Annotated in this window: 45 protein-coding genes and 1 pseudogene; 23 read left to right on the top strand and 23 right to left on the bottom strand. The window is 45.1% G+C overall.

Going from position 1 to position 57,671, the window contains the following annotated elements; translation table 11 throughout:
- Window positions 1-227: 227 nt before the first annotated feature.
- From KI743_RS01160 to KI743_RS01125, 8 genes and pseudogenes are all read right to left on the bottom strand, one after another.
- The gene (locus KI743_RS01160) at window positions 228-524 is read right to left on the bottom strand and encodes an antibiotic biosynthesis monooxygenase (RefSeq protein WP_285464349.1); all 297 of its coding nucleotides are present in this window, start codon (window positions 522-524) and stop codon (window positions 228-230) included.
- 15 nt (window positions 525-539) lie between these two features.
- Entirely contained in the window at window positions 540-911 is a 372-nt protein-coding gene (locus KI743_RS01155) for a DUF4440 domain-containing protein (protein WP_285464347.1), read from the bottom strand.
- A 675-nt stretch (window positions 912-1,586) separates the two neighbouring features.
- Window positions 1,587-1,966 (bottom strand): annotated as a pseudogene (locus KI743_RS01150) (nuclear transport factor 2 family protein).
- 146 nt (window positions 1,967-2,112) lie between these two features.
- Complete coding sequence (locus KI743_RS01145) at window positions 2,113-3,612, bottom strand: reverse transcriptase domain-containing protein (protein WP_285464346.1); 1,500 nt, start codon at window positions 3,610-3,612, stop codon at window positions 2,113-2,115.
- 363 nt (window positions 3,613-3,975) lie between these two features.
- Window positions 3,976-4,668, bottom strand: a complete 693-nt coding sequence (locus tag KI743_RS01140) for a hypothetical protein (RefSeq protein ID WP_285464344.1) — start codon at window positions 4,666-4,668, stop codon at window positions 3,976-3,978.
- Between the two features lie 321 nt (window positions 4,669-4,989).
- Window positions 4,990-5,586 (bottom strand): hypothetical protein, encoded by a 597-nt coding sequence (locus KI743_RS01135; RefSeq protein ID WP_285464342.1) that lies wholly within the window; start codon window positions 5,584-5,586, stop codon window positions 4,990-4,992.
- Between the two features lie 218 nt (window positions 5,587-5,804).
- On the bottom strand, window positions 5,805-6,764 hold the full coding sequence (rarD, locus tag KI743_RS01130; RefSeq protein ID WP_285464340.1) for an EamA family transporter RarD: 960 nt from the start codon (window positions 6,762-6,764) through the stop codon (window positions 5,805-5,807).
- A 349-nt stretch (window positions 6,765-7,113) separates the two neighbouring features.
- The gene (locus tag KI743_RS01125; RefSeq protein WP_373417774.1) at window positions 7,114-9,678 is read right to left on the bottom strand and encodes a molybdopterin oxidoreductase family protein; all 2,565 of its coding nucleotides are present in this window, start codon (window positions 9,676-9,678) and stop codon (window positions 7,114-7,116) included.
- Between the two features lie 529 nt (window positions 9,679-10,207).
- On the opposite strand from KI743_RS01125, the gene nirB reads away from it, so the two are divergent.
- From nirB to KI743_RS01105, 4 genes are all read left to right on the top strand, one after another.
- Window positions 10,208-12,790, top strand: a complete 2,583-nt coding sequence (nirB, locus tag KI743_RS01120) for a nitrite reductase large subunit NirB (protein WP_285464336.1) — start codon at window positions 10,208-10,210, stop codon at window positions 12,788-12,790.
- Window positions 12,791-12,914: 124 nt separating this feature from the next.
- On the top strand, window positions 12,915-13,259 hold the full coding sequence (gene nirD, locus KI743_RS01115; protein WP_032552319.1) for a nitrite reductase small subunit NirD: 345 nt from the start codon (window positions 12,915-12,917) through the stop codon (window positions 13,257-13,259).
- A gap of 141 nt (window positions 13,260-13,400) precedes the next feature.
- The gene (locus KI743_RS01110; RefSeq protein ID WP_152470408.1) at window positions 13,401-14,870 is read left to right on the top strand and encodes a NarK family nitrate/nitrite MFS transporter; all 1,470 of its coding nucleotides are present in this window, start codon (window positions 13,401-13,403) and stop codon (window positions 14,868-14,870) included.
- Between the two features lie 138 nt (window positions 14,871-15,008).
- Window positions 15,009-16,814, top strand: a complete 1,806-nt coding sequence (locus KI743_RS01105) for a bifunctional protein-serine/threonine kinase/phosphatase (protein WP_285464333.1) — start codon at window positions 15,009-15,011, stop codon at window positions 16,812-16,814.
- A 73-nt stretch (window positions 16,815-16,887) separates the two neighbouring features.
- Here KI743_RS01105 and cra read toward each other — a convergent pair whose 3' ends face one another.
- The gene (gene cra / locus KI743_RS01100; protein WP_285464330.1) at window positions 16,888-17,892 is read right to left on the bottom strand and encodes a catabolite repressor/activator; all 1,005 of its coding nucleotides are present in this window, start codon (window positions 17,890-17,892) and stop codon (window positions 16,888-16,890) included.
- A gap of 386 nt (window positions 17,893-18,278) precedes the next feature.
- Between cra and fruB the strand changes: the two genes are divergently transcribed.
- The 3 genes from fruB to fruA are packed head-to-tail and all read left to right on the top strand — an operon-like array spanning window position 18,279 to window position 22,153.
- Window positions 18,279-19,412 carry a fused PTS fructose transporter subunit IIA/HPr protein gene (gene fruB, locus KI743_RS01095; protein ID WP_285464328.1) on the top strand — a complete coding sequence of 378 codons (1,134 nt, stop codon included), beginning with the start codon at window positions 18,279-18,281 and terminating at the stop codon, window positions 19,410-19,412.
- 9 nt (window positions 19,413-19,421) lie between these two features.
- Window positions 19,422-20,402, top strand: coding sequence for a 1-phosphofructokinase (gene pfkB / locus KI743_RS01090; RefSeq protein ID WP_150868781.1), 981 nt, complete (start codon window positions 19,422-19,424; stop codon window positions 20,400-20,402).
- Between the two features lie 14 nt (window positions 20,403-20,416).
- A complete protein-coding gene (fruA, locus tag KI743_RS01085) occupies window positions 20,417-22,153 on the top strand; it encodes a PTS fructose transporter subunit IIBC (RefSeq protein ID WP_285464326.1) in 1,737 nt (578 codons plus the stop codon).
- Between the two features lie 98 nt (window positions 22,154-22,251).
- On the opposite strand, the gene KI743_RS01080 is transcribed toward fruA, so the two are convergent.
- From KI743_RS01080 to KI743_RS01065, 4 genes are all read right to left on the bottom strand, one after another.
- Entirely contained in the window at window positions 22,252-23,202 is a 951-nt protein-coding gene (locus KI743_RS01080) for a helix-turn-helix transcriptional regulator (RefSeq protein ID WP_285464324.1), read from the bottom strand.
- Window positions 23,203-23,309: 107 nt separating this feature from the next.
- The gene (locus KI743_RS01075) at window positions 23,310-26,429 is read right to left on the bottom strand and encodes an efflux RND transporter permease subunit (RefSeq protein ID WP_285464321.1); all 3,120 of its coding nucleotides are present in this window, start codon (window positions 26,427-26,429) and stop codon (window positions 23,310-23,312) included.
- Window positions 26,426-27,616, bottom strand: a complete 1,191-nt coding sequence (locus KI743_RS01070) for an efflux RND transporter periplasmic adaptor subunit (RefSeq protein WP_285464319.1) — start codon at window positions 27,614-27,616, stop codon at window positions 26,426-26,428. Before KI743_RS01070 ends, KI743_RS01075 begins: the two co-directional genes overlap by 4 nt.
- Window positions 27,606-28,493: an ABC transporter six-transmembrane domain-containing protein gene (locus KI743_RS01065; protein WP_285464317.1), complete on the bottom strand. Its 888-nt coding sequence runs from the start codon at window positions 28,491-28,493 to the stop codon at window positions 27,606-27,608. Before KI743_RS01065 ends, KI743_RS01070 begins: the two co-directional genes overlap by 11 nt.
- Before the next feature lie 221 nt (window positions 28,494-28,714).
- Between KI743_RS01065 and KI743_RS01060 the strand changes: the two genes are divergently transcribed.
- From KI743_RS01060 to KI743_RS01040, 5 genes are all read left to right on the top strand, one after another.
- On the top strand, window positions 28,715-29,308 hold the full coding sequence (locus KI743_RS01060; RefSeq protein WP_285464316.1) for a hypothetical protein: 594 nt from the start codon (window positions 28,715-28,717) through the stop codon (window positions 29,306-29,308).
- Window positions 29,309-29,328: 20 nt separating this feature from the next.
- Window positions 29,329-30,249 (top strand): sterol desaturase family protein, encoded by a 921-nt coding sequence (locus tag KI743_RS01055; RefSeq protein WP_285464315.1) that lies wholly within the window; start codon window positions 29,329-29,331, stop codon window positions 30,247-30,249.
- Window positions 30,224-30,898 (top strand): response regulator transcription factor, encoded by a 675-nt coding sequence (locus tag KI743_RS01050; RefSeq protein ID WP_285464314.1) that lies wholly within the window; start codon window positions 30,224-30,226, stop codon window positions 30,896-30,898. The genes KI743_RS01055 and KI743_RS01050 overlap by 26 nt, the downstream gene beginning before the upstream one ends.
- The gene (locus KI743_RS01045) at window positions 30,895-32,190 is read left to right on the top strand and encodes a HAMP domain-containing sensor histidine kinase (RefSeq protein ID WP_285464312.1); all 1,296 of its coding nucleotides are present in this window, start codon (window positions 30,895-30,897) and stop codon (window positions 32,188-32,190) included. The genes KI743_RS01050 and KI743_RS01045 overlap by 4 nt, the downstream gene beginning before the upstream one ends.
- A gap of 91 nt (window positions 32,191-32,281) precedes the next feature.
- Complete coding sequence (locus tag KI743_RS01040) at window positions 32,282-32,434, top strand: hypothetical protein (RefSeq protein WP_167332352.1); 153 nt, start codon at window positions 32,282-32,284, stop codon at window positions 32,432-32,434.
- 135 nt (window positions 32,435-32,569) lie between these two features.
- Here KI743_RS01040 and KI743_RS01035 read toward each other — a convergent pair whose 3' ends face one another.
- Together KI743_RS01035 and yghU are read right to left on the bottom strand one after the other, a co-directional pair.
- Window positions 32,570-32,893, bottom strand: coding sequence for a DOPA 4,5-dioxygenase family protein (locus tag KI743_RS01035; protein WP_150868771.1), 324 nt, complete (start codon window positions 32,891-32,893; stop codon window positions 32,570-32,572).
- 151 nt (window positions 32,894-33,044) lie between these two features.
- A complete protein-coding gene (gene yghU, locus KI743_RS01030) occupies window positions 33,045-33,905 on the bottom strand; it encodes a glutathione-dependent disulfide-bond oxidoreductase (RefSeq protein ID WP_285464308.1) in 861 nt (286 codons plus the stop codon).
- A gap of 311 nt (window positions 33,906-34,216) precedes the next feature.
- Here yghU and KI743_RS01025 point away from each other — a divergent pair, with 311 nt between their 5' ends.
- Window positions 34,217-34,561, top strand: a complete 345-nt coding sequence (locus KI743_RS01025) for a YajD family HNH nuclease (RefSeq protein ID WP_032552302.1) — start codon at window positions 34,217-34,219, stop codon at window positions 34,559-34,561.
- A 125-nt stretch (window positions 34,562-34,686) separates the two neighbouring features.
- Here the strand turns inward: KI743_RS01025 and KI743_RS01020 are convergent, their stop codons facing one another.
- On the bottom strand, window positions 34,687-35,064 hold the full coding sequence (locus KI743_RS01020; RefSeq protein ID WP_285464306.1) for an NADH:ubiquinone oxidoreductase: 378 nt from the start codon (window positions 35,062-35,064) through the stop codon (window positions 34,687-34,689).
- A gap of 593 nt (window positions 35,065-35,657) precedes the next feature.
- On the opposite strand from KI743_RS01020, the gene KI743_RS01015 reads away from it, so the two are divergent.
- The 3 genes from KI743_RS01015 to KI743_RS01005 all read left to right on the top strand — a co-directional run bounded on the left by KI743_RS01015 (window position 35,658) and on the right by KI743_RS01005 (window position 41,133).
- Window positions 35,658-36,893 carry an OFA family MFS transporter gene (locus KI743_RS01015; protein WP_032552300.1) on the top strand — a complete coding sequence of 412 codons (1,236 nt, stop codon included), beginning with the start codon at window positions 35,658-35,660 and terminating at the stop codon, window positions 36,891-36,893.
- Between the two features lie 129 nt (window positions 36,894-37,022).
- The gene (locus tag KI743_RS01010) at window positions 37,023-38,663 is read left to right on the top strand and encodes a VRR-NUC domain-containing protein (protein ID WP_285464304.1); all 1,641 of its coding nucleotides are present in this window, start codon (window positions 37,023-37,025) and stop codon (window positions 38,661-38,663) included.
- A 115-nt stretch (window positions 38,664-38,778) separates the two neighbouring features.
- Window positions 38,779-41,133 (top strand): fatty acid cis/trans isomerase, encoded by a 2,355-nt coding sequence (locus KI743_RS01005; RefSeq protein ID WP_285464302.1) that lies wholly within the window; start codon window positions 38,779-38,781, stop codon window positions 41,131-41,133.
- A gap of 115 nt (window positions 41,134-41,248) precedes the next feature.
- On the opposite strand, the gene torS is transcribed toward KI743_RS01005, so the two are convergent.
- Complete coding sequence (gene torS / locus KI743_RS01000) at window positions 41,249-44,212, bottom strand: TMAO reductase system sensor histidine kinase/response regulator TorS (RefSeq protein WP_285464300.1); 2,964 nt, start codon at window positions 44,210-44,212, stop codon at window positions 41,249-41,251.
- 92 nt (window positions 44,213-44,304) lie between these two features.
- On the opposite strand from torS, the gene torT reads away from it, so the two are divergent.
- Together torT and KI743_RS00990 are read left to right on the top strand one after the other, a co-directional pair.
- Window positions 44,305-45,354: a TMAO reductase system periplasmic protein TorT gene (gene torT / locus KI743_RS00995; RefSeq protein ID WP_285464297.1), complete on the top strand. Its 1,050-nt coding sequence runs from the start codon at window positions 44,305-44,307 to the stop codon at window positions 45,352-45,354.
- 65 nt (window positions 45,355-45,419) lie between these two features.
- The gene (locus KI743_RS00990) at window positions 45,420-45,875 is read left to right on the top strand and encodes a methylglyoxal synthase (RefSeq protein WP_032552293.1); all 456 of its coding nucleotides are present in this window, start codon (window positions 45,420-45,422) and stop codon (window positions 45,873-45,875) included.
- Window positions 45,876-45,985: 110 nt separating this feature from the next.
- On the opposite strand, the gene KI743_RS00985 is transcribed toward KI743_RS00990, so the two are convergent.
- The gene (locus tag KI743_RS00985) at window positions 45,986-46,336 is read right to left on the bottom strand and encodes a VOC family protein (RefSeq protein ID WP_032552292.1); all 351 of its coding nucleotides are present in this window, start codon (window positions 46,334-46,336) and stop codon (window positions 45,986-45,988) included.
- Window positions 46,337-46,374: 38 nt separating this feature from the next.
- The gene (gene helD / locus KI743_RS00980; RefSeq protein WP_285464294.1) at window positions 46,375-48,450 is read right to left on the bottom strand and encodes a DNA helicase IV; all 2,076 of its coding nucleotides are present in this window, start codon (window positions 48,448-48,450) and stop codon (window positions 46,375-46,377) included.
- 176 nt (window positions 48,451-48,626) lie between these two features.
- Here helD and yccS point away from each other — a divergent pair, with 176 nt between their 5' ends.
- The 5 genes from yccS to KI743_RS00955 all read left to right on the top strand — a co-directional run bounded on the left by yccS (window position 48,627) and on the right by KI743_RS00955 (window position 54,352).
- Window positions 48,627-50,789 carry a YccS family putative transporter gene (gene yccS / locus KI743_RS00975; protein WP_032552289.1) on the top strand — a complete coding sequence of 721 codons (2,163 nt, stop codon included), beginning with the start codon at window positions 48,627-48,629 and terminating at the stop codon, window positions 50,787-50,789.
- Between the two features lie 376 nt (window positions 50,790-51,165).
- Entirely contained in the window at window positions 51,166-51,339 is a 174-nt protein-coding gene (locus tag KI743_RS00970; RefSeq protein WP_172974294.1) for a hypothetical protein, read from the top strand.
- Window positions 51,340-51,648: 309 nt separating this feature from the next.
- Window positions 51,649-51,969 (top strand): hypothetical protein, encoded by a 321-nt coding sequence (locus tag KI743_RS00965; protein ID WP_150868759.1) that lies wholly within the window; start codon window positions 51,649-51,651, stop codon window positions 51,967-51,969.
- Between the two features lie 166 nt (window positions 51,970-52,135).
- On the top strand, window positions 52,136-53,395 hold the full coding sequence (locus KI743_RS00960) for a hydroxymethylglutaryl-CoA reductase (RefSeq protein WP_285464289.1): 1,260 nt from the start codon (window positions 52,136-52,138) through the stop codon (window positions 53,393-53,395).
- 33 nt (window positions 53,396-53,428) lie between these two features.
- Window positions 53,429-54,352 carry a LysR family transcriptional regulator gene (locus tag KI743_RS00955; protein WP_285464287.1) on the top strand — a complete coding sequence of 308 codons (924 nt, stop codon included), beginning with the start codon at window positions 53,429-53,431 and terminating at the stop codon, window positions 54,350-54,352.
- Between the two features lie 198 nt (window positions 54,353-54,550).
- Here KI743_RS00955 and KI743_RS00950 read toward each other — a convergent pair whose 3' ends face one another.
- The 4 genes from KI743_RS00950 to KI743_RS00935 all read right to left on the bottom strand — a co-directional run.
- The gene (locus KI743_RS00950; protein ID WP_285464285.1) at window positions 54,551-54,817 is read right to left on the bottom strand and encodes a barstar family protein; all 267 of its coding nucleotides are present in this window, start codon (window positions 54,815-54,817) and stop codon (window positions 54,551-54,553) included.
- A gap of 128 nt (window positions 54,818-54,945) precedes the next feature.
- The gene (locus KI743_RS00945; RefSeq protein ID WP_285464283.1) at window positions 54,946-55,749 is read right to left on the bottom strand and encodes a hypothetical protein; all 804 of its coding nucleotides are present in this window, start codon (window positions 55,747-55,749) and stop codon (window positions 54,946-54,948) included.
- 93 nt (window positions 55,750-55,842) lie between these two features.
- Complete coding sequence (locus KI743_RS00940; protein WP_285464281.1) at window positions 55,843-56,364, bottom strand: hypothetical protein; 522 nt, start codon at window positions 56,362-56,364, stop codon at window positions 55,843-55,845.
- A 155-nt stretch (window positions 56,365-56,519) separates the two neighbouring features.
- The coding region (locus KI743_RS00935; RefSeq protein WP_285464279.1) for a hypothetical protein at window positions 56,520-57,671 on the bottom strand (1,152 nt) is incomplete at its 5' end.

The raw sequence follows: 57,671 nt of genomic DNA, 5'->3' as shown, positions 1-57,671 counted from the left end.
ATGCAGCAAGTGGAACACAAAACATCAAGGTATCGTTCATTATCAATTAAGGATCACACTTATAACAATCACTAACGATACAAATACCAGTTCGTCGGCAACACAACACCGTGTTAAATAGCGTGTACTACCAAACAGTTTACATAGAGCATTACCCTTTAAGCACTAAAACCCAACTTTAAATACAAAGCGTTGTGATTCAACCTTAATGAGGTAGCTAAAGCGTTCTATTTGGTTCTATCTTCAATTTCATCGAACGCTTCAACGGAAACACGCTCGGCTATTTCACGTATCTTCAGCATTTTTTCTGGGTTTCGGTTTCCCCAAAACAGCGCCCAATCTTCACGGCTTCTCCACTTTGCGATGGTTAATACCTTTTCTGGCGTGTCCGACGATTGAAGCATAAAGCTACCGAGTGCGCCTTCTACCGATTCGTGAATAGATTCCGTCGCAGAGCGCCACACACTTTGAAACTCTTCCATTTTATCAAGTGGGACTCGCCACTCGTAGATTACTCTAAACATAAACGCTCCTTGTTGTTACTGAAGTTCAAATGCTTCACATGGAGTACCTTGATGATATTTCATCTGCCAACATTGGCCGGTAAAAGTCCAAATCGATGAACGCTTTGTATACGCGCTAATGGCTCCGGTTTTCGATACCCATGCTGATTTATAAAGAAGTAGCTGAACAAATGGCTCCAAAGCAATACACTCAAACTCTTGAGAATGTATATGCCCGTCGGCCGGTTCCTCACTTTGAAGCATTTCTATAATGGCAGCATAATCAAAGCTACGCCCAGAACGGCCCACTTCTTTAAAGCTCGAATGAAGTAACCTTTGCACTTCATTTAGGTTCTGCCTAATTTCATACTGATGCAGGGCGATTTCCTGTTCAATTAGAACTTCCATTTTTTCTCCTTTTAATCGAACTATTCGCATACTAACCGTTCGCTTCTAAAATCTTCTTCAGTGTGTGCGAAGAAGCCTAAGAGACAGGTTTTTACTTGATAAAACACCAATCAAAGCGACCAACAAAGTCGACAAATTACCCGTGTAAGAACGAATAGAATAACTAGGACATAGAAAAGATTGTTTCAATACAGTATCAATAGTTTGGTGACCATAGCTTTCGTATAGACATGGTAACTGCCCAAGCAACATGGCTATGCTGCAAGAGACTACAGTGGCTATTGATGAAAGGTAAATTAAAGGGACTTCTCGTTTCAACCTAACTTTGGATTAGAGCCCATAGACGCTAGCAACCAACAGCAGAACCATAAGGCACAAGTAGGCGGTATAAAAAGGAGATTTGAACGCTGTTAGTCCGACAAAGTCACTGTCGTCTAATGCGTTTGTTGCCGCCCTTACATAAAAAATGGGAAACGACAGTAAACCCATCACCACTGGAATTATCGTCTCGTATTTTAATCTCATTAAATGTGTCCTTTATGCTTAGAAACTAGATAGATTGAGCCTTCCGAGGCTCAGGCTCACTTATAGCTAATGGATTAAATGTACCGTGAACAAAAACAATCAGTGGCACCGCCGCTAAATGAATCATTCACAAGTTGCTAGGCGTATATCTTATTCAGAGACGATTTTTACCCACTTGGCTCGCCACTCCTGCGCTTCCATAGGATCAGGCCAAAACTCTTTTTGCTTCACGATTAAACCATTTTCAACGATATGAAAGGTAATGGCACGGGCTTTTGAACACTATCAGTTATTGAAACATCCGTTACAACTGTTGTTCCATCACAGACCAGCGAATGAATTTCAAACTCCCAAACACCATTTGCTAGATAGTAGGAATTAATTGCTGTGAAGTTTTCTCGGCCAACTGTAAGTTCCCCTGATTGCGGCCAAAAAACCTCAAAATCAGGACTCAGCCATTCGCTCGCTTTGGCAAAATCATTAGTTTTCATCGCATCCCAAAAAGCTAGGACGACTTCTTTTGAATTCATTGTTTCCTCCATGTGTTGCCCTATTGGTGGGGCGAATAACGCGATAATTAAGTACCTGCAAACCACCTCAAACACTAAAAACCGGCGCATGGTGAAAATGCCAAGCGTTGCGAATCACTATTAAACAGATTGCTAGCTAGCGTGTATCAGTAATCGTAACTCAGAGAGTCTGGGTTCATGACTTTCTCAATACCAGATTCCAACAAGCCTTTTTTCAGTGCTTTATGCACTAATAAAAAGCTCGGAATTTCTAGTAAATACTTACCGTTAACCTTAGTTTTGGCACACTCTTCCAATAACTGTTCTCGCGATTGGTTAAATGGAAAACTGTGAGAACGATTGTAATTCCAGTTACTACGTAATAGTTTCTCTCGATGTTGAACCGCACGATGAATAACAGATAATAACCACCCATCTAACTCGGTTAATTGTTCAGTATCATTTACAAGCGGATAGAAACTCATTACGCCTTTAAAATAAATTCGTTTTGTACGACCTGATAGATAGTCCTTAACTTGCTTTTTACTCAATCCACCGTACATGTAACGACGAATTTGCATCATTGCACTAAGGAAGTTTTTATCTTTGTCGTTTGCTGGAATCTCTTGACCTGCTAAAGATGACTGCTTCAATGGCTGAATCAAATTTCTATATAGAATATAAGAAATTTGCTTTTTAATTTTAAGGACTGACTTATCTTTGATAGAAACATTATCAACTGATAGGGTGTACCCTAAAAAATCCAAACTACTTTTAGCTGATATCTCTGAGGGAAAATCCTCTTTGGTCAACAATGATATACCCTCCGATTTTGCAGCATTTATTTTTACTCCTGCATCATTCGAAAATTGATTTATCAAGCCAAACGCATTACATATTTTCGAGTAGTCGGGTGTCCACACAATCGTGTCATCGGCATATCGAGAAAACTTAACTCCCTCTCTTTCTAGATCAGAGTCAAAATTCCAACATGTCAAATTGGCTAAAAATAAGCTAATAGACGTACCTTGAGGTATACCTACGATTCTATCTTTCAGGAAAACCTTGATTACAAATCTTTCTTCTGTACTAATGAAAAAACCATTTTGGTCAAACTGTTTAGTTAAATAGTCGTGCGAGATAGAACCAAAATAGTCAGAAAAGTCAAATTCAGCTAAAAAAGTACGCTCATTTCTCCGTAGGTCAACGGAGATGTCTTGAATCGCAAAATGAACATTTCGGTCATTTCTGTAAGCATAAGAAAACGAGCTAAATCTGTGTTTATTCTTTGCTAACAGTCGATTAAAAAACAACTTCGATACTGCTGCATCAGGAATCTGGAAAATAGACACCTTTCGTTCCCCACCATCAGCTTTAGGAACGATTTTTATATGAGGAGTATTGGGGGTGTATGTTCTATCTTCGATTTTTCTCGCAATGGATCTTGCGATACTTTTATGCTTCTTTAATACATAGAAGGGATTAAATTTTTTATCGATAGACCAGTAATCTGGTTGATGAACAATCTTAGTGGGCGCTGAATCACCGAGTCTTTTTTTGTTTCTCTCATGCTCCAAGTGCAAACGGTTGTGGTATTCATGATATCTCTTGATTAGCTTTTTCGCTTCATCTTTAATCACACTTGCTAATTGTTTTTCTAAACTCATATATTCCTCATACAAAAAAGCCCGAGCGTTAGCTCGAGCTTTTCCACGGTATAAACCCAAGTAAAAGTAAGTTACCACTTGGTTGATGAAAATTTGACGTCTCACCCCCGTCAGTGTGAATTTCACAGCTGAAGATCAACCATTGCTGATTGATAGAAGGCAATACCGTTGTTTCCATGGGAAACTTATTGCGTAATATACACTAAACTTTATCTAAATCAATAGTTAATGTGTGGAAAGACAGTTAACGCAATGTTGAGTAGTACGCAACGCTACCACGAAACCTAACTATACGACCGTAAACACAAAACCCAATAATGGAATGAAAATGCCATGCATCGGGAATCTATCTTAAACGCTTTGTCATACTATTTGTTTATTTGCCTTATGAGATATAGACTGAATCTGATTGCTAGGTATTACCAATATTTGATAATCCAGCAGTTCTTCTTCAGAGCTGGGCGATGTTTTACAGCCTCGCTTACTTTTTTTAAAAACTTTATTTTCACTCAAACTTGCAATCAAATACAGCTCTGATTCCACCCTATCTGAAGGTGGAGAAAATATAACCTCATAAACGACTTCAGAGTTTAAACATGGTTCAACCAAGTCTTGCTCCAAGATCTTCAAATGAATGAAACCGACTATAAATGGAGCACCAAGCAAATACATACTTAGGATCCACCAGAATCCATACTTTCCTGTTTTCCACTTTATTTTCAGATAATTATTGAGACCATAAAAGAGAAAGAACACAATAACCGCAATTGAAACTGGTGCGAATGAAACACTAAAAAACCCAAAGAACAAATCGGAAAATGATATATAGTCAAATAACTCAATACCTTCCAATTCAAACCTGAACCAAAGCAAGACCAACCCACAATAAGATATAAATAAACTGACTAAACTTGCTATCGTAGCCGGGCTACCAGCGATGTAACTGCCTATTAACCCTGCTAGTTTTCTTTGCTCTAATATAGCCTGTGATTCACTAGTATTTTTTATACATACACTATGATTTAAGCCATCAACTGAAACTTCAAATCTTTCCAAAACCCTCCCCTCTTAAAATAATATAACAGCTCTATTAGACAAAATGATTCTGTCTAGCAACCTTTACCGTTCAGGCTAAGCCTAACTAACCTTTTAATAACAGCACCTTACCTACTTCACGTTGTTACTAATGTGACGAAAAGCAGAAAAATCCAACATGGTTTCGTCAAGACACAGAAACGTACTCAATACATGGTTACTCATCATCTTCTTGGTTGATTTCTTCACCGCAGCCTAGGCATTTTGGCTCTAGGTCTGGCGGTAGCATGATGATTAAGCCGCAGTATGGGCATAGATCGCCTTGGTTATACATGGTCACTCCTAAGCGGCGCTGAATTCGCCAGTGTATAAGATAAGGCCGGTTTTCTTGCCTTTAAGAAGAATGGTCACACCCTGCGCGTTTGAGCCTGTGATCTGCCAGCCGAGCTTTTCTGCCTTGGCTAAGGTTGCTAGGGCTTTGGGTTTGTCTGATAGGCTTTCCATGATTGCGGTGACGTCTGTCTCTTCGCCAATCATGTCGATAAGTACGGGGGTGTCGTAGTCTACTTCAGCTAAGGTTTTGCCCTGCTCGTTCACCGTTAGTGACACAATGCGAAACACTGCTTTATCGTTGTAATCAACAATATGAGATTTGCCTGCATCATCGACGTAACCGTCAATCGCCACAATATAGCCCGGCTTGCCTTGAGTGATGGCTTTAACGTGTTTAGCGCGCTCTACGCCACCCGCTCGTGTTCTTCCATCATCGTCTGTCTCCATACCAACGTTGGCAATGTCGAACTTGTCGCCGACTTTGGTGCGATTCCATGCACGTAGGTAAATCCCTTTGGCGTTCTCACTTCCCCACGACCAAACGGTGTTGTGAAGCGGAGCCTCCAGTTTTTGTTCAAAGAACTTAGAAATCGCCAATTTAGACATCAACTTACCTCGATCTAACTTAAAACCAACTCGTGACATGCACGACGAACATAAGGCATTAACCGAACCTTACAGAACATCATACCAATACGAGATAGAGTATGTGATACTTGATGTTTATTCAATAGGTAATTCATACTTAAAAATAAAAAACGCCGACAGGATCGTCGACGTTTATGTGTAGAAGGGTGACAGCTTCGTTGTTAAGAGCTAGCTGGTTAAGAACGCTCTTTTTTGGCGAGTCTGCTGGCTTTCATTCGTTTGTAGCCATCCATCACTAGGGCGATTAAGGCGAACGAAATTAACAGGTAGGTTGGTACTTCGTGTAGCGCAATGTTGTCGCCAATGAGTAGCCCGACAATAAAAATGAAGGTTGGCTCTACGTAACCCATTAAACCAAACAGAGATACTGGTAGTTTTGAGTAGGCGAATAGGTAGAGCAACATTGGCGTCACCGATACTACCGCTAGGCCAAGGTAATACAGGTATGACGTGGCTGGCAGGTTCATAAAATGATCGGCTGGGTATAGATAGAACACCCCAAAGATAGCTAAAGGAAGCATCATAATGTGGTCGACGGCCAAGCCAATATCGGTCGGCATTGGATTGGTTTTACGAAACATAAAGTAGACCGGATAGCCGAGCGCTACGACCAATACCACCCAAGACAGGCCCGATGCCAGCACATAAGTATATATAGTCCCTGCCAAAGCGAAATAACACGCCACTTTTTGTAGCTTCGTGAGACTGTCTTTGTAATAGAAGCAACCAATCAGCACCATCACAATCGGCATGGTGAAGTATCCAAGTGCGAGGTTGAGGGTTTCTCCATTGGCTGGAGCCCAAACGAATATCCAGTACTGCGGCGCGACAAGAACAGCTGAAGTTATGTATTTTGGCCACTTACGCCACTGCTTCAATGCATCCCACAACAGCGGCAGTCGCTTGGTGAAGAACAGCAAGATGAAGAACAGCATCGTACTCCAAATAATACGTTGCGTAGCCAACCAGTGACTCTCGCCACCAGAAATGAAACTTGGCCCCATATCCGGTTGGATTTGTACATAGGCAGGAATGCAAGCAAACAGCATTGAACAAAGTATCGAAGCTGCTACCCCTTTTGATTGATCAGACATCAAGTGGGTGTATTTATGGAATAAAGCCTTTAACTGACTCATGAACTCTACCTATCGTAACTGCGCTTACAAGCAGCAAGACAACAACAAAAAAAGCGCTGTCATGGTTCAACAGCGCTTCTCAGTATCCAATCAATATCAGTTTAGGATAAGTCTGATTCTTTAATTGGTTCAGCGCATTGAATATCACCGCTCATTAAAGAATGCAATCATTAGGTATCTAACTGCCCAAGATTTAACAAAGGTTGTTCACAAGATCACTACAAATAGAAGATTCCTCTACTTTTCAACTCATTAGTAAGTTAATAATCAAAATTTTCCGGTGTAAAAACTCACTAATCATTAATTTATCAGGCCAATATTACGTGCTAGAGATCATTCATCGCATCGACTATTTGGCTAACGTACTTAAAAACTCGGCTTCAAATTCTTCATCAGCTTCACGAGTTAAGCATGCCACCAGCCAATCAATGCTGTCATGGTCGAGCTTGCTATTGACCACAAAAGCCTGCTTCACGCCGAATTGATCCAACTTGGCAGAGCCATAATTCTTAAATGATTTATTGCCGTGGTAGTGAAGCGACTTAATCGCATCGGCGTCAGGTTCTGGCAGTGCATCAAGGGTATTTGCCAACTGAATCACCAGCTCCATTGGGTTCTTAGATGAAGATATGCGATATAAAAAGCCGCCCTCCACTCTTTGTCTTACCCAGTAATCAAATCCGCTGCAATCCATTACTTTGTCGCTGACCAAGGCAGCTTCACTGCGATAGCCACACGGTTCTACCATGACTGGCGTATGTTTGAATTCCGGCTGGCCAGATGCGGCATCAGTGTGAGGCAGAATCAGATCGCACGGCTTGCTGTCTTTGGCGGTTGGGGCGTTCCAGTGAATAGGCATGAATACTTGTTCGCGGCGCATCTCTTTGGTGACAACCAAACGCGCTTGGCACTCCCCTTGTGCGCTACGTACTTTCACCACTGGGTTGACGGTCGCGTGGTTGAAAGCATCTAAGCCAAATTCATCAAGGTTCAATTCAGCAACCGTGTCTGGGTGCATGGCAACAAACGGTTCGGGTGTATGTTCGCCCAAGCCTGCTGCTAAGCCAGTGCGGCTCATGGTGTGCCATTGGTCGCGGATACGGCCAGTGTTCATGATGAGTGGGAACTCGACACTGGTATCGGCAATCGGCTTGTCATGCTCCACCGCGATGAACTGCGCTTTGCCAGATTCTGTGAAGAACTCGCCGTCGGTGAACATGCGCTGCTCGATGATCTGTGGTTGGTGCTCAAGTACTGGCCATTGCTGCGGGGTGAGTTCCCCATAGCCCTTCTCATCGAGTTTGGTTAATCCAATCAAACATAAATCACGCGCTTTGCCTGTTTCATTACCGAGTGCAGTCATCTCGCAATACTCTTTGAAGATTTCACCTTCATGACGGTAATCAAACTGGTCTTGGAATCCCATCTTTTGCGCCACTTCTTTTAGTATCCACCAATCTGGCTTGGCTTCACCTGGGCTTGGCAATATTCGGCGCTGGCGGGAGATTCTGCGTTCAGAGTTGGTTACGGTACCGGACTTTTCGCTCCAACCTTGGGCAGGCAACACCACATCAGCTAAGCGTGTGGTTTCCGTATCGGCAATGCAGTCCGACACCACCACAAATGGGCACTTCTCTAATGCGGTTTTGATTTTCTCACTATCAGGCAGGCTCACAACTGGGTTAGTCGCCATAATCCACACCGCTTTGATCTTGCCATCGTTCATGGCATCAAATAGGTCAATGGCTTTTAACCCTGCGTGGGTAGCTAAACGGTCGGTCTGCCAAAACTCGCTCACGGTTTGGTGTGATTGCGGATCACCAAATTCAAAATGCGCCGCTAAAGTATTGGCTAAGCCACCTACTTCACGGCCCCCCATGGCATTCGGTTGGCCTGTAACCGAAAATGGCCCCATACCTACCTTACCGATTTTTCCTGTCGCCAAATGGCAGTTGAGAATGGCGTTGACCTTGTCGCACCCTTGTGTAGATTGGTTTACGCCTTGAGAGTAAATAGTGAGCACCTTGTCGTTAGATGCAAACAGAGAGTAGAACTGCTTAAGCTGCGCTTCGGTTAACCCTGTCAGTTCAGAAACGCTCTTATCACCCCAGCCATTTTCGGTATAGCGATATCGTGTTGCTGCTCGAATCGCTTCGGTAAAGCCTTGGGTGTGCTTATCAATGTAGTCTTGGTCGAGGTTATCGTGATCATCGAGATAAGCCAATAAACCATTAAACAGAGCGACGTCAGAGCCCGATTCTAACGCCAAGTGGATGTCGGCAATTTCGCAGGTGTCGGTATAGCGCGGGTCAATCACGATCACTTTCATTGCTGGGTTAGCTTGCTTAGCCGCACGCAGGCGTTGAAACAGAACAGGGTGACACCAAGCGAGGTTTGAACCTGTGATCACCACCACTTCCGCTTGTTCAAGATCTTCATAACAGACTGGAACGGTATCGCTGCCGAATGCACGTTTATGCCCTACCACACTCGAAGCCATACAAAGACGTGAATTACTGTCGATGTTGGCGCTACCAATAAAGCCTTTCATCAGTTTGTTGGCAACATAATAATCTTCAGTCAGAAGTTGGCCTGATACATAAAGGGCGACCGAGTCTGGGCCATGCTCTTCTATGGCTTGTTTGAACTTGTCTGCCACCAGCTGCGACGCTTCGCCCCAAGGTAAGAGTTGCTGTCCGCTTGCGACTCTTTTCATCGGTTGAGTTAAGCGGCCTATCGGCGTGACGGTATCGCCCAGTGCTGCGCCTTTAGTACATAGCTTGCCATAGTTCGATGGGTGCTCTTTGTCGCCACGCACTTCCAATTTACCTGAAGCAGTTGGCCTTACTTCAATGCCACAACCTACGCCACAGTAAGCACACGTTGATTTGATCCAATCCTTGTTTGAACTCATCACTCTTCCCTCGTGCAATGTTCTTTTTTATCTCTTCCACCGGAGTAATCAGAAAGCCACTTTCAGCTCTCTTTCAGTAGTGAAAATTTCTCTTTTTTAATAAAGCAATTTGCGCACCACTATTTAACCCAACGCGAGACAATAAAAAAATCATTTAATTACAGTTAGTTAAAATCAATGCAATTACAAAGCTTGAGGTTAATTAAATCCAAGCGAAGAAATATTGAGATATTTGCACCATGTTGATCAATTTTGCACCACAAAGGCTCATTTTCATAAATCTCTTACTTTTTAAATCTACCACTTTAGGGGTAATTGAGTCGTTTGTTATTTATCCAAGTCATTGAATAAATTCATTAATATTATTTTTTACGATCCCCTTTTTTATCTGGCACCCTACTTGCTGCCCTAAATACCAACAACCCAAAATTCACAGTTTTTAAGTTCATTGGAAGAACAGCAAATTACCCACCATTGAGAGTGGACTGTTTTTAGAAACGCTAGGAAGCCAGCAAAAAAGGAATTTACTATGAGCAAACAGAAAATTGTCGTCGTTGGTAATGGCATGGTTGGCCACAAATTTATCGACAACATCATTCAAGCTGACTCAGAACAATATGAAGTCATCACCTTTAGTGAGGAATCGCGTCTTGCCTACGACCGTGTTCAGCTGACTGCTTACTTCAACGGCAAGTCAGCAGACGACTTAGCCCTCACCAGCGAAGCCTACTATCAAGAGAATGGCGTTAAGTACTTGGTGAATGCCAAGGTGACTGAGCTTGATACCGAAAACAAAACGGTAATAACCGACAGTGGACATCGTGAAAGCTACGACAAACTGATTCTTGCTACTGGCTCATTCCCATTCGTTCCACCAATCCCAGGTAACGACCAAGAACACTGTCACGTCTATCGTACTATTGAAGACTTAGATGCGATTGAACTGTCGAGTAAGCAGAGTAAATCGGGCGTGGTAATAGGCGGTGGCCTGCTCGGTTTAGAAGCAGCGAACGCGGTTAAAAACCTTGGCTTAGAAACGCATGTGGTCGAGTTCGCGCCTCGCTTAATGGCGGTTCAACTGGATGAAGGCGGCGGCGCACTATTACGCCGTAAGATTGAAGACCTAGGCGTACAGGTTCACACTGAGAAAGCGACCTCTGAGATTGTGGCTGGTGAAACCGCTCGCTACCGTATGAACTTTGCCGACGGTACTCACCTTGAAACCGACATGATCGTGTTCTCTGCCGGTATTCGCCCTCAAGACGCATTGGCTCGTAGTTCTGATATCGCGATTGGCGAGCGTGGCGGTATCGTGATTGATGATTACTGCCAAACCAACATCGATGATGTCTACGCGATTGGTGAATGTGCCCTTTGGGATAACAAGATCTTCGGCTTAGTGGCTCCGGGCTACTCTATGGCGAAGGTTGCGGCTAGCCACATCCTTTCTGATGGTGAAGATGAAAGCAGCTTCACCGGTGCAGACATGAGCACCAAACTTAAACTGCTGGGAGTAGACGTAGCCAGTATCGGTGAAGTACACGGCCAAACAGAAGGTGCGCAGTCATACACTTATAACGATGAAATCGAACAGGTTTACAAACGCCTGATCATCTCTGCCGATGGAAAGAAGATCGTCGGTGCGGTGTTAGTGGGTGACGCGGAAGCTTACGGTTCACTGCTGCAAATCAAGCAAAACGATATGCCACTGCCTGAAAACCCATCGGTTCTGATTCTACCAAACCTTGCAGATGACTCTGGCAGCGCTATGGGTGTTGAAGCCCTTCCAGACAGCGCAGTTATATGTTCATGTTTCGATGTCACCAAAGGCGATATCAAAGAAGCGGTTTCTGCTGGTTGTACGACGATGGCAGCACTGAAAGAGTCGACCAATGCATCGACGGGCTGTGGAGGTTGTTCTGCCCTGGCCAAACAGGTATTAGACAGCGAACTCAGCAACCTAGGTGTTGAGGTTTCTAACGATATCTGTGAGCATTTTGCCTACTCTCGCCAAGAGCTGACCGACATTATCCGCGTCAACAAGATCAAGACCTTCGATGAACTGCTGGAATCTCACGGCCAAGGCTTAGGTTGTACCGTGTGTAAGCCTGCGATTGGCTCAATTCTCGCCTCTTACTGGAACGACTACATCCTTGAAGATGAACACATCGAGCTGCAAGACACCAACGACATCTACCTTGGCAACATGCAAAAAGATGGCACCTACTCTGTAGTTCCACGAATTGCTGGCGGCGAAATCACCCCAGACAGACTGATTGTGCTCGGTGAAGTGGCAAAAGAGTACAACCTCTACACCAAAATCACTGGCGGCCAACGTGTCGACCTATTTGGTGCACAACTTAATGAACTACCTGCTATTTGGAAAAGGCTGATTGATGCAGGCTTTGAAACTGGCCATGCCTACGGAAAATCAGTTCGTACAGTGAAGTCTTGTGTCGGCAGCACTTGGTGTCGCTACGGCGTTAACGACAGTGTCGGCCTCGCAATCAAACTAGAGAACCGCTACAAGGGCCTACGCTCGCCTCATAAGATCAAATTCGCCGTATCTGGCTGTACTCGTGAGTGTGCCGAAGCACAATCAAAAGACATTGGCGTTATCGCTACCGACAAAGGCTGGAACCTATACGTGTGTGGTAACGGCGGTATGCGTCCACGTCACGCCGACCTATTTGCAACCGACCTCGACGAGAAAACGCTGATTCAATACATCGACCGCGTACTGATGTTCTACACCCGTACTGCCGACCGCCTACAACGTACCTCTGTGTGGATGGAGAACCTAGAAGGCGGCTTGGACTACCTCAAAGAAGTAGTGATTGAGGACAAACTCAATGTCGCGGCTGAACTTGAAGCGGACATCGCGCTCAACATCGAGAAATACCAATGTGAGTGGAAGACCACCATCGAGAACCCAGTGAAGATGAAACGCTTCCAACACTACATCAACAGTGACGAGATGGATAAGAGCCTGTCGTTCATTACCGAACGCGAACAGCGCTTCCCGAAACCAAGCATCAACACTGACCACGATGCCGAGCGCACTCAAGCATTGAATAGCTCTGAACAGATTGAAATTACGGAAGTCTCGTAGCCAGTTTGGTCGTTAGCAGGCCCTTCACTACGCAATACTCTGCTAGCGACCTTCTTTCTTTACGACCTTCTTTTTACGAAATTGAACAAAATCTAAGACTCAACAAATTGACAAGGAGACTGTCATGGAAAACTGGACCACTGTTTGCTCCCAAGAGGATCTAACGCCCAACGCGGGTGTGTGTGCCAAAGTGGCTGATCATCAAGTCGCGATCTTTTACTGCAAGCGCAGTGACAAGATTTATGGCCTTTCAAATTTCGACCCAATTGGTAAAGCCAATGTCATGTCACGTGGTATTATTGGCTCGTTAAGTGGAGAGCCGTACGTCGCTTCTCCCCTTTACAAGCAGCATTACCATCTAGAGACAGGAGCTTGCTTGGAAGAGCCTGAACACGCTCTGACTCGCTTTGAAGTGCGCAGACAAGGTAACGATATTCAAGTACTGGCACCCGAAGCGTTAGCAAGCTAATCACGGATTAGGTCGTATTTCAGAATCACCCAATACTCATGCCTTAGCCGCCTATAATTAAGAATTTAGGCTCGCTACGGAGTTGGCATGTGAACGGCTAGAAGAACTCTAGACACTTTCCATATTTAAAGGATTTAATACATGGATAACTCAAAATTTTCGCTGCTCTCATTTACAGGTAAGATGAAAATCTTACACCTTAGCTGGATTGCCTTTTTCATCACCTTTGTAGTCTGGTTCAACTTTGCGCCACTACTGCAAATGGTAAAAACCTCTTTAGGCTTAACTACTGAAGAGATCAAAACTCTCTTAATCTTAAACGTGGCATTAACCATCCCTGCGCGTGTCGCCATCGGTATGCTGACCGACCGCTATGGCCCAAGACTGGTCTACTCTGCCCTACTCGCAATCTGTTCGATTCCGTGTTTCATGTTCGCGCTCGCTGATTCGTTCATGCAAGCAGCTATCGCACGTTTCTTACTGGGCTTCATCGGTGCAGGTTTCGTAGTAGGTATTCGCTTGGTGTCTGAGTGGTTCCCACATAACGAACTAGGTACAGCAGAAGGTATCTACGGCGGTTGGGGTAACTTTGGTTCAGCAGCTGCGGCATTCACACTTCCTACATTAGCACTAGTATTCGGCGGCGAAGATGGCTGGCGTTATGCCGTTGGTGTGACAGGTGCAATGAGCCTTCTGTTCTCAGTTATTTTCTACAAAAACGTATCGGATACACCAAAAGGTTCTACTTACTTCAAACCTGCGCAAATTACAGCAATGGAAGTAACGTCAAAGGGTGACTTTTTCTTTCTACTCATCATGAAGATCCCTATGTACGCGGCTCTTGCGCTACTGGCTTGGAAACTCTCTCCATCAGGTATCGGCATGCTGTCAGACTCAGCAGTATATGGTGTGTATGCGGTACTGGCTGCGCTGTATGTGTATGAAGTATCTCAAGTTTGGAAAGTGAATAAGAACGTCTTCAAGGAAGAAGTACCAGAGATTCACCAGTACAAATTTAAGCAAGTTGCGGTACTTAACGTACTTTACTTCGCGACATTTGGTTCAGAGTTGGCTGTTGTTTCTATGCTGCCACTGTTCTTCTCTGAAACCTTTGAGCTAACGCCAGTACTTGCAGGTATGGTGGCGTCGGCCTACGCCTTTATGAACCTCATGTCTCGCCCAGGTGGTGGTTGGATTTCAGATAAATTCGGCCGTAAACCGACTCTGCTTATCCTAACTGCAGGTCTAGCTGTGGGTTACTTCGCAATGGGTCAAGTCGACAGCACATGGCCAGTATGGCTAGCGGTTGTTGCAGCAATGGCGTGTTCTTTCTTCGTACAAGCCGGTGAAGGTGCAGTATTTGCAACAGTACCTCTGATTAAGCGTCGTATGACGGGACAAATCGCGGGTATGACAGGTGCTTACGGTAACGTGGGTGCAGTAGTTTACCTAACAGTACTTTCATTTGTGAGCTACCAAACGTTCTTCCTTGTGATTGCAGCAACGGCGGTACTTGGCTTCCTGACTCTGATGTTTATGGAAGAGCCAAATGGTCAAATTGCTGAAGTAAATGACGATGGTAGTGTGACGCTGATTAACGTATCGAGCTAACCACTCATTGAATGATATCGGGAGAAGTAACCGGGAATGCGACACTCGGTTACTTCGTTCAAAAGCTCTTGTTTCTGACCGGAGCTTTTGTTCTTTCCCTTCCTTTTCAAACAATGAGCAGATAGGAGCAAGGACGTTATGACTCTCTCATTTAGCCAAAGCCAAACAGCAGCGCCAGATGCGGGACAAGGCATTCACCCGCAGGCAAGCAATCAACTCAAGCTCAACTATGGTGGTTACTCACATCAAGGAGTAAGAAACGAAAATCAGGATGCGATTATCGTTAAGCACCCTAAAACCCGTGCCGAACAAGAGTTCAAAGGCAGCGTAGCATGTATTGCCGATGGTGTGAGTTGCAGTGAACAGGGGCAAAAAGCCAGTCACACCAGCGTGATGCAGTTCATTACTGACTACTACGCAACGCCGGAAAGCTGGAGCATTCAACGCTCGGCCCAGAAGGTGCTGACGTCGCTGAACTCTTGGCTGTTCAACGCCTCGTTCTCTGAACTGGATGACGATAAGCAGCTCGCCCACAACACCATGGTCTCGACCTTCAGCGCGGTGATCATCAAATCTAATACTGCTCATATCTTCCATGTTGGCGATAGTCGTATCTACTTACTGCGTGATGGCAAAATTCAGCAACTAACCCGCGATCATACTCGTAAAAACTTGGTGAATACCCACTACCTCACGCGCGCTCTTGGTATGGATAGCCAACTGAACGTTGATTACCAAGCCCTGCCTATCAAGGCAAAGGACCGTTTCATTCTGACAAGCGATGGCGTGCATGAGTTTATTGGCGAAGAGGATCTGATCGAAGGAACCAACAACCAGAATGATTTTGAACTTGCAACTCAGGCGATCTGTAACAAAGCCTTGGCAATGCACAGCAAGGATAACGTCAGCTGCTTGATGATTGAGGTAACACAACTGCCTAAGCCATCATTGATTGAGTTTCATGAAAAGCTCGCGACACGCGTCATTCCTCCGGTATTAAAACTTGGGCAGATGATCGACCAGTTTCAGGTGTTGGAAGTGCTCTACTCTGGCACCCGCAGCCACGTATATCGTGTGATGCAAACCCAGACCCAAACCGAGTTCGTGATTAAAGTACCTTCAATGCAATATCACGACGATCCAGCGCAGCTCAAAGCGTTTTACAACGAGCAATGGGCAGGCATGCTGCTTAACAACAAACGCATTATGAAGGTCTATCCGACTGACGAACGTTCGCAGTTTCTTTATCAAGTGTGTGAGATGGTTGAGGGCGTAACCTTAAGGCAGTGGATGTACGACAACCCCAAACCAAGCCTACCAGAAGTGCGTACTATTCTGGAAAAGATCATTCAGGGCATTCGCGTACTTCAACGTGCTGACATGGTTCATCGCGATCTGAAGCCTGAAAACATCATGCTACTGCCGAACGGCGATATTAAGCTCATCGACCTTGGCGCCGTATTGATTCGCGGCATCGAAGAGGGCTTACCCGTTGAAGAAGATGCGGTTCCCCTTGGCGCCGTCAACTACATCGCTCCGGAAACCATTAAGCAGAATATTGCGACCACGCGCTCTGATCTGTTTTCTGTAGCGGTAATTGGTTATGAAATGCTGACGGGACAACTGCCTTACCCTGAAATGACACCACGATCTTTGGCTCAATCTCGTCATCATCAATGGCACTATCAGCCTATTGCGCGCCTGCGTTCAGATTTACCCGCTTGGTTTGACTTGGTGCTGCAAAAAGCTTGTGCTGAGCAGCCAACAGAGCGGTACTCAGTGCTCGGTGACTTTATCTCTGATCTCTATACCCCGAACTCGAAGCTGGTGAAGCGTAAAACTAGACAACCCTTGTTGAACCGCAATCCAATCCAGTTTTGGAAGGTACTGACCCTGTTATTAGGGATTGTTGCACTGGTCGAATTCGGTTTGTTGATCCAATAAAAAAGCCTCAGCACTTTAATGGCACTGAGGCTTTGATAAGAAATTAGAGCTTACGCTAACTGCATTGACTAGGCTAGCTACGCTTTACAAGGCTTCGCGGCACCAGCTCAATACCTGACTGGTAACGTTTTGCTGAAGCGTTCAATGCCAAGGCGAATGCGCTGTCTGCAATAACCTCAAACTGTTGCGGCAGTGAATGTACTTTAAATGGTAGGAAATCCAACAAACGGTTGTCACCAAAAGTCGCTAGCTTAACTTGATTAACCAACTCAGGCTTTTCAACCATCACATCCAGTACCCCTTCTAACAAGGTGTAGGACATAGTCACGATCGCATCAGGTACCGTGCCTTTCGCAATCCACTCTTCAAAGATTTCTCGCCCCGATTCTCGATCAAAGTGCTCACCATAACCGACGACCGTGGGTTTATTCTCTTGCAGCTCGTTTTGCTGGGTATGCGCTTTATTGGCCGCTTCAAACCCCAACTGACGCTCACGCGAGATGTTTAGGTCAGGCAAGGCGCCAATCAAGCCAATGCTTTGAATATTGTCATCAAGAATAGAGTGCGTCAGTTCAAACGCCGCTTCGAAATCTTCACTGATCACACAGGCAAAGTGCTCATCGTCTAACGGACGGTCAATGGCGATAACTGGCGTTCCTGACTTTTGAAGTTGCAGATAGAACTCGTTAGCGTCCGGCATCGAGCTTGCGACAAGCAAAGCATCAATACGGCGACTCACAAGGGCTTCTGCTACTTTTCGCTCGGTTTCAGCATCATCGTCCGAACAGCCAATTAAGATCTGATAACCCACTTTGCGAGAGTTTTGTTCAATCAACTTAGCTAAACGTGCATAACTGCTGTTCTCTAGGTCTGGAATAATCAAACCAAACGAACGGCTGTTACCTGCCCTCAATGACGACGCTGCATGGTCTGGACGGTAGTTGTGCTCGTTCACCACAGCCATCACCTTCTGCTGTGTTTTCTCGCTGATGCGGTACTTCTGAGCTTTACCATTAATCACATAGCTTGCGGTGGTTTTGGATACACCCGCCAGTTTCGCTATTTCATCAAGTGTCATATCAAGGGCCTGTATTTTGTGCGTAGGATCATATAACCAAAGTTCGGATCCTCAGAATAGTTGAATTATATGCTGAATCGATTCAGTATGAAAGCTGAAAGGATTCAGCAAAATCCGAAAAGTGACTCCAATCATCTTTTTTTAGCGACTTTGAGATTGATGACTATCTTTTAAGACTATCTTTAAAAGGAAACGAGGCACGGTAAGCAGCAATATCAGTTTTATCAAGAGAACTGGGCTTTGCTGAATTTTTTTACTCTTTTTGCTGAACCGATTCAGCTTAACGTTCAGCAAGGTGTTCAGCACTCAATAATCAGAACCTGAATCGGGATAACAGCAACAATGAAGCGACACGCTCAAACAAAGCAATAAGCTAAAGAGGCAACATGCTTAAATTAACTAAATCTGACATTTCGCTTGGTCAATCTGCGCAAGATAAGTTCCAAGCTATTCGTAACATCGCTGGCAAACTGACTGAGAAAGGTCTGGTTGATGAAGGTTACGTAGAAGGAATGCTGAACCGTGAAAATCAAAACTCAACTTTCCTTGGTAACGGTATCGCTATCCCTCATGGCACAACAGACACTCGTGGTTTAGTAAAAGAGACTGGCGTTGCAGTACACCACTTCCCTGAAGGCATCGACTGGGCAGACGGTAACCGTGTTTACGTAGCAATCGGTATTGCAGCAAAATCAGACGAACACTTAGGCATTCTAAAGCAGCTAACCAAAGTTCTTTCTGCTGACGGCGTTGAGCAAAAGCTGCAACAAGCGAAAACAGAAGACGAAATCATCGCCCTACTTCACGGTGAAGTTCAGCTTGAAGCTGACCTAGACGCTTCTCTGGTTCAACTTAAATTCCCAGCAAGCGACATGGTACAAATGTCTGCCGTTGCAGGTGGTTTACTGAAAAACACTGGTTGTGCTGATAATGCATTCGTTGCTGATCTAGTGACTAAAACACCAACTCACTTGGGCCAAGGTTTGTGGCTTATCGGTAGCGACAAAGGCGTGACTCGCACTGCTGTGTCATTTGTTTCAACAGCTAATGATTGTGAGTTTGAAGGCACTCAAGTGAAAGCGCTTGTCGCATTCGCAGCATGTAACAGCGCACACCAAAACATCCTAGCAAACCTAAGCCAACTGGTTTTTGAAGGTAAGCAAAACGCTCTGATCGATTCAGACATCGAAGGTGTGATTGCTCAACTCAAAGGCGAAGCACCAAGCACGTCTGCTGAAGGTTCAGACAACCAAGCGGTATTTAAGATCAAAAACGCACACGGCTTACACGCTCGCCCTGGCGCGATGCTGGTTGCAGAAGCGAAGAAATTCGATGCAGCAATTCGCGTATCCAACCTAGACGGCGACGGCAAAGAAGTGAACGCGAAAAGCCTAATGAAAGTTATCGCGCTTGGCGTGAAACATGGCCACCAGCTTCAGTTCACGGCTGAAGGTGACGATGCAGCACAAGCTATTGAATCAATTGGTAAAGCTATCGCGTCTGGCCTTGGTGAAGGTTAAGGATTGGCAATGACTGAATTAAAGCAAATCAAAGCCGTTACGGTAACGCTGAACCCAGCATTAGACCTAACAGGTAGCGTTGATACGCTAAACGTAGGTTCAGTGAGCTTGGTAAATCAAGGTTCGCTACACGCTGCGGGCAAAGGTGTAAACGTAGCAAAAGTGCTGTCTGAGCTGGGTGCAAAAGTAACCGTTACGGGTTTCTTGGGTCGCAACAATGAAGAGGCATTTTGCCAACTGTTTGCAGAAATGGGTGCAACCGACCGCTTCATTCGTGTCGACGGCGCAACGCGCATCAACGTGAAGCTAGTGGAAACCTCCGGCCAAGTTAGTGACATTAACTTCCCGGGTGTACCAGTTGATCAAGATGCGATCAGCGCATTTGAAAAAACACTGCTAGAGCTTGCAGAAGACCACGAGTACTTCGTGATTGCAGGTAGCTTACCTCAAGGCGTATCTCCAGAGCTTTGTGCTTCTTGGGTACAACGCCTACGCGACCTAGGTAAAAAGGTATTGTTCGACAGCAGCCGCGATGCACTAAAAGCAGGTATCAATGCTCAGCCTTGGCTTATCAAGCCAAATGATGAAGAGCTATCTCAACTGTTCAACGCAGAACTTACAACGCCTAAACAGTGCCAACAAGCAGGCCAAGCGCTGAGCGAAAAAGGCATTGAGAACATTGTTGTTTCTCTAGGAGCAGATGGCGTGATGTGGCTAAACAATGGTGAGTGGATTCACTCACAGCCACCACGTATGCAAGTCGTGAGCACAGTTGGCGCAGGCGACACCTTAGTTGCTGGCCTATGTTGGGGTCACATGCAACAGATGCCTAAACCAGAATTAATCAAATTTGCCACCGCCCTTTCGGCACTTGCTGTGTCTCAAGTCGGCGTGGGTTTAACTAGCCAAAAAGAGCTGGACTCAGTACTACAAAATATCCAATTACAGGCGCTTACCACTCCAACTGACCAGTTTGAGTCAAGCAAATAGGACAAAGGTTTACTATGAATATTACCATTATCACCGCATGCCCAAGTGGCGTTGCAAACAGCATCATCGCAGCAGGGCTGCTTGAGAAAGCCGCAAAAGAGCTAGGTTGGAGTGCCAATATTGAGTGCCAGTCAAGCGTTCTTCCAAGTGAAGCCGTTTCTGAAGAAGCGATTGCAAGCAGCGACGCTGTCGTTATTGCCGCAAACACAGACGTAGACACACAGCGCTTTGTTGGCAAAAAGGTTTACCAAGCGCCAATCTCTGAATGTACTGCAGACGCAAAAGCATTTCTTAAAAGCGCAGTAGCCAACGCAGTTGTGTTGGACGCTTCACAAGTAACGACCGCTGCAACTGAAGTAGCAGCAAGCGGCGCTAAGAAGATTGTTGCGATTACAGCTTGTCCAACAGGTGTTGCGCATACTTTCATGGCTGCTGAAGCGCTAGAGAACGAGGGCCAACGTCTTGGTCACCAAATCAAGGTTGAAACTCGTGGCTCTGTAGGTGCGAAGAATCAACTAACCGATCAAGAGATTGCAGAGGCGGATCTTGTCATCATCGCAGCGGACATCGACGTACCACTCGACCGTTTTGATGGTAAGCCACTGTACAAAACCACAACGGGTCCTGCGCTTAAAAAGACAACTCAAGAGTTTGAAAAAGCGTTCGCTGAAGCAAAACCTTACCAACACACAGCATCTTCTTCACAAGCAGCACCTGCTGACGAGAAGAAAGGCGTGTACAAACACCTAATGACAGGTGTATCTCACATGCTGCCTGTTGTTGTAGCGGGTGGTTTGATCATCGCACTCTCTTTCGTATTCGGTATCGAAGCGTTTAAAGAAGAAGGTACGCTAGCAGCAGCACTGATGACTATTGGTGGTGGTTCAGCATTCGCACTGATGATTCCGGTTCTTGCTGGCTTCATCGCGTTCTCAATTGCTGACCGTCCGGGTCTGGCTCCGGGTCTAATCGGCGGTATGCTTGCTAGCTCAACAGGCGCAGGTTTCCTGGGTGGTATCGCGGCAGGTTTCATTGCAGGTTACTCAGCGAAATTCATTGCTGACAAGGTTCAACTTCCACAATCTATGGAAGCACTGAAACCAATTCTTATCATTCCATTTATCGCGAGCTTGTTCACTGGCCTTGTGATGGTGTACATCGTAGGTGGCCCTGTTTCTGGCGTAATGAGCGCGATGACAGACTTCCTAAACAACATGGGTACGTCTAACGCGATTCTTCTGGGTGTGATTCTAGGCGCAATGATGTGTTTCGACCTTGGTGGTCCAGTAAACAAAGCAGCTTACACATTCGGTGTTGGTCTACTGGCTTCTCAAACTTACGCACCAATGGCAGCTATCATGGCAGCAGGTATGGTTCCAGCTCTAGGTATGGGCCTTGCGACTTTCCTAGTGAAAGACAAGTTTGAAGCAGGCGAGCGTGAAGCAGGTAAAGCGTCATTCGTTCTTGGTCTATGTTTCATCTCTGAAGGTGCGATTCCATTCGCAGCGAAAGACCCAATGCGTGTTATCCCAGCATGTATGGCAGGTGGTGCTCTGACTGGTGCGCTATCAATGCTGTTCGGTGCACAACTGATGGCTCCACACGGTGGTCTATTCGTACTACTGATTCCAGGTGCTATCTCTCCTGTTCTTATGTACCTAGTGGCGATTGCAGCAGGTACAGCGGTAACAGGTTTTGGTTACGCAGCGCTTAAAAAGATGAGCGATTCAAAGGTAACTGCAGAAGCTTAACCCCCCTATTCTGCTTACCTCTGATAAAGCTGTTGTTCTCCGACAAAACAGTCTTTTGATAAAGCAAAAGCTCCTCACATGAGGAGCTTTTTTTGGTTCTAGTTTGGCTCTATCTCTTGAGCATCTGGGATGACTGGCAGCTGAAACGAAAAGGTAACGCCTTCGACATCTGTTTCATCAATTTGGCGAATCATCTCAACTAAGTGTCCTTGCGTATTGAGAGCTAATTTTTGTTTTTCGGCACTGCGAAACAGTGATTCCAACGCTGCACTGTATGCCACATCCGATATCAGATAGACCTCACTACATAAGTAATAACCCTCTGCAATGATCACATCATGCTGACTAGGGTCCGCTTGCCAGTTGCCGATACAGAGATCAATCTCATCCCATGTTTTTCGCATCTGCTTTAGAGGTGTGGTGCTCATTAACTTAGTCGATTTTCTACCATATAACTCAAATACCGTTTCCCAATCAGGGTCATCTAGCTTTAAGTTCTTCATACTTCGTTGTGGATACCAGATCAATTCGGTTGGGATCGATTGAGCAAGCTGGCTCTCTATGGATTCATCTCCACTTGGATGCGCTAGCCGCTTGAGAAAGTCCGCAGTTTCTCTTGGCGTCAATTCGTAGCCCATTTTTCGCACCTGCTTTGCGGTAACACCCAACTCTCTCTTTAACGCCTTACCCAAGGCTTGAGACGATGAGAACCCACAATATTGGGCAATCTCCATTGCTGTCCACGGCTCATCATTCAATAACAAGCTCACCGCTACTTGCAGCCGGATTCGGCTGAGGTATTGCCCCGGTGTTTCATGGAACAGTTCAGCAAACTGGCGATGGAAGTGGTATGGCGAGATCGCAGAGGCGGTTGCGATCTCTTCCCACGTTCGGCGCTCTGCCCACTCTTCATGCATCATAGCCAGAGCCTGAGTGAAACGCTTCTTCTGATGTTCAGGAAGAGATTTCAGCAACGCCACCTCCGGCACCAATTGAAATGCCGGCTTAGGTTCTGATTTGGCTTGGGTTTTCTCTTCCTTGTTACTCATACTCTTTCCAATTTGGGGTAAACGATGTCCGAGTTCTAACGTCATATCCGTCACTAAGTGCTCTCCAAAATCTATCCATTAACCAGATCCGTTGCATAAACCACAGCCTATGCATTAACTAAAGGCTCTGCGTTATCTAAAGAGAGCGACGTTTGCTCGATTTTCGGTGCTTTGCAACAGAATAAGCCGAGCAGCACTGGAATCAAAATTAAGGTTACTGCCGTTGCAAACAATTCACCAAACACAAGTGACACAGCGGCCGGTTTTAAATACTGCGCCTGCTCTGCGGTTTCACTTAGCAGCGGTAACAAACCACACACCGTGGTAATAGTGGTTAGGAAAATAGCTCTTAAACGGCTGGTTCCTGCAATCATCAAGGCTTGCTGAAGTGGCACACCACTTCGATATTCGGAGTTAAAACGGGTGATTAGCACCAATGAGTCATTGATAACAATACCTGTCATCGCCATCATACCGAACATCGAGAGCAAGCTGATTGGCAAACCCATAATGTAGTGGCCGAAGATCGCACCAGCAAACCCAAACGGAATTACCGCCATAATGATAAAGGGTTGCCAGTAAGATTTAAGCGGTACTGCCAACAAAATATAAATCAGTAACAAGGTCAGAATCATTGCGGTTTTGAAGCCAGATGATACCTCGCCAATCTCTTCAAACTCGCCACCTGCCTTTATCGTCACCTCTGGGTACTGAGATTCCAACGCAACAATAGTTTCATCTAGCTGCTTCAACGTCTGCTCAGGCGACTGAATATCTCGGTTCTGCTTCCAGTATAGGTTAAGCACTTGTTCGCGATTACGACGATAAACAACCTCTGGTTCCTGCTCATACTGTAGGGTCGCCACATCACCCAGCAGTACCGAGCCTCCATCAGGTAAGCGAATCAAGGCTTGCTCAAGCTGAGACAAAGTCTGACGCTGCTCTCGAGCATATTGCAGTAGAACTTTAGTTTCCTGCCCTTTTTCCAGCAAGCGGTGTACTTCGCGTTCACCGTAAGCTTGCCCCACCAGCTTAGCGAGCTTCTCCTGAGTCAGGCCTAGCTGCTCACCAAATTGGTTTACTACAATTCGAACCTGAGGCGATCCAGCTTGCCCATCATCATACACATCTGAAACACCATTTAAGTTCACCAGCGTTTGTGCAAGCTGGTTGCTCACCAACTTAGCCAGTGCTCTATCATCAGCGGACACCGTAATGAAAGTTCCACCAGCAGGCTCTTCGGCTGCGCTAAATTGGGTTGAGTAAGCGCCTTCAATCACACCTGTAGTTTCTCGCCAACGGTTGATCAGCAAATTGCTCGGTAAAACAGTCAGTGATTCGGTGGTAAGCTCCGCCGTTACCTCAACCTCACCATACCCGTCCGACCATGCCAGCAAGTTAACAACAGGTGACTCACTCAATGGGTAGTCTTCGAGTAGGCTTTTCTCTACCTTTTCCATCGCAGACTCAACTTGAGACAAAGCCTGTTGTTGCAGTGGAATTGGCGCACCATCTTCCAGTTCGATTTTGGCGGTGATGTAGCGCCCTGGAATTTCCGGAAACAGTGAGCTGCGTATCGCGCCATTCGACCACATGCCGTAAGCCAAGGTGATCATCGCGACGAAACCCATTAGTGAAGCCAGTTTATAGTTCAATGCATGCTCTAGAACTGGCTTGTACACTTTGAGATTGAACGTCTGCAAACCACTCTGCGCCATACCCTGAATTCGACTTATCCAGTTCTCTTTCGGCTTGGCCGAGATATGTGCCAGATGCGATGGCAATATGAATTTACTCTCTACCAATGAGAAAAGCAGAGCAAAGATCACCACCGCAGAGAAACCCGCCAACACTTTGGCTAGTTCATTATTAATCCAAAGCATCGGTGAGAACGCTGCTATGGTCGTCAGCACACCAAAGACTGTTGCAATCGAAACAGAATGTACGCCTTGCCAAGCGGCGAGCTTAAGATCGATAGGTTTCCCCGCTGGTGTTGACGCGCGTTTTTCATGTATTGCTTCCCCCACAACCACGGCATCATCCACTAATATCCCGAGCACTAAGATAAAACCAAACAAGGTAATGTCATTGACGCTGTAGTTAGCAAGTTGCATCGCGACCAAAGTGCCGGCCAATGCAACTGGAATCCCGACTGCAACCCAGAATGCGAGCTTAAGCTCCAAAAATAAGCCAAGCAGGACGATAACAATCAGCAAGCCTTGCCAAGCATTATCACCTAAACGAAACAGCTGATCTTCAATGTATGGTGCCATGTCCGCCATAGTGTCTAGCGTAATGTCCGACGGTAACACTGCTCGCTGCTCATCGAGTACCGATCGTACGGCTTCGCTCACCTTTAATAGGTTGTCGCTTTGACTGGTGCTGATCAGCAAGGCAATCGCGTTGGAACCGTTGTTACGCACGATCGATCCGCTCTGCTCATAGCCTCGGCTAAGCGTTGCAATATCGCCCAATCGCACCTTGCCGTTTGCATTGGCGATTACAACCAAATCATTAAGCTTCTGTAAGTCATCGGCGTAGCCGTCACCACGAATGATCACACGTCCTTTACTGCTCAACAGCTCACCGGTGCGGGACTCAAATGAGCGCTGCTCAATCATCCCGGCGAGATCTTCTAGGGTAATCCCTAAGTTCTCTAGCTCTAGCGGCTCAGGCTCAATAATTAATTGAGGACTACGAGATCCCCAGTTCGATACTTTTGAGATCTGTGGATGCTTTTTTAATGCCTGCTCGACTTGCCTAGCAATAGGCTGAAGTTCAGCGTCCGACCTTGGTCCAGACACAATCACAAACGCTGCTAAGTTGGTAAATTCATTGCGCACGACTTGCGGTTTTTCAGCCTGAACTGGAAAACCGTTGATGGCATTCACTTGGTTACGCACATCATCCAACAACTTATCAAGATCGGTGGAACTGGTCTTACGCACCACCACTTGAGACTCACCAGCGCTAGATTGACTGGTGATCTGCTTAATACCCGCAATCCCACTTATCGACTCTTCAATTCGCTGCGTAACACTCTCATCAATCTGCTTCGCGGTACCGCCGGGATACGCGACGTTGATGACCACAGAAGAAGGGGCGACCTGCGGAAAAGACTCTACTCTTAAGTGCCCAAATGAGAGCACTCCGCTCACCACAATCGCCATCATGAGTAAGTTGGCGGCGACAGGGTTATGAATAAACCACTTGGTTAACCAACTCATGGGGTTACCTCCACTTGTTGAGGTGCTTTAGAAGCAATAGCCGTGTTGCTTTCAAAGCTCTCTACCGCACGAATCGGCGCAACTTGCTTACCTGCTAACATTGAAGACAGCGGATACTTAACCACAGAACGAGTTTTGTTTTGGTGTTGAGCAAACTTCACGTGCACTCGATCTTGAGTCTCTTCTACCAAGGTCACGCGCTCTTTTTGTAGTTGGTCGTGACTATCTAGCGTCCAGACATAACCATCGCGCGTTAAACTGCTCATAGGAAGCGAGCTCACATCGCTCTGCTCACCAAGATTCACTTTCACCTCAACCTGTTGATTAGGGAACAAACGTGGTACCTGATACGGATTTTGAACCGAAAGCACCACTTGTCTTTGGCGAGTAACGTTATCCACGTTTGGAGACACGTAACGCACTTCTGCAGGCCATTTCTGCCCAGAGCGACCAACCACAGTAATCTCTGGTTGAGAAGCTTCTTGCCCAGTAATCACCGCTTGCTGCACTCTTGCCCAATGCAATTCCGACACAGGAAGAGCAACATCAATCGAATCACTCGCTGCTAAGTCAAAGGTAGCTTGGCCCGCTTCTATCCATTCACCAGGGCTCACATGACGGCTCATAATCACTGCATCAAAGGGAGCCACAATGGTCGACTCTTCCAATAGTTTTGTTGCGCTTTGGTAAGCCTGTTTTGCTTGTGTTAACTCTGCTTTGGCGGCCGCAACCTGTGGCTCTTTGCGCGCAAACGCTGAGCTTTTACTAGGGTTTAGCATTTTGAGTGCCACAGTTTGTTCATGCTCTATCTGCTTAAGATTCAGCTCAGCTTGTTTGACCTGACTCAGTGTCATCGCCACATTGGAACGCAACGCACTATTATCTAATTTGGCTAGCACATCGCCCTTTTTCACTAAAGTACCGGGTTCCATTTCCAAATTAACCCAAGCTAATTGAGCACTGCTTGACGCTTTTAACTGTATTGGCCAGCGCGATTGAGTCACAGCCAACAAGGTCAGAGACGCCTCGTAGGATTTCGGTTCAACTTCAATAATGGATACAGGCGCAAGAACAACCTCTTTGGACTCTGGGAGCACCGGAGCGGGTTCTAACTCGTCCACGAGAATTAAAGCCGCGAGTATCGCCACGCAGCCGAGGACAATGGAAAGCGGCTTTTTAAACTTCATAAGGCTTCTCCTTGATAACCTGTCGATTGTTTTTTTGATTTAGACGTTGGCTTATTTCGCCAAGTCGAGAGAGGGTTTGCAGGGTAATTGGCAACAGCACAGCAGTCTCAACGAACTCCAATGAATAGGTCACGATAGAGAACACCTGCCCCGCCGTTGGTGAATCCATGTAGCTCACCAGCCATAGATTTCCGAGCACTGCTGAAAACAGCAACGCAAAAATCAATCCGTAGACGATGGCTTCGGTATCAGAAAGCTTTACTTCACAGCGCTTTAAACGTTCGAAGTGACGTCTGATCGCTGAAAGCTTCGCAGCGCCAAGCAGCGAGACTTGTTGCTCGATTTGATCGTTAAACTCACCGTTTAAACGAGTGAAAGTGCGATGGAACAGGCCGTAGATAATGAGCATGCCGACACCCGCCCCCAGCATAGAAAGCGCCAGTGTTTGATCGAACGTCGCCAAAATCACCACAGTCGCAATCAACTGCACCACGGCAGTCATCAATGACGGTAAATCTTCTTCTAGAAAGTCCACCAGCTCACGAGACATGGTTAAGCGCGCATCTTTAGCCGACAGCTCTAACCCACGCAGATTGCGCTCAACTAAATTAGCGAGTTTTACTCGAATCGCTCCATAAACACGGGTGTCGTAGAAGCGTCGAACCACACTGACGATCACTAACGCGAAAAGACATAAAGCCAACATCAAAAGCGGTTGAAGATCTTGTTCAAGCACACCGTCGATAGCGAAACCAATAAACAGTGGCAATAAGATCAGCATGACGTTTTCGACAAGTACCATCAACCAAGTCAGCAGAACCTTCCACAAATTCAATTGGATAATGGTGATTAAGGATATGGGTTGTTTGAGACTCATTATTGACCCCACGAATAATTATGGCGCCAGTATTACCAATTCGACGTTGAAAAAAGTGTCCCAGATTGCTGTATTGACGTTTTTCTCCTTGGTTACCTTTTGATTACCTCCCCTTGGTTATCTTCTGTTTCAACACAGGAACGCACCCAAATTTGCACTGGTGCTTAACCAATTCCCATGGCCAATTTACCCATGGTTTACCATCTACAGGGAGAGAAATTATGAAATTGCTCGCTTCGTTACTCACTACAACCGCTATCACGGCTTCGATTTGGGGAGCCTTGCAAGTGCAACCTGCAATCGCAAAGATTGGACCATTAGCCTCGAAAACAGATACATCTTCAGATGAAGCTTCCTTAGCCAGAGATTCCTCCTCAGATGCAGGACTCGATATGACCCAACCGGGTACCGTGATTGGTGTTACCCAAGCCGTCACATTGCAGTCCGTCCCGCAAGTTTGGGCGAGCTTTTATGAGCAAATAGAATCTGGGAAGAACAAGAGTCTGAGTTCAGAGAATGTGGTTAGCGACGAAGTGATCGTTCTCTACCAAGAGATAGCACGTGATTTCAGTGAAGCAAAAGTTACGGTTGGTTTCCGACAAAAGGCAAGTTCAGATGTTAAACCCAGCGCTCGCTTCTCAAGCCTTAATAAAGCGGTCACGTTGCTCAACAAAGGAAAACATGACGATACAGAGCTAACCAGCGCTTGGGAGATGATCGATTATCGACGTGACGTAGAGGCTGTACTCGAACGCCACTACCTTAATCAGCATGGATTGCCCGATTCCAGCGAACTTTATGTCTACTATAAATAGAACCGATAAGGATAATCGTCATGGAATTTCTGTCTCAGGTCTTCAGTGAAGGCCAAATCATATTCAGCGAAACATGGGTGGACGACAATTTCGTCCTCGTTGCTTTAGCTCTGTTTATCATTGAACTCGTCCGCTACGCATTCAAGAAGAAGTTATCTTGGAACATGTTAGGAGATAGCCTGACCAACTTTGTTACGCTGTTTTTCCTGTTGGTGACCGTGTTTTTTGTTGGTCTCGCATATGTCGGTGCGTTTGTCTTCGCGTACGAGAACTTTAGCCTGACTCAACTGCCAATCACTGGATGGACAATTATCGGCTGTCTCATATTGGCAGACCTCGCTTACTACTGGGAGCACCGCTTCCTTCACAGCAATGGGTTTGCATGGGGTACACACTCTGTTCACCACAGTTCGCCGTATTTCAACATTTCCGTTGCGTACCGATTCGGGCCGTTAGATTGGTTTTTCCCATTCTTCTTCCACCTGCCGTTGATCCTTCTTGGGTTCAATCCGTTCGTGGTATTGATGTGTGAGACTTTTGTTCAGCTGTATCAAACGCTGCTACATACTGAAACGGTGAAGAAATTTCCGCGCCCTATCGAAGCAGTGTTCAATACACCATCACATCATAGGGTTCACCATGCGACCAATAAGCAGTATCTCGACAAGAACTACGCAGGCATTTTGATCATTTGGGATCGCATGTTTGGTACCTTCGCCAGAGAAGAAGAGACCGTGCGATATGGTGTATTCCCTAGAATCAACTCTGTGAATCCACTTAAAGTATACTTCCACGGATATGCTAAGCTCTTGAGCCAACTATGGAATGCACCCAACTGGCCGTATCGCATGCAACTCTTAGTTCAACCACCAATATGGGCTTGGAGAAGGGAAAGAGAATCAAAAAAGGAGACCCATGAGCATTCACGCACTTTTGATTGAAGATGATAGTGATCTCGCTGAAGCCATCGCCGACTATATGGAACTCGATGGCTTCGAGTTTGATTTTGCTTATAACGGTGCGGCGGGGTTAAACCTCGCCCTTGATGGCAATTACGATTTGATTCTGACCGACATTAACATGCCGAAAATGGATGGGCTTGATGTATGCCAATCGCTACGAGCCCAAGGCATTACAACTCCAATCCTCATGCTTACAGCGCGTGATACGCTCGAAGACAAAATCGCAGGGTTTGATGTGGGGTCAGATGACTATCTCGTCAAACCTTTTGCGATGGAAGAGCTTAAAGTACGTTTGATGGCGCTCATACGTCGTGCGCAGGGCGGAGTTTCTACCCTTTCTGCTAACGGCATTTCCGTTGACCTCAATACACACCAAGCAACTCGCGACGGCAAACCATTAAAGCTCTCTCCTGTCTGCTGGCGCATGTTGGTGACACTGGTTAGAACTAGCCCCAACGTGGTTACGCGAGCGAAGTTAGAGGAAGCATGGGAAGACGAGTTTCCAACATCTGATAGCTTTAAAGCTCAACTGTTCAAGCTGAGAAAAGTGGTCGATGCACCATTTGATTCCAAACTTATCCATACCGTTCACGGCGTTGGTGTGGCATTGCGAAAGGAAGAGTCATGAAGCGAGTCAGCATCAGAAGAGATATCTACCTCTATCTATTTGGATTATTGTTGCTACTCACTGGGGCTTACGCGCTGATGGTCTCGCAAAGCTACCATATTGGCATCAATGAGAGTGCTAAATACGGTTTCCTCTATGAACTGAAAGCAGCTGAGCAACACTACCTGACGACAGGAGAAGCACCTCGCAGTGACAACCCTACCTTTCAGGTGTTCTTAGAGCCTTCACAAATCCCACTTAAATTCCAACAAGCCTTTGTTTGGCGAGATTTCCAAGCGGATCAAATCTATGAGGCGTATTTACCGTCCAATCCCGAACAAGGTTACGGCAAATATCTGTATGCCGCGAAGCACCCTGTTCCCGGCAGTTCCGAGATCTTATATATCGTGTCGGAATACGATGAAGCGCTTTACCTGACTTTGTTTGATTTGAGTCCTCCAGAGTCTGTCACCCAGTTCAACTCCGCTTTCTTGGTGATTGGCGCACTCCTTCTATTGGTGTTCTTGGTAATAAGGTTGCTGGTCTACCGATTAACCAAACCCATTATGGCACTCTCCAGTTGGTCACAGACTCTCGACCTTGAAGATGTCAGTAAACTAAAGAACTTTCGTTACTACGAGATCCATACACTATCCGAACAGCTCATTCGCAGTGTTGAGGGAGAGCGAAGTGCAAACGACCGAGAAAGGTTTTTCCTTCGTGCGGCCAGCCATGAACTGCGTACACCGATCACCACTATCTCTGCCAGTGGTGACATGTTGGAACGTTTATCTGAGCAAATTCCAGGAAGTGCTCAACGAGCCGTGGCGCGCATCCAACGCTCTGTGCAAAGTATGCAAAGCCTGGTTATCACTCTTTTATGGATGAGCCGCAACAACAATCTAGACACTCAATATGAATCAATAGAGACAGAGGCTTTACTCGATAAAATCGTCGATGGGCAACGATATTTGCTGTCCCAAAAACAGGTCGAGGTAGAAACCAACGTCAGTTGTGGTGAAATTTACCAGCCTAAAGAGCTCGTCGAAGTGGTGCTCACCAATCTGGTCCGAAATGCATTTCAACATGGTGGTCAAGGTAATGTGGCTATGTTGCTAAGTAAAGAAGGATTTGAAATCAGTAACACCACACCAGATCCTAATATGTCAGGTAAAGGATCCCGCGATACATCCTTTGGTATTGGTCTAGAACTGGTTGAACGCGTCTGTCACAGTCAAGGTTGGCAGCTTAGTCATCAACAACATCAAGATAAATTTACAGTTTGCGTCCAATTCACTGACAGCAAGGAATAACGACCACTGCATTCGTTTTCGAAACCCGGTTACCAAGTGGTTACCTTCTCGCTGATATCCTAAATCTATATCGAAATAGAGGAGTCAACAAATGGGCACTTGGATACTAGAAACCTTATTATGGGCAATCGTGACTGTCGCGGTTTGTGTTGCGATTTGGGGGTTGAATATGACCAACATACTCATTGCATTGGGCGCCTCAGTTGCTGTGTCTTTGTTGTTGGGTAATAGCTGGCGTAGTTAGCTTAATCATTTGTATTACCTTGATTGCTTTAGCAAACTCGGAACAGACAAAAGCAAACCCTGAACAAATAAAAGAAAACCCCGACGCTCAATGAGTATCGGGGTTTTGTGTTTTCAAGTTAGATTGGCATACGCACTAGCTGGATAATGTCTCTTCAAAGACACCCAGCTCTCGACCAAGCCAAATAGCACGAACCGTATGATCCAGTGTTTCTTCACCGCCAGTCACAGGGTGGATAAGCACTGACATATCGCCGCGCTCTTGTTCAAGCCATTCGACAATGCCTGAATCTTTATTAGCAAAATGCATCTCGAACATAGGCATTTTGTGTGGGCCTACAAGACGTTGAACCAACGGGAAAACTTCAAGAACATCTTTTCGCTCTGTAATGATCTTCTGACGAAGCGCTTCAGCTTGTTCAGCGTTTCGCAGAGCAAAATACACATGACCGTGGTACATAAAACCATCCTTAAACAATATGATGGCGGTAGTTTACATAAGTTTGAGTGACTGAACAAAGAAGCTTACTGCTTGATAGTTCGACTTTTTGAAGAGAATCCACCAAAAGCTTTCATCCTCAATAAGCTTCTCTGCGATCACAAAGCCAGCATTACTCAAGCTTTAGTTTCAAAACTTTATCGATATCTTCCGCCGAGTGACGCTCTGGTACTTGTTCCCACTCTTCGCCCCATGAACGATTGATAATACGACCGCGTTGGAAGCCTTCACGCGCTTCAAGCTGCTTCGCCCAGCGCACAACATTAGTGTACGACTCCACTTGTAGGAACTCTGCCGCATCGTACAGGTTGCCAAGTACTAGATTGCCGTACCATGGCCAAATCGCGATGTCAGCAATAGTTAGTTCGTCACCAGAGACAAACTCATTGTTTGCTAGCTGTTTATCTAGCACATCCAACTGACGTTTTGCTTCCATCGCAAAGCGGTTAATTGGGTACTCTTGCTTTTCGTCAGCGTAAGCGTAGAAGTGACCAAAACCGCCACCTAAGAATGGGGCTGAGCCTTGTGCCCAGAACAACCAGTTGATCGCTTGAGTACGTGCAGCGCCCTCTTTTGGTAAGAAGTGACCAAATTTCTCTGCTAAATGCATCAGAATCGAAGCCGACTCAAAAACATTAACCGCTTCGTCGCCAGACTTATCAACTAATGCTGGAATCTTAGAGTTCGGGTTCACACCCACAAAACCAGAAGAGAATTGATCCGACTCACCGATGTTGATCAGATAAGCATCGTACTCGGCTTCTTTCACGCCTTGTGCCAATAGCTCTTCAAGCATAATCGTAACTTTTTGACCGTTCGGAGTGCCTAGCGAGTAAAGCTGAAATGCGTGTTCGCCAACTGGCAGCTCGCGTTCGAATCTCGCGCCAGATTCAGGGCTGTTGATGTTTGCCCATTTATTTCCGCCGTCGGTATTGTTTACCCAAACTTTCGGTGGAGTGTATTGTTCTGACATAGTATTTCCTTATTGATATAGGGTCTCACCAACTGATATTAGGTCACATACTCTCGGTTAAAACCCCCGAATACGATTTATTTTCAAACTGTTAAGCATGGCTTATTCCAGAAAGAAATAACCGAGTTCACCAAATCTAGAGAAGCCGATTTCTACACCAATGAACTAGTAGTTACAACAGTGAACATAGAGCTACACCAGTGAACTTGAAACACATTGTTGAAAATTGAAAGATGATTTGCGGTGACTCAACAACGACTTAAAGATAGCTGTGATAAAATCACGCCAATACAATAACTAGGAATTTAGCAATGTCGTCTGATTACAATGGTTCAAGTGCCGCGTATGCACGAAAAGAGAGTGGCTACCGTGAAAAAGCACTGAAGCTCTACCCTTGGGTTTGTGGAAAGTGCGCTCGAGAGTTTGTTTATTCAAACCTGCGTGAGTTAACCGTCCACCACGTTGATCACGACCATACCAATAACCCCGAAGACGGCAGTAATTGGGAACTGTTATGCCTGTACTGTCATGATCACGAACATTCTAAGTACACTGACCATGAACGTTATGGCGTGGATGCGAAAGCAGAACTCGATAACCACCAGCATGCGACGCATAACCCGTTTGCTGATCTTGCAAAGATGATGAAGAAGTAGCCTAATCTTCAAATACCTCGGATAAACAAATACCCCCAACAGATTCCCATCTCTTGGGGGTATTTTTCATCTGCTGAAAACGTAAAAAAGCCTTCCGAAGAAGGCTTTTTAGAATCTGTTTTGAATTATGCCGCTTGCTTGCGAGCCTCTTCAACCTGCTTCTCACGTTTCTTTAGCGTTAGCTTATCGCGGTAAGAGAACCATACGTAAGACACAACCACTAGGAAGAACAGGTAAGACAACGAGAATATAAACGGTGACTGGATAATGTCATTCGAAATACCCCAAGAAACACCGATAACCGTAACCGCAATTTTTGCGAAGAAGCCACACAGCAGTAGCACTAGAGCCAATTGTGGGAAACGCGTGCTGCGAAATGCCAGCCAGTAGCAACTACCTACAGCCAAAGCCGCAATGTAGAAGCCGAACAAGAAAGAATGAATATGATCAGCAGCTGCAACACCACCCGTAATCGACATCAATAGAATTAAAAATAGTTTCATAATACTCGCCTCATATAGACTAGAAACGCATCCTTTCAAATTTGGAATCTCAGTTTGCGTACCATTTTCCCACTTTTTTCGCACAAAACAAGCCCAAGAATTGAACAAATTGTAACCGAGACAGTCATAGAAATTCGCCGTTAACAATAACTTAACATTATGGTTTTTAAGAAACTAAGTCCCCTCTGGCCTTGTGGCGAATATTGGCCAAATTGATTTATTTTGTTACACAAAATTAACCATCGAAATAATTTAAAATTAATTGCAATGATGTGATGGTCGCACGCTTTGTAGGGGTACTACCGAGAAGGCTTAGCTCAAGGCTATGAATAGTGAGGAATGAATGACCATTTTGTACAAAAAAGAAAGGTGTTAACAACAACTACAACACCTATAAAAAACAGTTCTTTAACAACTCAAGTTTTATTTTGATAAAAAGGTAAAAAGAGATTCCAATCACATTTTTATTGGTTATAATCCGCGCTCTTTTGCGCTATCTGTTGATAAACGCAAACTAATTTTGAATAAACCATCACAATAACCCGTTTTCTTTTGAGTGCTTCACTCAATGGATGACAGAAACGAGAATAAAAATGAGCAAGATTGATAAAGCTACACGTATCCTGCTAGCAGGCTTCTGTATCAACCTTTGTCTTGGCATCCTGTATGCTTGGAGTGTATTTAACAAAGCCCTACAAGGTGAAGGATGGTCTGCAGCTGAAGCATCAGCACCATACGCGACTGCAACAATCACATTCTCTATCTGTCTTCTAGTTGCTGGTATCCTGCAAGACCGCATGGGTCCACGTAAGATCCTTATCCTTGGTACTGCACTAACTGGTCTTGGTATGATCGCGTCTGGCTTCGCGACATCTCCACTGATGCTAAACATCACATTTGGTGTTGTAGCAGGTGCTGGTATCGGCTTCGGTTACGCTTGTCTTTCTCCTTCTGCAATGAAGTGGTTCCACCCTTCTAAGAAAGGTATGGTTAACGGTCTAATCGCAGCAGGCTTCGGTCTAGCAGCAATTTACCTTGCTCCAGTAACAGCAGCTCTTATCGAGAGCATGGGCATCCAAACAAGCTTTAAGATTCTTGGTGCTGGTGTACTAGCGATTGCAGTACCTCTAGCAGCAACAATCAACAACCCACCAGCGGGTTACTCACCAGCTGAACCAAAAGTAAAAGCTGGCCAAGCACCAAAAGCGGTTAAGAAAAGCGAAGACCTATCTTGGAAAGTAATGCTGAAAACTCCTCAGTTCTACTCTCTATGGATCATGTACGCATTCGCAGCTTCTGTTGGTCTAATGATCATCGGTAACATCACAAGTATCGCAAGCGCGCAAGCTAACCTACCAAACGCGGTTTACCTTGCTTCTATCCTTGCTGTATTTAACTCAGGCGGTCGTGTTGCTGCTGGTATGCTTGCTGACAAGATCGGTGGCGTTCGTACTCTTCTACTTGCATTCATCCTGCAAGGCGCAAACATGGCTCTATTCGCTACGTTTAACACTGAGTTCACGCTAATCATCGGTACAGCGGTTGCAGCGGTTGGTTACGGTACTCTACTTGCTGTATTCCCAACTCTTACTGCAGAGTTCTACGGCCTTAAGAACTACGGTACAAACTACGGCGTGCTATACACGGCATGGGGTATCGGTGGTGCAATCGGTACAGCGGTTGTTGGTTACTCAATGACTAACGGCGACAGCTACGGCCTTGCTTACACTATCTCTGCAGCAATGATGGCAGTATGTATTGTTCTTGCAATCATCACTAAGCCAATGTCTGAAGCAAAAGTTGCTGAGCTAAAAGCATCTCAAGCTTAATCTGATAAAAGATTGAATTTGAAAAGAAAGAGCTTAACCTTAGGGTTAGGCTCTTTTTGTATCTGCGTCCTATCAACTGGTTGAGTTAGAAGGAAGCCTTTTCAAATAACGGATTGATGAGATAAAGACTTGCTAGAAAACACACCAGTACTACCGCCGACTTATTACCTCGATAACTTTCAACGCCTTATCGAACACGCTCAACAGTGGTACCTAGACCTACTTCATCCCCATGAGCAAGAGTGGCTTCAACGCTTTATGGCTCTCCCTTTCCCCGCTCGCTGCGCACTTGTCAGATTGTTCAGCCGCAAAGGGCATTGGTTTCGCAGCGATAAACTCAACTATCAAGAAATCGATGATTTTCCGCTGCAGATAGAGCGACTCTCTGAACAAGGCTTTATTCGCTCAAGCAATGGGGCTAACGAAATGCGACCTAGCATCTCCTGCTCAGAGCTAGCTCGCGATCTACTAACGAAGCCTGAGCTGTTTCAAGTATTCACAGATCTCGTATCAAATCGTTCCGCTCGCAAGGATGTTTTGTTGCAACAAGTGCCAGACGAGACGTTCTACGATTTTGAGCAACTTCCGTTTGTCTGTATTGAACTGCTACAGCCTGAACTGATCGATCTACTGCTCGTACTTTTCTTTGGTAATACTCACCAAGATCTAAGCCAGTTTGTATTAAGTGATTTAGGGCTGAACACCTTCGAACCGGTGACAATTTCTCTCGAGACACGATTCTTTCAAAGCCGCGAACAGGTGAATGAGCTGCTGTCATTGCATAAGATCCAGAATCAATATTATGAGCTCACGACCAAAGACTCGGAATCTCTCACGACTCTGCTGAGTCACATACCAACCAATAGCGACCACACCGCGTTAGTTCGTCGCCGATCGAAACTGATCAACTTAATTGCCAGAGATCTTGAACGATTAGAAGAGTATCAACTCGCCCTGCACTATTTTGCTCAATCGCACCTACCGCCTAGTCGTGAACGACAAGCGCGTATTCATGATAAGTTAAACCAAGTTGAGATGATGAGTGACGCTGTCACCGAAATAATTCAACATCCGATTGACATTGCAGAGTTAGAAGTGGCGTACAAGCTAGATCAGAGAGTACAAAGGCTTCAAGGTCATAAAGTACCACGATCCAAAAAGCCGACCTGCGAGAATGAACATCTTGAATTAGACCTGAGTAAAGTACGTGTTGAAGAGGCCGTACGCGCACATATGGAAACACAAGGTTGGTATTGCTACTTCAGTGAGAATACTTTCCTGAATGGTTTGTTTGGATTGGCGTTTTGGAAGGTAATATTTGCGGAAGTTGACGGTGCCTTTATCAACCAATATCAATATCGCCCTCTTGACCTTTACCATGACGACTTTGTCAGCAAGAGACAAGAGTTGATCGACCAAACCTTTAATGACCTCAACGACAAAGGCATACGAATTTTATTGGATACATTTAAAGCCAAACAAGGTGTCGCTAACCCCTTTGTACAATGGGCTTATTTTTCCAAAGATCTGTTAGAGCAAGCGATAGAACATATTCCCCTACCCGTGCTTTGTGACTTGTTTAGAGTGTTACTTAAAGATCTCAAACTTTATCGAACTGGCATGCCCGACCTTATCGCCTTCAATGAGAACAGCTTTCGTTGGGTAGAAGTGAAAGGACCAGGCGATAAACTCCAGGACAACCAGTGGCGCTGGATTAAAGAGTTCGAGAAGTTAAACATACCTTTCTCTGTCTGCTGGGTGAATCATTGATAAAGTCGATCCGTTTGCTGTTTTCCGAGCAACGCTATTCAGCAAATTACTAGAACACGAGCATTTTCAATCATTTTCGATATACTTAAGAAAAATGATAAAACTATAAGTCTCTATGAATCTAAAAAGAATATGGGTTGTCGCACTGGTCAGCCTCTTCTCAGGTTGTGCAATGTACGCTGGCTTAAACTTCGATGAGCTGTTTGGTGAACCCGAAGTTCGTGACCGCCAAGCACCTGTGGTTTCTGCACAAGCACAACATTTCATTAATGAAGTAAAACCGATTATCGATAACCGATGCGTGGTATGTCATGCCTGTTACGATGCGCCATGTCAGTTGAAGATGTCTTCAGTTGAAGGGATAGACCGAGGTGCAAGTAAAGCATTGGTTTATCAAGGCACACGCTTAACTGCATCAGCACCTACACGCTTGTTTGAAGATGCGTTGACCACTCAAGAGTGGCGCGATGCGGACTTCCACCCTGTTCTGAACGAGCGTATGCAAAACTCGACCGCTAACTTAGATGCTGGTTTGGTTGCTCGCATGTTGATTCAAAAAGAGAACCACCCTCTTCCTGATCAAAAGCAGTTGGAAGGGTTTGATTTCGCTGTTGACCGCGATCAGCAGTGCCCGACTATTGAAGAGTATGCCCAATATGAAAGAGATTACCCAACATGGGGAATGCCTTACGGGATGCCAAATCTAGATAAAGGTGAATACGCGACCTTGATGAGCTGGTTAGAGAACGGCGCAATCATGAACGCTCACATCCCTTTGACTGAAGATGAGCAAGCGCTGGTTGATACCTATGAGAGTTTCTTAAACAAAAGCGCGCGTAAGAGTCAGCTGTCTGCTCGTTACATCTACGAGCACTTATTCCTTTCTCACCTCTACTTTTCGGAGCTAGAGGGACCAACTCGCTTCTTCACCTTGATACGCTCTGCAACACCACCAGGTCAACCAGTTCAACGCATTACGACACGCCGCCCATACGATGACCCTGAGGTGCCACGTGTCTATTACCGAATCATTCCTGAACAAGGAACTATTGTCGACAAAACACACATGCCGTTTGCTCTTAACGAGAAGCGCTTAGAAGACTGGACAACTTGGTTTGTTAATACCCCATACATAGTACGAGAGCTGCCAAGCTATGAGGTCGATGTTGCGGCCAACCCTATGACTGCATTTGAAGACCTGCCTGTAAACTCGCGCTTTAAATTCATGCTCGACAATGCCCAAAACACCATCATGGCTTACATCAAAGGCCCTGTGTGTCGTGGACAGTTGGCGTTAAACGTTATTAATGATCGCTTTTGGGTGGTGTTTGTCGATCCGGATAAAGCCGATCTTCCTGAGATCAATGATTTCTATGCTAGCCAGAAAGACAACCTCAAACTACCGGGCGAACTTGAAAGTAACACGCTACCTGTGACCAACTGGGTTAAATATTCGAAGCAGCAAGCTCGCTATCTAGAAGGCAAATCTGAATTCACCAACAAATGGTTCAAAAACGGTGAGAACCTCACCATGAACGTTATTTGGGATGGTGGCGGTACCAATCCAAATGCAGCGCTAACGGTGTTTAGGCACTTCGACAGTGCTTCTGTGGTGCAAGGCTTGGTCGGTAGACAACCAAAGACAGCATGGGTACTTGATTACGCTCTACTAGAACGCATCCACTACTTGCTGGTCGCTGGCTTTGATGTCTACGGTAACTTCGGCCACCAGTTGATGACTCGCATGTTTATGGACTTCTTACGTTTGGAGGGTGAAAGTAACTTCCTAACCCTGTTGCCTAAAGATGTTCGCCACGAGGAGCACTCAAGCTGGTACCAAAACCAAAACACTCAGTTAAGTGACTTCTTACAGCGCAATATCGCACCGTTCGATCAGCCGTCTAGTGTTGTCTACAAAACCGACAACCCTAAGGCGGAGTTGTTCGATATGTTGGAAGAGAAACTAAAACCTATTCTTAACGACCGTTACAAGATCGTTGATACGGGGTTTGAACCGAAACATGAAGCTCTGCTGCAACAAGTCGATACGATCAAAGGCGCAGGTCTACAGCATGTGCCTCAACTCGTAATGATGATGATCAAGGCACAGAACGGTGAAGAACAGTTGTTTACGATGATTCACAACAACTCTCATACCAACATCTCAAGCCTATTCAACGAGGAGAGCAACCGAGATTACCAGAACGATGACCTAACTTTGGTAAGAGGCGTTGTGGGTAGTTACCCGGCTGCTTTCCTTGAGCTAGATGAAGCAGAAATCCCTCAGCTTGTTTCTATGCTGCAAAGTATTGAAACTGAAGAGGATTATATCGCCTTACTCGATAAGTTTGCGGTACGCAGAAGCTCGAGCGACTTTTGGCCGTTCAGCGACCGTGTTCACCAATGGTATCAACAGAACCAACCTATTGAGTTTGGACTACTGGACTACAATCGCTTCGAAAACCGTTGATACTCATTGTTAAAGCTCATGACGCAGTTTGAGTCATTGTTGCTTGATTGAGTTAAAACTAAAAATCCTCTGCCAGTGCAGAGGATTTTTGTTATTGGTCATTTGAACATCATTTCTAAAAGTAAGATTTCAGAGCCTGATTCGACGCATCGACTATTTCAATTAACGAGTCTGCGGTATTCCCATATTCAGTCAAAGGTTCAGCTGCCGCTTCAATCGCTAAGCAAGCTTGATGCAGCTTACCTAGACCCAAGCTACCTGCTGAGCCTTTCAGCTTATGCGCAAGCGACTTCACTTCTCGCGAGTTCTTCGCTTCGCTCGCCGCCTTTAGATCATCGAGAATAACTTGCGAGCTCTCTTCAAACAGCCCCACAATCGACTGCATTTTCTCTTTACCTAGAATCGCTAAGTCACCCTCGATGACCTTAGGGTCAATGATCAACACATCCACCTCCTGCTGTTCTTTGATTGTGTCATCCACTTCGTTTACTGAATCAATTTCGCCTTTTTGAGCACTACACATACGATCGGATGGGTCAGGCTGCGGGAGTAACAGTCGACGACCTGTCAGCTGCGCGCTAATCAGCCTTGCCAACGCCTCTTTCTCCAACGGTTTTGGCAAGAACCCATCAAAACCAGAAGCTAAATACTCTTCCACTTCTTCATTGAACACGTGAGCGGAGACGGCAATCATTGGCGGCTCTGTTCGCTGTTGGTCAGAATGACTGTTGAGCACCTTAAGATCGCTTTTCAGGTCTCGAATGAGCTCTGTGCCATCACAGTCAGGCAGATTGATATCCACCAACGCAATATCGTAGTCTTGCTCTTTAAACAGTTTTCGAGCCTGTGCGCCTGTCGTCGCGATGGCAACTTGGTGTCCAAGATTATTCAAAAAACCCTCTGCGACAATACAGTTAACCGGGTTATCTTCAATCAAGAGTACTTTGGCTTTAACACATGCCTCTACCGTCTGAGTTTGAACTTCTACTTTTTCACCCAGCTCGAGCGGAACCGAGAACCAGAACTGACTACCCTCGCCCTCTTCTGAGTGTACGCCAATATCACCATTCATCGCGGTTAAAATACTTTTGCTGATCGCGAGGCCCAGTCCAGTGCCTCCTTTTTTGTTGCGACCACTCTCTGTTTGGCTAAAGGCATCAAACAAGCATTGCTGCTCGTCGGCTTTAATGCCTGCGCCAGTGTCCGCGACTTCAAACATCACTCGATTTGGATCTTCAATATCCAAGCTGATGTAGATATCAACAGAGCCGCTATCGGTAAACTTAATCGCATTACCAACCAAGTTATTCAAGATCTGACTGAGGCGTGTTACATCGCCACGCCAATAAGTTTGCACATCACTTTCGATATGGAAGCTGAAATCAATGTTCTTTTCGGAGGCTCTTCCCTCCATCAGCTGATAGGTATCTTCAACCATTTGATGAAGGTTAAAAGAGGCAACGCGGATCTCTAAGTGGCCAGCTTCGATTTTTGAGTAATCCAAGACATCATTGAGTATCGCAAGTAAGTTCTTACCACTGCGGTTAATGATGTCTGCATAGCCAGATTGCAAAGAGTTGAGCCCTGTATCCTTCAACAGCCTCGCCGTACCTAATACCCCATTCATTGGTGTACGAATCTCGTGACTCATTGTGGCAAGAAACGCCGATTTAGCTCGGCTTGCTTGCTCTGCTGCACGTCGTGCTTTGGCATGATTCACCACCTCAATGTTGAGCTTTTCATTGGTTTGTTGCAGCTGATAAGTGCGTTCCGTGATCAGCTCTTCAAGGTGCTCTTTGTGCTCTTCTAGCTCACGCTTGGCTTTGGCTTCACCAACAGCCACTACTTGCAGTGCTTGAGCGGTATTTCGCGCAGTGATGATCGCTTGCCCCATGTGAGCAAGTTCATCGTTACCTTTAACTGATATATCGATATTCAAGCGACCTTGAGCTATCGACATCAGGGCGACGGAATACTCGGCAAGCCTTTTTACTACAGAGACATACACCACACGCCACACAATAAAGGCAGCGATAAATAGACCGATCAACGAGATAACCGATAGTGTCCATTGAGCGTAATTCAAGGTGGTGGTCAGCTCATCAACCGCCTCTTTGGTACTGCGGTTCGAATCATCCACCAGTACGTTGACTGTGGTATTTAGCTGAGAAAACAACTCCAATGTTTTCTGCATTAAGAATTCTGACTTCTTGGCGTTTTCTGACTTCTCTAGTGCGATCTCAAACACCACCTGACGGCGACGAAGCTCATCCAGAAGCTGCGACATCTGTTCTGAACGAGTTGGGTCTTCTACCGCTTTGACACGACGAGCCATGATTTTTAGATTCGATTCAAACTCAGTCTGAATCTGGTGAATACGGTCGACATCAGTAACCGTCGGCGTCTCTTCAATCTGATTGAGCATCTTAAAAGCCAAAAGATGCAGTTCGTGCAGTCGCTCAGAAAGATCCAGATCGACTTCAACTAGGGCATCCAGCGCTTTGTATGCTCGGTCAGTCTGCTGCTTTTCTAGTAGGTCATAGATGTGAGTTACGTTGGCAACGGCGATGGTTGCGGTATTCAATACTTGAGTACGAGTAAGTTGTTCAAGCTCTTCTGCCAACAAGCGCATCTCTTCTACGCGAGAACCAAGCTCCTTGGTCAGCCAAAGTTTGCGCTCTACCGAGACACCAAGTTCCGCTAAGGTATTGATAACGCTCTGAACGTTGTTTTCAAGATTGCTAAGTAGTTCTGAATCAAAACTATCAGAGCCCAGCTCTTTGATATGACGCAGCAAGGATTCGAGTAGCTCAAACAGTTCTGAGCCTGCTTCTTTTCGTTGTTCTTCGTTACGCGCATTACTCAGAGTTTGCACCGATGCAATAATACGATTACTCAATTCTGAGACCTGACGCGCCTCAATCATTGCTGGCAGTGCGGAATCCACAACGTTTCGTTCTGTTTTTGCCACAAAGCTAAAGCCTGACACACCAATTAGAGCTGACACGACAACCAATAAGGCCATCACCAAAAATGAGGCGAGCAGCTTTCTACCTATACTTGCTGTGGCTAACAACATAAACCCATAACCTTAAAACGTTCTTCTTTACCCATGCAGAATACGCTATATTTTGCAGTGTTTCTTATCCAAAGCCAATAAACTGACAATTCATGCTATCTAAACGTTTAGTTTCAACTCTAGTTTCATGCTCATTGAGTGCGGCCAGTTACTCTGCTATCGCAAACGACCTCACAGTGGACAATAAAGCAGTAGTCAAAGACCAGGTTTCTTCTGTCACACAACAGAAAGAGAAGGTGTGCGCAATCTATCCACACTTGAAAGACTCTTACTGGCTATCGGTCAATTACGGCATGATTTCAGAAGCAAAAGAGCAGAAGATTGAGCTACGTGTACTTGAAGCTGGCGGTTACCCAAATATCGGTAAACAGGCTTCGCAGCTTGAGTTATGTAATCAATGGGGAGCAGACGCCATCATCTTAGGAACCGTTTCTCCAGACGCTTTCTATGACAGCCTAACCAAGTGGGTTGGCTCTACTCCTGTATTTGCCACCGTGAACGAGCTAAACCTTAGCGACACTCAAAAAGAGAAAGTGCTTAAAGGCACAGTGGGTGTTGATTGGTGGCAAATGGGTTATGAAGTTGGTGAGTTTCTCAAAGCAAGGCACCCGAAAGGCTCAGGAAAAACAGACATAGCTTTACTACTTGGCCCACAAGCAAGTGGTGGTACTAAGCCTGTTGCTATCGGCTTTTATGACGCGATTAAATCCAGTGATATTAATATTGCTGTAAGTTATTGGGCGGATAATGACAAAGAGCTACAGAGAAACCTCGTTCAACAGGTGATTGATTTGCCGAATATCAAATACATCGTTGGTAGCGCGGTCGCAATTGAAGCGGCCATCAGTGAGGTAAGAGCGGCCAACAAAGAGAAAGAGATTGGATTGGTCTCAAGCTACTTAAGTCACGGCGTTTACCGTGGGTTACTTCGTGACAAGGTGCTATTCGCGCCGACAGATAAGATGGTCGAGCAAGGCCGCTTATCCGTGAACCAAGCGACACACTACCTGCGAAAACAACCTTATGAGTTTCATCAAGTGCCTAAAATTGAAGCATTAACGCCTTCATCTCTCAAAAAAGAGGTGATTGCCGATTCGTTGTCACCTTCTGAGTTTCGTCCGGTATTCAGTGTCACACCTTAGTGATATATTGCTAATTAGAAATTGAAAAAATCAAAAAATATAAGCCAATAAGTTAGGAAACATTCATGCAAAAAACAACACGTACGATGCCTGCTCATAAGCACATCGCTTTAGTGGCTCATGATAACTTCAAGCCAGAATTACTGCGTTGGGTAAAAGAGCACAAAGAAAAACTACAAGGGCACTTTCTGTACGCGACAGGTACAACAGGACATCTACTAAGCAAAGAGACTGGCTTAGCGATTAAGAGCATGATCAGTGGCCCTATGGGTGGCGACCAACAACTTGGCGCGCTGATTTCTGAAGGTAAGATCGACATGATGATCTTCTTCTGGGATCCACTTAATGCTGTACCTCACGACCCAGATGTGAAAGCACTACTGCGTATTGCGAGTGTATGGAACATCCCGGTGGCAACGAACCGTGCAACGGCAAACTTCCTATTTAACTCTTCAATGCTTGAAGAAGAAGTGTCGATTGAGATCCCAGATTACGAAGCATACTTAGCAGACCGCACTTAATTGAGCTTCGCAACAAAAATTGAAAAACAGCCTGCGTACTTTCAGGCTGTTTTATTTGGTAGAGACTCACGCTTTGTAATGACTAGATAGCGTGTTCAAATAGATAAAGCTTATTTATCGCTCCACACCGCCATTTCATTCCCACTTGGTTCGCAGAAATGAAAACGTCGGCCGCCCGGAAAAGCAAAGATGTCTCGCTTAATCATGCCACCCGCTTCCACTATTTCTTGCTCAGTCTGTTCTAAACCTTGGCTGTAAAACACCATCAGAGCACCACCAGCGCTCGCGTCACAAGCTAACTCAGATTGATAAAAACCACCCATCAACCCTTTAGCGGTAAAAGCCGTGTACTCTGGTCCATAATCTTCAAACTGCCACTGAAATACGGATTCAAAGAACGCTTTGGTCTTATCTAAATCTTTTGCTGCAAACTCAATGTAATTGATCGAACCATGTTCCATTTCGGCCTCCTTACCAAAAATGTTGGCTTGGCTACGGTTTATTTTTTACGGACAACCGGATAATCCGATTGATGCAATTCTTGTACAAAGCCAGAACCATCACCACTGTGAGTAATCCAGACTTTTTCCTTTGCTCGTGTCATCGCGACGTAGAACAGTCTTCTCTCTTCAGCATAAGGGAAATTATCTGAAGACTCTGTTAATGCGCCATCAATATGAAGCTGTTTCTTCTTCGTTGGGAATTGCCCTTCATCTACACAAAGAATGATCACGAAGTCAGCTTCTTTACCTTTACTTGCGTGGCATGTCATAAAACTCATGTCTAGTGACGTGTAAATCTTCTGCCAGTCCGCTAACAACTCAGGTTTATGATAATGGTTGCGCCCTAGCAGCAATACTGACTTGGTCGCATTTCCTTTTACTTGGCGGTTGAGCTGATCGAGGATCTTCTCAACATCTTTACTCGGTGCTGTATAAACCGCCTTCTGCTTTTGCTGCTTAAAGCTATTGAGCTCCTTCGGCAGTTGAATTGGATTCTCTTGCACAAATCGATTCGCAACCGCGCCTAATTGGTTATTAAAACGATAAGTTGTGTCTAAATGATGAATCGTCGAACTTTCAAATCGATCTTTAAAACCTGTGGTCAGATCGACATCCGCACCAGCAAACTGATAGATAGATTGCCAGTCATCACCCACCGCAAAGATAGACGCCTGGTGTTCCGCTTTGGTTTGATTACATAGAGCTTCAACTAGAGCCAAGCGGTCTGGTGAGATATCTTGGTACTCGTCGATCATGATGTACTTCCAAGGTGAGATAAATCGTCCTTTTTCCACGTATTGAGTGGCGCGACTGATCATCATCGAGAAATCGATTTGATTCTGCTCTTTCAGATTCTTCTGCCAAGCGGTCACACACGGCCAGCAAAGCGCGAGCTCGCTATTTAATCGGGTATAATCTGGGTGATCGATAAGCTGTTGCTGTACCTCTTTTTTGGTTAAGCCTGAGCTATTTAGCTGCTCCAATTGCTTCTCTAACCATCCGATTAGCTTAAGGTTGGAGACATGGCTACCCAGCTCTTCATCACCTTTCAGGTAAGCAATCGGCCATTTGGCGAGGTGTTTTTGCCAACGCTTAAAGTTAGTCGGAGTCATCCAGTGCTTTTTCAGCCAGTCGATACACCACGCTTGGCGTTGATTGCTGTCCAATGCCAATGGAGAAATGGTCACGGGTTCATTCTCAACATGGTTAAGGATCTTGAGTCCTAACTGGTGGAAAGTCTTCACCTGCACTTTCTCGGCTGATAGACCAATCTTGCTATCTAGGCGCTGTTTCATCTCGTCAGCGGCCTCACGACCAAACGCCAGCAATAGCATTTCCTCAGCCTGAGCTTGATGACTCTGCAGCAGATAAGCAACACGGGCAGTAAGAACACTGGTTTTACCCGAACCAGCACCCGCTAGAATCAAGTTATGATCGTCGTTCATCAACACCGCATATTGCTGAGAAAGGTTAAGTGGCGAAGACTCACACTGCGCAAATAACACTTCCCAGTTTTGACGTTCGCGATCAAGCCACAGTCGGTTACGCTCAGCTTGCTGCTCTTCCGTATCGAGTAACCATGGAGAAAGGCGCGCGATTCGCTTAGGCATGCGCAGAGCAGCTTCATCAAGAGTCATCACCATTGACTCTAAGCCCTGATTGACTTTATTCACCCATTGATCGACTTGAGAGTGCGGTAAGAAAGCAGGTAACTGCTCAAGGCGTGTTAGCTCGGCTTCCCATTCAGGTACATGCTCTGCCAGTTGTTCACATTGAGTATCGTGCCACTGTTGATACGCATTCACTGCGCTGCGAGCAAATTGGCGACACTCACCCCATGGCAAACCTTGAACCAACCAGCTGCGTTGTTTTCCTTCATGCGTATTGGCAAAGAACTGCAATGATCCCCAAAACAAACCGCGCTTTATCGCGACCTTACCACTCCATATCGTGAACGGGATACGCTCCTCGCTACCAACAGATGAGAGAAGTAAACGAGAGCCATCGAGCTCAACTTGATGATATTCATTTTGGATAAAAAACTGTGCAGTCTTATTTGCGCTTAGCTGCATTGGGCTTGCTCTTAATTGGGAGATAGTGAATTTATATCATGTTGCAATAAGAAATAATAATATCCCATTTCTTATCGCCGTTTTCATGACCACCTGGGGTTAATTATGAATTAGTATCAAATTCTTGTGCTTGATTTCTGTTAGGATTATGTTTTTAGCTTGAATAGCGAGCGACTGTGAACTTCTCCGATAATTTACGCCTCTACTGGGCGAACAAAACCATAAATTACAGCGTCCTCATTCTTATCACCTTATTGGGTGTTGTGGTGCCCGCTTGGTACTACGAACAAAATACGTTAATCACCCCTCTCATTCTTGGCGTTATTGCCGCCGCATTGGCTGAAAGTGACGATAGCTTTACCGGAAGGCTCAAAGCACTCACATTAACCTTTATCTGTTTTGCCATTGCTGCTTTTTCCATAGAGCTGCTTTTCGAAACGCCTTGGTTGTTCGCAATTGGGCTGTTCACGTCGACATTCGCATTCATCATGCTCGGTGCCATTGGTCCTAAATACGCCAGTATCGCTTTTGGCTCCCTGCTTGTGGCCATCTACACCATGTTAGGTGCACACGAAAGCACCAATTTGTGGTTCCAGCCATTGCTACTGCTAACCGGTGCGGCTTGGTACTACTTTATGTCGATGATTTGGCAAATCGTTTGGCCAATGCAGCCTGTACAACAAAACCTTGCGACCGTTTTTGACCAGATTGGCAACTACATGGAGTCCAAGGCAGAGTTGTTCTATCCAGTGACTGACCTAGTCCCTCAACCACACCGCATTATTGAAGCGAAACTCAACGCAAGCACAGTTAATGCCCTCAATATGTGTAAAGCCACGCTGCTGAATCGCTCTAAGCGAGGTCACATTGATGGCCCAAGCGACCGCTTTCTCAATACCTATTTCATCGCCCAAGATATTCATGAGCGCGTCAGCTCTACCCACTATCGCTATCAAGAGCTGGCGAAACACTTTGAACGCTCGGATGTACTGTTCCGCTTTAAATATCTACTAGAGGCACAAGCAAAAGCCTGTCATGAAATCGCGAGTTCTCTGAAAGTCGGGGCGGAATATCAACACAGTGATAAGTCAGTTCTGGCTTTAGATGAGTTGATGTCTTCTTTAAACCACCTTCATCAACAAAACCGTCCGGAATGGAAACCACTGCTTAGTCAGCTGGATTTCCTATTTAACAACTTAGCGACGGTAGAAAAGCAGCTATCAAACATCAATAACCCAGATGCCGAGAAGCTTGAAGAAGATGTATTAGATGACACGAATCCTCACACTCTAAAGGCGATGTGGCACAGAATACGCGCCAACCTAAACAAGGATTCGATGCTATTTCGTCATGCTATACGTATGGCGGTGACGCTGACGTTAGGTTATGGAATCATTCAGGGCTTCGAGATTGAGCGAGGTTACTGGATCCTGCTAACGACTCTTTTTGTGTGTCAGCCAAACTACAGTGCGACTCGTCAAAAGCTTACTGCGCGTGTGATTGGTACCGTGGCCGGCCTGTTGATTGGTGTCCCACTGCTGACCTTCTTCCCATCTCAAGAGAGCCAACTGGTGTTTATTGTGGTTAGCGGTGTGATGTTCTTTGCGTTCCGTATCAATAACTACGGATTTGCTACCGGATTCATCACGCTATTGGTGCTGTTCTGCTTCAATCAACTAGGTGAAGGCTATGCCGTGGTTCTGCCTCGACTTGCAGATACCTTTATTGGCTGTGCGTTGGCCGTACTTGCGGTGGTTTACCTCTTCCCTGACTGGCAGTCGAAACGCTTGCATAAAGTGATGGCCGATGCGCTAGACGCCAACAAGTCCTATCTGGCACAGATCATCGGGCAATATCGTATCGGTAAGAAAGATAGCCTCAGTTATCGTATCGCTCGTCGTAGCGCGCACAACAACGATGCGAATTTAACCGTGGCAATCAGTAGCATGCTGGTAGAACCCGGCAAATACCGAACCTCAGTTGACGAGAGTTTTCGTTTCCTGACTCTCAACCACGCTCTACTAAGCTACATTTCAGCATTGGGCGCGCACAGAACGCGTATTGATGATGAAGCGACTCACAAGCTCGTGTTAGATGCACATCGCGTTATTCACGAGCACTTAGATGCTCTCTACTCCCAACTTCATAGTCATAGTGAACAGTGCGAAATCAAAAATAGCTACGACCCTGAATTGGATAATCGTTTGAGTGAGTGGCGAGAAGAAGACGAAAGTTCTGTCCGAATGGTGTTGCAACAACTCCACCTTATCTACCGAATGCTGCCTGAATTGCATACCTTGGCAACTAAGTTTGCGGTTAAAGTAACGTTCAATAAATAGTTCAATAGAACGCTAAAAAACCATACAAAAACAAAGCCTATAACAAACAAAAAGATAGCTCAAAATTCATTCATCTTGAGCTATCTTTTTAATCTCAATGCCATACCATATAAATCAACAACTTACGAACCCAACCCTACCAAGCCCCGTCATTGCTGGCACCATTGAAATTTACATTACTAAAACCCTCTGACTTTGATTGACCGAGCACTAACTTTGCCTGACATTTCTCGGACAAAAATTGGTCACATAAACTTATAGTTGTCTTATAAATTGGAATCACAAAATATTTAGTGATTTTCCTATCATTTTACTGGACCTATGCTACTAGGGTACTATGCTTTAGGTGGCGTAACAGATGTCGTAAGGCCGTATCATGAACGCACTACAATTTGAAGCTCTAAAACAGCAGATTCATCTACTGAGCAATCAACAACTTATCGCTCTGCAAGGTGAAATCGACGAGACAATCGACAGTAAAGTCGACAACAAGCAACAACCTTTGCTTACGGACGAAGAAATGAAAGCACTAAGCGAGCTGTTTAGTTAATATCAATTCGACTAAACAGCTCCCTTATCTTCTCTACTGATCTACTTTCAAGCGTTGCCTTCTTACCACGCCTGACAACTTATCAATATAGCAGTTCACTCACACGTCTCCACAAATCAGCCCGTTTATTATCTCTTCAATAGTTTGATGGATGGAATTCTTAGTACATTCCAGCAAGCAAAGAATTTCCTATATCTTTCCCCTAACGACCACTTAGTTACAATTAACCTACTCATAGATCACACATTTCCCTTGCGTTCAATATTTAGCCAACCTAAACTCAACTTAGGAATTTAACGAGGTCAATGAATGTCCATTTCAGGTATACATTCTGGTTACGCAATCATGCAGCAGTCTGCCAACATGGCGGAAGAAGCTGCTGTGGAGCTTAATCAGCTTGCTCAGAATGAACCTCAGTTAGAGCAAGAAATGGCACCTAAAAGCGACCTTAGCTTTAATCAACTCCCTACTGCAGACCCACTTCAAAAAGAAACCGTGAGTGAACCCATGCCTTCTCACAGCGATGCGCTAGTAAAACTCACACAAAGCGCCAGTTACAATCGCGTGGGCGCTTCTGTCATCGAGCGCCAGAACGAAGCCATTGGAAGCCTGTTAGACATTCACATCTAATATGGCGATTAACAGCTTGCTCATAATCTCTGAACAAAGCCTCGCGTTTCTTTGTCAATTGCTACACAAACTGTAACTCATTATATCTGACGCTTGTTTCTCCCTCATTACTCGGTAGAATCAGCGCAAAATATCTCTTGCTGTTCCAACTGTACCAATAATAATTATGCCAAAACTCAACCTGCACCGTCGCGACTATGTTTCAATCTTAGGTGGCGATATCACCGCAGAAGAATTAGAACAAAAGCTTCAACCCAATTTCGACAAGCCAAGTAAAAAGCTGACTCCAAGCCCTTACTTGACTGAGAAAAACCTTACCCGCCGTTGGACAGCCCTTGATAATGCAGAAAGCCAAGCTGAACTGCTTGACGCTCATACCCTTTCGCAATTTTCTGCCTACGAAAAGAACATCGAACACTTCATTGGCACCGTTAAAGTCCCTGTCGGTATTTCTGGCCCACTGCGTGTAAACGGTCTGTTTGCCGAAGGCGATTATTTGGTGCCATTGGCGACCACAGAAGCTGCGCTCGTCGCTTCGTATAACCGTGGTTCTAAGCTTATTTCTGCTTGTGGTGGTGCAAGCGCGATGCTGCTCAACGAAGGTGTGACTCGCACTCCTGGTTTTGCCTTCGAGAACTTAGCGCAAGCTGGTCAATTCGTCGCATGGGTAGTGACGCAATACGATCACTTTAAAGCGCTTGCAGAATCTACGACATCGCACGGCAAACTCACTGACATCAGTTGCAACATCGAAGGCAACCACGTTTACCTTGTGTTTGAGTTTTTGACAGGCGACGCTTCTGGTCAAAACATGGTGACGATTGCTACCAATGCTGTGTTCGAGTACATCATTGAACATACACCCGTGAAACCTGACCATGCGTTTCTTGATGGCAATCTATCTGGCGACAAAAAGGCCAATACACAAACGCTGCGCAGCGTGCGCGGTAAAAAAGTGACGGCAGAAGTGAATATTCCTGCGGTGTTGGTCGAGAAGTATCTCCATACAACCCCAGAGAAAATGGTTCAGTTTGGACAAATGACCACTGTCGGCGGCGCACTAAGCGGCACCATTGGTATCAATGCCCATTATGCGAATGCACTGGCTGCGCTCTATATCGCTTGCGGCCAAGATGCGGCATGTGTGGCTGAGTCGGCTATTGGTATGACTCGTATGGAACTCAACAAAGAAGGCGGCTTGTACGCTAGCGTAACCCTTCCGAACTTGATGCTCGGCACTGTAGGCGGTGGTACGGGTTTGCCAAGCCAGAAGGCGTGTCTGGACTTATTAGGGCTTCATGGCAACGGTAAGTCACAAGCGTTGGCTGAGGTGTGCGCAGCGCTCTGTTTGGCGGGCGAACTTTCTATTGTCGGTGCTTTCTGTGCTGGACACTTTTCGCGTGCTCATCACAAGTTAGCACGTTAGAATCCAGACTCATTCTTTGATTCTGGAGTAGAGATGGATTATCTCCACCTATCGCGCGTTAGCCTTAAACACCTTACTGTTCTTCACGTTATGCTCAATACTCATAGCGTGACCCAGACTGCGGAACAGTTGTATGTAACGCCATCCAGTGTCAGTAAGACACTCTCTCAGCTTAGAGAGATTATTGATGATGAGCTTTTCTACCGCGATGGTACCAAGCTCATCCCTACTCCATTTGCTCACCAAATCGCACCAACCGTACATGCCATACTATCGAGTATGAACGGCCTTCTGCATCAAAAGAGCTTCGTTCCAGAGACTTACCAAGGCAGCTTCACCTTATCGATGCGTGAGAGTACCTTTGAGGTGTTTTCTCCAACCATCAGTCGGATAACCACTCAGTTAGCCCCTAACGCAGCGCTAAAGGTATACTCGAAACAGCAGTTCGGCTTTGACTCGCTTTTGAGCGGTAAAGTGAATGCTATTTTACTGCCTCACGATATTTCACAGCCTCCCACAGAAAACAAAGAGTTGGTATGGAAGACCATCTTATCAGATGAGATGGTATGTTTGATGGGAGCCGATCATCCACTAGCCAATACAACGCTGACTATCGAAGACTACCTCAGCTACAAACACATCGGCATCTTTGATAACGAGCTTTCACAGCCCTTCTTTGAACAAAATTTGGTGCAGTGCCACAAACCTCGTGACGTCGCTATTTCGGTAGCTGACTTTGGCTCAGCCGCCGTGCTTTGTCATCAAACGCCATACTTGTTTACCTGTTCAAAGCTATGGTCGCAGAAAGCCCTACAAGCCAAAGGACTCATCGCGAAGCCATTGCCTTTCGATTATGGGAAAGTCGCGTACAGCTTGGTATGGAATCGACCAAACATGAATGATCAAGCAATGAAATGGCTATGTGATCAGTTCATCATGCCAGAGAAACCGCTTTGAACGTCGGTGAACAACTAAGATCGAAAGTCTGACAATAAAGTTCGCAACGTTTACATTAATGATTGAAAGTTTGTTGGGGAAAGTACCACGCCTGATGAAACAAATTTTTGGGCAGAAACGCTTTAGAGTTTGAGATCTAACGCGCTCGATATGGATTAGAAAAGGTATCTTGGAGCTTTAAATGGTTGTTATAGCGCATTAGTCCCAGTCTACTCTGATACCTATCTTTGGATGCTCTCGACTCAAATCATCAAAACAATTTTTTAAAGATTCGAAACTCTCAGTGAGAGCAAACTTCAGATGATTAGAGCCTACAAACTCTATGACTTTAGGCAAATCCGAATCACAAAGGCAATCCCAAAAAGCATCCCAGTTTTTTCCATAGTAATCTGGAAAACCAAAGCAATTAGCCATCAAATCATGAAGTTGATTTTCGTTCTCTACCATTTTTAAATCAATGCGCATAATCCCTCTTCTGATAAATTCCACTGCGCTATAACGCCTACGATAAGGTGTGCCTCACAGAACCAACAAAGCGCACCGAATTCCATACCAAAACTGCCGAGTGTAACACATCACCTTGATTGCTTTTGTTATGCCTGTTGACACTGGTTGTCTAATTGACTTAACAAACTGTTTATTTCATTGAATAATCCAATCATTTCTTTTTGGTACTGGTTTATTGATATTGATTGAGAGCCTTTATCGCCTTGAAATTCTATCAGAGCATATTTTGATTCTGAAATCTTCTTGTACATTGGAATCTGTAGCTCTGAAACACATCCGGTTGAATATTCGTACACTTTATGGTCTGAAACTTTCCTGCTAAATTCGCCCTTATGAAATGGAGAGTAGTCCGATTTCCATGTAAAGTCATCAGCTATTAATTCAAAAGAAGCAATATCCAAATATGACTCACCAATATACTTTACATTGTTTCTCAATTCATACTCCGAGCCATCAATTATAATGTATAGTTGAACACCTTGAGTTAATAGTATTTTTGGCATTACAGTTATTTGACCACTATCTTTGTCTTCAAAGAATCTAACTTTAGTTAAAAGCTCAGCCAATTGTATATTCGTCATGGCAATAGCTCTGATATAATTCAATGCATCAAAAGATATACGCTCGCCATTACTTAATACATAATAATCATCTCCTGAAAAAGAACTTCTTTTTAGAGACTCGACAATGATGTCAGAACCAGGAACCAGCCCCTCAGGCACAAACGATTCCTTTTCAGAATTCACAGTAGAAGCGACTAGATTGGCTTCACTTACAGCCAAATTATTTTCAACTTGATAATTAGAGGTTGTCTGACATCCAGAAAACAACCCCATACATAAAATAAAGAATATGACTCGCATTAAAACTCCATATATTAAATCAGGCATAACACTCCAATATGGGGCGCACAAATACTTGGCTAAAATTAGCGACGGAGGAGCGCAAGCCAAGCGTTTTGCGTCCTTGCCATAATTGGCTTGTTAGCTGTTTTTTACAACTTCTCTCTTAATTGACATATTTAATATATAAAAACCTAAATATGCGAACATAATAGGCAAGTACCAATATTGAATAGACTCTAGTAGTAAAATACTGCTTATCATTGAAAAAACAACAAAGCTCACAAATGTGATTCGATACAAAATGTCTAAAATGAAACTTTTTTCAATATCTTTGTATATATTGTAATTTCCATGAAAAAAGCCGAACTTTAATATTTTACGAACGATAAAACTCAGAATCCAATAACCTACAATAGCTAGCAGCACAAATGCTGCTGCATTTAGGTCTTCGTTTGACATCAGCATGCCAAGGCGTCTTGTTACAAAAAAAACACATGCTAAAAAGAAAACCAAGGTAGATGACTTCCAGATAAAGATCAGTGAGCAACCGAGAAATCGATTATATACATCTTCTTCTGAGTAAGGCATGAATTCAGATTGCTCAGCTTTTTGCTTAAAAGAAAGGTTGCATAAGTAGTAGCAAAAATTAATTAGCTCCATCTAAACTCCGAGATAATATTGAAACAGCTAAAACGCTTTGCTAAGGTGCGGCTAAACCACAAAACCTAAGCAAAGCCATCGTAATCACTATACTCGACCGAACCGAAAATGCCACAGGTTAGCCGTCACTCTTAAGCAATTTGTTATACGCGAACTCATTTGCGAGAGAAAAATGATATCAAAGCTTTCCAGTCTATTTCTATACCTGCTTTTTTGTATACACCGAGTTTAATTCCCCCACCTAGAAAACTACCTTTATCTAGCTTTTTGTCATCGACGTACACCTCACTTAGGCCCTCTATAGGTTGCTTAGGAAGTTTTGCAACATGCTCGGAATTGGTTAATAATCGATCTTGATATCTCAAAATGGCCTCGTTTGTGCGCAAGCTCGATTTAAGCCTATCTATTTCACTTTTTAACTTTTCGATTTTTAGTTCAGTCAGCGGATCAAGTTCTTTCACTAATGGTGTAATATTGCGTGTATCAACTTCAGATGAAGATAAGTACATTGCCAAAGCTTGGGATATTACTGTCAATGATTCATCTTTTGACTTAGGCTGAACAGCAAACAGTACTTTACTTTCATGACTTTCTATTTGTCCATCTGCATCGATCCCCATATCTCTAAGAAACTCAATGAAATAAAGTAAATAGCTAGTGCACGCTTGCTGTGCCTCAGGAGCAAACTGGAATTTTGCAACAATTTTATTGCTGTACCCTCCTAAAAGTAACTTTTCCTCCGCTCTTTCAAGTCCGACATTAATAGTATTTTTGACCATCTCGATTGCGCTTAACAAGTCTTCACTCGGTAAATGGTAATCGATATTGAAATAGATTGTAGCCATATAATCATCATTTTCGGAACTCACTTTTATAGGGTCATCATCACACAAACTATGAACCAAGTGTTTAGCTAACTCATCTCGTATCATGAAGGGATTTAAAGGGCTTTCCCACTTTTCAGGGTCAATTTCCCAAACGTAGCCAAAGTACTCTTCGCCAGGGTATGTAGAAATGAAAATATACCTAACATACTTACCTAATCCTCCGTCTGCCCCATCTAAATTGATAACTAATTCTCTAGGGATGTCAGAAAGACTAAGTGTTGGCAATGAAGATAGTGGAATAAAATTACTTTCTAAATGTATGTCGAATGTATTTTCACTATAAGAAGAACCAATATCGCCTAAATTAAAACTATTTCCGTCAATAGTCACTTGCCACTCTTTCCAGTCATCTGAACACTTATCTAGCTTTATCATCGCACCCCCATTTATAAACATTAAGCGTATAGACATAATGACCCC

Source organism: Vibrio sp. D420a (genome assembly GCF_030248625.1).
In the GTDB taxonomy this organism is placed as follows: domain Bacteria; phylum Pseudomonadota; class Gammaproteobacteria; order Enterobacterales; family Vibrionaceae; genus Vibrio; species Vibrio fortis_A.
The sequence above is the reverse complement of the archived record's forward strand: the minus strand, read 5'-3'. Positions and strand labels throughout refer to the sequence as shown.

Bases quoted from the DNA above. Each gene is read 5' to 3' on its own strand.
- KI743_RS01160 (WP_285464349.1), bottom strand. From the start codon at position 524: ATGTTTAGAGTAATCTACGAGTGGCGAGTCCCACTTGATAAAATGGAA.
- KI743_RS01155 (WP_285464347.1), bottom strand. From the start codon at position 911: ATGGAAGTTCTAATTGAACAGGAAATCGCCCTGCATCAGTATGAAATT.
- KI743_RS01145 (WP_285464346.1), bottom strand. From the start codon at position 3,612: ATGAGTTTAGAAAAACAATTAGCAAGTGTGATTAAAGATGAAGCGAAA.
- KI743_RS01135 (WP_285464342.1), bottom strand. From the start codon at position 5,586: ATGTCTAAATTGGCGATTTCTAAGTTCTTTGAACAAAAACTGGAGGCT.
- rarD (WP_285464340.1), bottom strand. From the start codon at position 6,764: ATGAGTCAGTTAAAGGCTTTATTCCATAAATACACCCACTTGATGTCT.
- KI743_RS01125 (WP_373417774.1), bottom strand. From the start codon at position 9,678: ATGAGTTCAAACAAGGATTGGATCAAATCAACGTGTGCTTACTGTGGC.
- nirB (WP_285464336.1), top strand. From the start codon at position 10,208: ATGAGCAAACAGAAAATTGTCGTCGTTGGTAATGGCATGGTTGGCCAC.
- nirD (WP_032552319.1), top strand. From the start codon at position 12,915: ATGGAAAACTGGACCACTGTTTGCTCCCAAGAGGATCTAACGCCCAAC.
- KI743_RS01110 (WP_152470408.1), top strand. From the start codon at position 13,401: ATGGATAACTCAAAATTTTCGCTGCTCTCATTTACAGGTAAGATGAAA.
- KI743_RS01105 (WP_285464333.1), top strand. From the start codon at position 15,009: ATGACTCTCTCATTTAGCCAAAGCCAAACAGCAGCGCCAGATGCGGGA.
- cra (WP_285464330.1), bottom strand. From the start codon at position 17,892: ATGACACTTGATGAAATAGCGAAACTGGCGGGTGTATCCAAAACCACC.
- fruB (WP_285464328.1), top strand. From the start codon at position 18,279: ATGCTTAAATTAACTAAATCTGACATTTCGCTTGGTCAATCTGCGCAA.
- pfkB (WP_150868781.1), top strand. From the start codon at position 19,422: ATGACTGAATTAAAGCAAATCAAAGCCGTTACGGTAACGCTGAACCCA.
- fruA (WP_285464326.1), top strand. From the start codon at position 20,417: ATGAATATTACCATTATCACCGCATGCCCAAGTGGCGTTGCAAACAGC.
- KI743_RS01080 (WP_285464324.1), bottom strand. From the start codon at position 23,202: ATGAGTAACAAGGAAGAGAAAACCCAAGCCAAATCAGAACCTAAGCCG.
- KI743_RS01075 (WP_285464321.1), bottom strand. From the start codon at position 26,429: ATGAGTTGGTTAACCAAGTGGTTTATTCATAACCCTGTCGCCGCCAAC.
- KI743_RS01070 (WP_285464319.1), bottom strand. From the start codon at position 27,616: ATGAAGTTTAAAAAGCCGCTTTCCATTGTCCTCGGCTGCGTGGCGATA.
- KI743_RS01065 (WP_285464317.1), bottom strand. From the start codon at position 28,493: ATGAGTCTCAAACAACCCATATCCTTAATCACCATTATCCAATTGAAT.
- KI743_RS01060 (WP_285464316.1), top strand. From the start codon at position 28,715: ATGAAATTGCTCGCTTCGTTACTCACTACAACCGCTATCACGGCTTCG.
- KI743_RS01055 (WP_285464315.1), top strand. From the start codon at position 29,329: ATGGAATTTCTGTCTCAGGTCTTCAGTGAAGGCCAAATCATATTCAGC.
- KI743_RS01050 (WP_285464314.1), top strand. From the start codon at position 30,224: ATGAGCATTCACGCACTTTTGATTGAAGATGATAGTGATCTCGCTGAA.
- KI743_RS01045 (WP_285464312.1), top strand. From the start codon at position 30,895: ATGAAGCGAGTCAGCATCAGAAGAGATATCTACCTCTATCTATTTGGA.
- KI743_RS01040 (WP_167332352.1), top strand. From the start codon at position 32,282: ATGGGCACTTGGATACTAGAAACCTTATTATGGGCAATCGTGACTGTC.
- KI743_RS01035 (WP_150868771.1), bottom strand. From the start codon at position 32,893: ATGTACCACGGTCATGTGTATTTTGCTCTGCGAAACGCTGAACAAGCT.
- yghU (WP_285464308.1), bottom strand. From the start codon at position 33,905: ATGTCAGAACAATACACTCCACCGAAAGTTTGGGTAAACAATACCGAC.
- KI743_RS01025 (WP_032552302.1), top strand. From the start codon at position 34,217: ATGTCGTCTGATTACAATGGTTCAAGTGCCGCGTATGCACGAAAAGAG.
- KI743_RS01020 (WP_285464306.1), bottom strand. From the start codon at position 35,064: ATGAAACTATTTTTAATTCTATTGATGTCGATTACGGGTGGTGTTGCA.
- KI743_RS01015 (WP_032552300.1), top strand. From the start codon at position 35,658: ATGAGCAAGATTGATAAAGCTACACGTATCCTGCTAGCAGGCTTCTGT.
- KI743_RS01005 (WP_285464302.1), top strand. From the start codon at position 38,779: ATGAATCTAAAAAGAATATGGGTTGTCGCACTGGTCAGCCTCTTCTCA.
- torS (WP_285464300.1), bottom strand. From the start codon at position 44,212: ATGTTGTTAGCCACAGCAAGTATAGGTAGAAAGCTGCTCGCCTCATTT.
- torT (WP_285464297.1), top strand. From the start codon at position 44,305: ATGCTATCTAAACGTTTAGTTTCAACTCTAGTTTCATGCTCATTGAGT.
- KI743_RS00990 (WP_032552293.1), top strand. From the start codon at position 45,420: ATGCAAAAAACAACACGTACGATGCCTGCTCATAAGCACATCGCTTTA.
- KI743_RS00985 (WP_032552292.1), bottom strand. From the start codon at position 46,336: ATGGAACATGGTTCGATCAATTACATTGAGTTTGCAGCAAAAGATTTA.
- helD (WP_285464294.1), bottom strand. From the start codon at position 48,450: ATGCAGCTAAGCGCAAATAAGACTGCACAGTTTTTTATCCAAAATGAA.
- KI743_RS00970 (WP_172974294.1), top strand. From the start codon at position 51,166: ATGAACGCACTACAATTTGAAGCTCTAAAACAGCAGATTCATCTACTG.
- KI743_RS00965 (WP_150868759.1), top strand. From the start codon at position 51,649: ATGTCCATTTCAGGTATACATTCTGGTTACGCAATCATGCAGCAGTCT.
- KI743_RS00960 (WP_285464289.1), top strand. From the start codon at position 52,136: ATGCCAAAACTCAACCTGCACCGTCGCGACTATGTTTCAATCTTAGGT.
- KI743_RS00955 (WP_285464287.1), top strand. From the start codon at position 53,429: ATGGATTATCTCCACCTATCGCGCGTTAGCCTTAAACACCTTACTGTT.
- KI743_RS00950 (WP_285464285.1), bottom strand. From the start codon at position 54,817: ATGCGCATTGATTTAAAAATGGTAGAGAACGAAAATCAACTTCATGAT.
- KI743_RS00945 (WP_285464283.1), bottom strand. From the start codon at position 55,749: ATGCCTGATTTAATATATGGAGTTTTAATGCGAGTCATATTCTTTATT.
- KI743_RS00940 (WP_285464281.1), bottom strand. From the start codon at position 56,364: ATGGAGCTAATTAATTTTTGCTACTACTTATGCAACCTTTCTTTTAAG.